This window comes from Arcicella sp. (genome assembly GCF_964672035.1).
In genome coordinates, this window is the sequence record NZ_CBABQS010000030.1 from 1 (window position 1) to 49,155 (window position 49,155).

The 49,155-nt window shown below is 37.5% G+C and carries 37 protein-coding genes; 23 read left to right on the plus strand and 14 right to left on the minus strand.

The window, feature by feature from the left end; genetic code table 11:
* The 8 genes from AC1W31_RS10230 to AC1W31_RS10265 form a co-directional block, all read left to right on the plus strand.
* A partial coding sequence (locus tag AC1W31_RS10230) for a DUF4301 family protein (RefSeq protein WP_481734375.1) occupies window positions 1-135 on the plus strand: 135 nt, incomplete at its 5' end.
* Between the two features lie 162 nt (window positions 136-297).
* A complete protein-coding gene (locus AC1W31_RS10235) occupies window positions 298-1,473 on the plus strand; it encodes a glycoside hydrolase family 88 protein (protein WP_481734340.1) in 1,176 nt (391 codons plus the stop codon).
* Window positions 1,474-1,730: 257 nt separating this feature from the next.
* Window positions 1,731-5,105 carry a ThuA domain-containing protein gene (locus tag AC1W31_RS10240; protein WP_481734341.1) on the plus strand — a complete coding sequence of 1,125 codons (3,375 nt, stop codon included), beginning with the start codon at window positions 1,731-1,733 and terminating at the stop codon, window positions 5,103-5,105.
* Between the two features lie 464 nt (window positions 5,106-5,569).
* A complete protein-coding gene (locus tag AC1W31_RS10245; protein WP_481734342.1) occupies window positions 5,570-6,388 on the plus strand; it encodes an SDR family NAD(P)-dependent oxidoreductase in 819 nt (272 codons plus the stop codon).
* A gap of 123 nt (window positions 6,389-6,511) precedes the next feature.
* Window positions 6,512-7,525, plus strand: a complete 1,014-nt coding sequence (locus AC1W31_RS10250; protein WP_481734343.1) for a zinc-binding alcohol dehydrogenase family protein — start codon at window positions 6,512-6,514, stop codon at window positions 7,523-7,525.
* 12 nt (window positions 7,526-7,537) lie between these two features.
* The gene (locus tag AC1W31_RS10255) at window positions 7,538-8,440 is read left to right on the plus strand and encodes a helix-turn-helix domain-containing protein (RefSeq protein WP_481734344.1); all 903 of its coding nucleotides are present in this window, start codon (window positions 7,538-7,540) and stop codon (window positions 8,438-8,440) included.
* 183 nt (window positions 8,441-8,623) lie between these two features.
* Entirely contained in the window at window positions 8,624-9,535 is a 912-nt protein-coding gene (locus AC1W31_RS10260) for an NmrA family NAD(P)-binding protein (RefSeq protein WP_481734345.1), read from the plus strand.
* Between the two features lie 112 nt (window positions 9,536-9,647).
* A complete protein-coding gene (locus AC1W31_RS10265; protein ID WP_481734346.1) occupies window positions 9,648-10,415 on the plus strand; it encodes a sulfite exporter TauE/SafE family protein in 768 nt (255 codons plus the stop codon).
* A 98-nt stretch (window positions 10,416-10,513) separates the two neighbouring features.
* On the opposite strand, the gene AC1W31_RS10270 is transcribed toward AC1W31_RS10265, so the two are convergent.
* Entirely contained in the window at window positions 10,514-11,635 is a 1,122-nt protein-coding gene (locus AC1W31_RS10270) for a trans-sulfuration enzyme family protein (RefSeq protein ID WP_481734347.1), read from the minus strand.
* Window positions 11,636-11,971: 336 nt separating this feature from the next.
* On the opposite strand from AC1W31_RS10270, the gene AC1W31_RS10275 reads away from it, so the two are divergent.
* The 4 genes from AC1W31_RS10275 to AC1W31_RS10290 all read left to right on the plus strand — a co-directional run bounded on the left by AC1W31_RS10275 (window position 11,972) and on the right by AC1W31_RS10290 (window position 16,034).
* A complete protein-coding gene (locus AC1W31_RS10275; RefSeq protein WP_481734348.1) occupies window positions 11,972-13,420 on the plus strand; it encodes a Gfo/Idh/MocA family protein in 1,449 nt (482 codons plus the stop codon).
* A gap of 119 nt (window positions 13,421-13,539) precedes the next feature.
* Window positions 13,540-14,976 (plus strand): Gfo/Idh/MocA family protein, encoded by a 1,437-nt coding sequence (locus AC1W31_RS10280; RefSeq protein WP_481734349.1) that lies wholly within the window; start codon window positions 13,540-13,542, stop codon window positions 14,974-14,976.
* A gap of 221 nt (window positions 14,977-15,197) precedes the next feature.
* Window positions 15,198-15,668, plus strand: a complete 471-nt coding sequence (locus AC1W31_RS10285) for a nucleoside deaminase (RefSeq protein WP_481734350.1) — start codon at window positions 15,198-15,200, stop codon at window positions 15,666-15,668.
* 72 nt (window positions 15,669-15,740) lie between these two features.
* On the plus strand, window positions 15,741-16,034 hold the full coding sequence (locus AC1W31_RS10290) for a putative quinol monooxygenase (RefSeq protein WP_481734351.1): 294 nt from the start codon (window positions 15,741-15,743) through the stop codon (window positions 16,032-16,034).
* A 3-nt stretch (window positions 16,035-16,037) separates the two neighbouring features.
* Here the strand turns inward: AC1W31_RS10290 and AC1W31_RS10295 are convergent, their stop codons facing one another.
* The 5 genes from AC1W31_RS10295 to AC1W31_RS10315 form a co-directional block, all read right to left on the minus strand.
* Window positions 16,038-16,553 carry an acyl-CoA thioesterase gene (locus tag AC1W31_RS10295; RefSeq protein ID WP_481734352.1) on the minus strand — a complete coding sequence of 172 codons (516 nt, stop codon included), beginning with the start codon at window positions 16,551-16,553 and terminating at the stop codon, window positions 16,038-16,040.
* Between the two features lie 137 nt (window positions 16,554-16,690).
* A complete protein-coding gene (nuoK, locus tag AC1W31_RS10300; RefSeq protein WP_481734353.1) occupies window positions 16,691-17,002 on the minus strand; it encodes an NADH-quinone oxidoreductase subunit NuoK in 312 nt (103 codons plus the stop codon).
* A 176-nt stretch (window positions 17,003-17,178) separates the two neighbouring features.
* Complete coding sequence (locus AC1W31_RS10305; protein ID WP_481734354.1) at window positions 17,179-17,700, minus strand: NADH-quinone oxidoreductase subunit J family protein; 522 nt, start codon at window positions 17,698-17,700, stop codon at window positions 17,179-17,181.
* 2 nt (window positions 17,701-17,702) lie between these two features.
* Entirely contained in the window at window positions 17,703-18,968 is a 1,266-nt protein-coding gene (locus AC1W31_RS10310; protein WP_481734355.1) for a 4Fe-4S binding protein, read from the minus strand.
* Between the two features lie 140 nt (window positions 18,969-19,108).
* On the minus strand, window positions 19,109-26,917 hold the full coding sequence (locus tag AC1W31_RS10315; RefSeq protein WP_481734356.1) for an Ig-like domain-containing protein: 7,809 nt from the start codon (window positions 26,915-26,917) through the stop codon (window positions 19,109-19,111).
* 855 nt (window positions 26,918-27,772) lie between these two features.
* Between AC1W31_RS10315 and rplM the strand changes: the two genes are divergently transcribed.
* The 6 genes from rplM (at window position 27,773) to AC1W31_RS10345 (ending at window position 35,145) form a co-directional block, all read left to right on the plus strand.
* Window positions 27,773-28,216, plus strand: a complete 444-nt coding sequence (rplM, locus tag AC1W31_RS10320) for a 50S ribosomal protein L13 (RefSeq protein WP_481734357.1) — start codon at window positions 27,773-27,775, stop codon at window positions 28,214-28,216.
* A gap of 73 nt (window positions 28,217-28,289) precedes the next feature.
* Complete coding sequence (gene rpsI, locus AC1W31_RS10325) at window positions 28,290-28,679, plus strand: 30S ribosomal protein S9 (RefSeq protein WP_481734358.1); 390 nt, start codon at window positions 28,290-28,292, stop codon at window positions 28,677-28,679.
* A gap of 220 nt (window positions 28,680-28,899) precedes the next feature.
* Window positions 28,900-29,703, plus strand: a complete 804-nt coding sequence (gene rpsB, locus AC1W31_RS10330) for a 30S ribosomal protein S2 (RefSeq protein ID WP_481734359.1) — start codon at window positions 28,900-28,902, stop codon at window positions 29,701-29,703.
* 180 nt (window positions 29,704-29,883) lie between these two features.
* Window positions 29,884-30,717 (plus strand): translation elongation factor Ts, encoded by an 834-nt coding sequence (tsf, locus tag AC1W31_RS10335; RefSeq protein WP_481734360.1) that lies wholly within the window; start codon window positions 29,884-29,886, stop codon window positions 30,715-30,717.
* A gap of 129 nt (window positions 30,718-30,846) precedes the next feature.
* Complete coding sequence (gene sbcD, locus AC1W31_RS10340; RefSeq protein ID WP_481734361.1) at window positions 30,847-32,049, plus strand: exonuclease subunit SbcD; 1,203 nt, start codon at window positions 30,847-30,849, stop codon at window positions 32,047-32,049.
* 39 nt (window positions 32,050-32,088) lie between these two features.
* Window positions 32,089-35,145: an AAA family ATPase gene (locus AC1W31_RS10345; RefSeq protein ID WP_481734362.1), complete on the plus strand. Its 3,057-nt coding sequence runs from the start codon at window positions 32,089-32,091 to the stop codon at window positions 35,143-35,145.
* 81 nt (window positions 35,146-35,226) lie between these two features.
* Here AC1W31_RS10345 and AC1W31_RS10350 read toward each other — a convergent pair whose 3' ends face one another.
* On the minus strand, window positions 35,227-36,213 hold the full coding sequence (locus AC1W31_RS10350) for a zinc ribbon domain-containing protein (RefSeq protein ID WP_481734363.1): 987 nt from the start codon (window positions 36,211-36,213) through the stop codon (window positions 35,227-35,229).
* A gap of 144 nt (window positions 36,214-36,357) precedes the next feature.
* On the opposite strand from AC1W31_RS10350, the gene AC1W31_RS10355 reads away from it, so the two are divergent.
* Complete coding sequence (locus AC1W31_RS10355; RefSeq protein WP_481734364.1) at window positions 36,358-37,026, plus strand: YggS family pyridoxal phosphate-dependent enzyme; 669 nt, start codon at window positions 36,358-36,360, stop codon at window positions 37,024-37,026.
* Here the strand turns inward: AC1W31_RS10355 and AC1W31_RS10360 are convergent.
* From AC1W31_RS10360 to AC1W31_RS10370, 3 genes are all read right to left on the minus strand, one after another.
* Window positions 37,023-37,313 carry a hypothetical protein gene (locus AC1W31_RS10360; protein WP_481734365.1) on the minus strand — a complete coding sequence of 97 codons (291 nt, stop codon included), beginning with the start codon at window positions 37,311-37,313 and terminating at the stop codon, window positions 37,023-37,025. The genes AC1W31_RS10355 and AC1W31_RS10360 overlap by 4 nt on opposite strands.
* 151 nt (window positions 37,314-37,464) lie before the next feature.
* The gene (locus tag AC1W31_RS10365; protein ID WP_481734366.1) at window positions 37,465-38,385 is read right to left on the minus strand and encodes an anti-sigma factor; all 921 of its coding nucleotides are present in this window, start codon (window positions 38,383-38,385) and stop codon (window positions 37,465-37,467) included.
* A complete protein-coding gene (locus tag AC1W31_RS10370) occupies window positions 38,382-38,975 on the minus strand; it encodes an RNA polymerase sigma factor (RefSeq protein ID WP_481734367.1) in 594 nt (197 codons plus the stop codon). The genes AC1W31_RS10365 and AC1W31_RS10370 overlap by 4 nt, the downstream gene beginning before the upstream one ends.
* Before the next feature lie 627 nt (window positions 38,976-39,602).
* Between AC1W31_RS10370 and AC1W31_RS10375 the strand changes: the two genes are divergently transcribed.
* The 3 genes from AC1W31_RS10375 to AC1W31_RS10385 all read left to right on the plus strand — a co-directional run bounded on the left by AC1W31_RS10375 (window position 39,603) and on the right by AC1W31_RS10385 (window position 40,230).
* A complete protein-coding gene (locus tag AC1W31_RS10375) occupies window positions 39,603-39,869 on the plus strand; it encodes an Eco47II family restriction endonuclease (protein ID WP_481734368.1) in 267 nt (88 codons plus the stop codon).
* A complete protein-coding gene (locus AC1W31_RS10380) occupies window positions 39,847-39,990 on the plus strand; it encodes a hypothetical protein (RefSeq protein WP_481734369.1) in 144 nt (47 codons plus the stop codon). The genes AC1W31_RS10375 and AC1W31_RS10380 overlap by 23 nt, the downstream gene beginning before the upstream one ends.
* Window positions 39,991-40,086: 96 nt before the next feature.
* Entirely contained in the window at window positions 40,087-40,230 is a 144-nt protein-coding gene (locus AC1W31_RS10385; protein WP_481734376.1) for an Eco47II family restriction endonuclease, read from the plus strand.
* 8 nt (window positions 40,231-40,238) lie between these two features.
* On the opposite strand, the gene AC1W31_RS10390 is transcribed toward AC1W31_RS10385, so the two are convergent.
* From AC1W31_RS10390 to AC1W31_RS10405, 4 genes are all read right to left on the minus strand, one after another.
* The gene (locus AC1W31_RS10390) at window positions 40,239-43,379 is read right to left on the minus strand and encodes a DUF3427 domain-containing protein (protein ID WP_481734370.1); all 3,141 of its coding nucleotides are present in this window, start codon (window positions 43,377-43,379) and stop codon (window positions 40,239-40,241) included.
* Between the two features lie 365 nt (window positions 43,380-43,744).
* Window positions 43,745-44,866 (minus strand): SO2930 family diheme c-type cytochrome, encoded by a 1,122-nt coding sequence (locus tag AC1W31_RS10395; protein WP_481734371.1) that lies wholly within the window; start codon window positions 44,864-44,866, stop codon window positions 43,745-43,747.
* The gene (locus AC1W31_RS10400) at window positions 44,856-46,064 is read right to left on the minus strand and encodes a parallel beta-helix domain-containing protein (protein ID WP_481734372.1); all 1,209 of its coding nucleotides are present in this window, start codon (window positions 46,062-46,064) and stop codon (window positions 44,856-44,858) included. The genes AC1W31_RS10395 and AC1W31_RS10400 overlap by 11 nt, the downstream gene beginning before the upstream one ends.
* Window positions 46,065-46,207: 143 nt before the next feature.
* Entirely contained in the window at window positions 46,208-46,672 is a 465-nt protein-coding gene (locus AC1W31_RS10405; RefSeq protein WP_481734373.1) for a DUF1573 domain-containing protein, read from the minus strand.
* A 543-nt stretch (window positions 46,673-47,215) separates the two neighbouring features.
* On the opposite strand from AC1W31_RS10405, the gene AC1W31_RS10410 reads away from it, so the two are divergent.
* Window positions 47,216-49,155: thiamine pyrophosphate-dependent enzyme (locus tag AC1W31_RS10410; RefSeq protein WP_481734374.1), on the plus strand; the 1,940-nt coding region annotated here is incomplete at its 3' end.

Genomic DNA, 49,155 nt, shown 5'->3' on the forward strand with positions numbered 1-49,155 from the left:
TTAAAAGCCCAAGAACTTCCAGGACTTTGGAATGGCTCGATGGCAAATTGGAATACCATTTTTGTGGAAGTTCCATTGATTACTTTCAATCCTGTGAAAACGGTAAATGATTTATTGAGAGAGGAACATCAGTAGGCCGTTTTGAGTAAATGAAATTACGTTTTCTCAAATTATCGACTTCAACGACGGCATCGCTCAGAGCGGTGCCGTCGTTATTTTATACCTTGAAAGTAAAAAAAAGAACGAAATGTCTTTCGTATTTAAACAATCAAATATTATCTCATAACAACATTTAACATGAAAAAACTCGCCATTATATTGCTCTTTTCTTTGACTTTCAATGCTTTAAGCCAGTCAAAGATTGATGTTAAAAAAGAATTTGCCTTTGCTGCTCAACAGTATCAAGGAATGTTAAAATCGCATCAAGATATTACCAAAACGCCCCAATCAACAAATCCCGACGGTTCGCCAAGAGATATGCCAACGGAATGGTGGTGCAGTGGATTTTTTGGCGGTTCGTTGTGGTATTTATTTGAAGAAACCAAAGACCCACAATGGAAAGCCGCAGCGGAAAAATGGACGATGGCAATTCAAAAAGAGCAATACAATACGGGGACGCACGACTTGGGTTTTATGTTATATTGTCCGTTCGGAAATGAATTACGCCTAACCAAAAATCCAGCATATAAAAATATTATGCTGACAGGAGCGAAGTCTTTAGCGACACGTTTCGACCCAAAAGTGGGTGTTATTAAATCTTGGAATAAATTTCAATCCTTTGATTATCCCGTAATTATCGACAACATGATGAACTTAGAATTTTTATTCTGGGCGGCTCGTGAATCTGGCAATAAAGAGTTTTATAATATCTGTCTTTCGCACGCTGACAGTACATTAAAACATCATTTCAGACCTAATGGAAGTTCTTATCATGTAATTTGTTACGACAAAGACGGAACTATTTTGAGAAAAAAAACCGCTCAAGGTTACGCCGATTATTCTGCTTGGGCGAGAGGTCAAGCGTGGGCATTATACGGTTACACGGTGATGTATCGTGAAACAAAACAGAAGAAATATTTAAAGCAAGCCCACCAAATTGCGAGTTATATTCTCAACAATCCAAATTTACCGAAAGACAAAATTCCGTATTGGGACTATAACGCACCGAATATTCCAAATGAAGAACGTGATGCTTCGGCAGGGGCAATTGCGGCTTCGGCTTTGTTAGAATTATCAACTATGCCGGGAGCAAATGGAAAAGGATATTACAAAGCGGCAGAAACAATGTTGCAGAGCCTTTCTTCGCCCGCCTACAAAGCAAAATTGGGCGAAAATAATAACTTTATTTTGATGCACTCGGTTGGTTCAAAACCAGCAAAATCAGAAGTTAATGTGCCTTTGGTGTATGCGGATTATTATTATTTAGAAGCACTTTTGAGATATCAAGTCTTGAATAAAAAGGGTAAAATATAATTTTAAAATTATATTTTAAAATTGCCAACTTTGCACAAAGTTGGCAATTTTATTTTTGAGCTTACCCGCTTATGAATACTGTTATAAATTTCATTTCCCCACCCCTTCCATACAAAGTCTGATAATAATTTGGCTACAATAAATTAACTTTATTCTATAATTTACTGTTAATTTTATACATTAATTTTCATCGAAATATTTACACTTTTCTAATATTTCTGTGTATTTACAAATTCACCCAACAAAATACTTCCTTTATGAAACGTATATTATCGGCATTGTTAACCCTCTTGACTGTGGGAATTACAATGCTTCATGCTCAAACCGCCAATCCTTTGCAGGGAAAGAAGGTGTTGATTTTCTCCAAAACCGCTGGCTATCGTCATAGTTCCATTCCATTTTGTACCAAAGCCATTCAAGACATGGGTAAAGCCCATGGTTTTGAGGTGGATACGACAGAAAATGCCGCCAATTTCAACGAAGAAAATCTAAAAAAATACAAAGTCGTTGTTTTCAATAGTACCACAGGAAATGTATTAACCGAACCACAACAAATCGCTTTTGAAAGATATATTCAAGCGGGCGGTGGTTTTTTGGGCGTTCACGCTGCTTCGGATACGGAATATGATTGGCCGTGGTACGGAAAATTAGTGGGTGGTTATTTTAATGGACACCCCGGCAAAAACGTATCGAATGTGCAAAACGGTAAATTTATCATCAAAGACCGCACGCATATTTCTACCAATTTTATGCCTGAAACCTTAGAGCATACGGATGAATTTTACAGTTTTAAAAATTTTAATCCTGATGTAAAAGTATTATTTACGGTAGATGAAAATTCGTTTAAAGAAGGCAAAATGGGCGATTTTCACCCAATGGCTTGGTACCATGAATTTGATGGTGGACGGGCATTTTATTCCAATTGGGGACATACCAATGAGACTTTTTCGGAAGAAATTGCTTTGAAACACTTCTGGGGTGGACTTCAATGGGCTGCCGCTGGCTCAGCTTTGGATTATTCAAAAGTGAAAAGTGCTTTGCCTCCCGAAGAAAACCGTTATATCCGTACTATTTTAACGGATAAATTGGACGAACCAACTGAATTAGCCGTTTTAGACAATGGGAAGGTACTTTTCACCGAACGCAAAGGTTTGATGAAAATGTATGATCCAAAGAAAAAATCAGTTAAAGTAGTCGCTGATTTGAATGTTTTTACGGGAAATGAATACGGTTTGATGGGCTTGAATATTGACCCAAAATACAACCAAAATCATTGGATTTATGCGTATTATTCGCCCGCTCGTGGTTTGCCTGATACCTTGCAACACCTTTCAAGATTTGTGTATGATGAGGTAAAAGATACGCTCGTGATGAGTTCTGAAAAAGTGGTTTTGCGGGTACCCGTGAAGCGTACTGGTTGTTGCCATACGGGCGGTTCAATTGATTGGGATGCCCAAGGAAATCTTTATCTTTCAACGGGAGATGATACCAATCCGTTTGACTCGCAAGGATTTTCTCCGAGTGATGGAAGCCCCGGACGCTCAGGTTGGGATGCTCGTTACACGTCTTCAAATACGAACGATTTGAGAGGTAAAATCTTGAGAATTAAGCCACAAGATGATGGAACTTATACGATTCCAGAAGGAAATTTATTCCCGAAAGGAACAGCATCTGCTCGTCCAGAAATTTATGTGATGGGCAACAGAAACCCGTACCGTATTTCGGTAGATAAAAGAACGGGCTTTTTATATTGGGGTGAAGTGGGCCCCGATGCAGGTGAAAATTCTGACAAATACGGTCCTCGTGGACACGATGAAATGAATCAAGCTCGTAAAGCGGGTTATTTTGGATGGCCACTTTTTGTAGGAGATAACAAGGCCTACAACCAAAGAGATTTCAAAAAAGATAGCACTTGGGCGAAATTTGACCCATTGCACCCCATCAATGATTCGCCGCACAATACAGGTTTGCGTGAATTACCACCCGCTCAAAAAGCATTTATTTACTATCCTTACAAAGAATCGCCAGAGTTTGGGGAAATTGTAGGCAAAGGCGGACGTAATGCGATGGGTGGTCCTGTGTATTATTCGGGAGATTTTGAAGGTAATTCAAAAGTGAAATTTCCTACGTATCTCGACGGTAAATTCTTCGCTTACGACTGGATGCGTGATTGGATAAATATAGTGTCGATGAAACCAAACGGAGATTTTATTTCAATGGAGCGTTTTATGCCAAATACCGCTTTTAGTCACCCAATGGATATGACATTTGCCAAAGATGGTTCGTTGTATATGTTGGAATACGGTCAGAATTGGTTTGCTCAAAATGACGAAGCTCGTTTGTCTCGCATTACTTTCAACGCAGGAAATCGCACGCCAGTTGTGGTTGCAAATGCCGATAAAAAAGCGGGTTCTGTGCCTTTGAAAGTGAATTTCTCTTCGGCAGGAACGATGGATTATGACGGTGATAATTTGAAATATGAATGGACATTTGCCAAAGGGGTAACCAAAAGTAATTTGCAAAATCCAACGTTTACTTTCGTGAAAGCAGGCGTTTATAACCCAACGTTGAAAGTAACTGATATTTCAGGAAATGTAACTGAACAAACGATAGAAATCAAAGTAGGAAATGACGTTCCGAAGGTAGATTTAGCGATAAAAGGCAACAAAACTTTCTACTGGAATGACAATAAAATTGCTTATGAAGTGAAGGTTTCGGACAAAGAAGATGGTTCGTTGGAAAACAAGAAAATCAAAGATGAAGACGTTTTGGTAAACATTGATTATTTGGAAGGTTACGACAAAACAATCATCGCACAGGGACACCAAGCTAATTTGAGTGCCTCGTCTGGAAAACGCTTAATTGAGCTTTCTGACTGTAAATCTTGCCACTCGATTGATAAAAAATCAATTGGACCAAATTACAAAGACGTTGCTCAAAAATACAAAGGCAAGTTTATGATTGAAGGTAAATTGTCGGATAAAATCATCAAAGGTGGTGGTGGCGTTTGGGGCGAACAACCAATGGCGGCTCACCCGCAATTAACCAAAGCCGAAGCAACCGAAATGGTAAAATACATTTTGTCGTTGGCGGATGATAAAAAAGCGAGCAACCCAATCAAAGGCGAATATGTGACGAAAGACAACGGCAAAGCAGGCACGTATATTTTCTCGGCGAGTTATACCGACAAAGGAGCGATGAAAATGGCTTCGCAAACGGCTTCAAAATCGTTGACCTTGAGAAGTGCAACCATGAAAGCCAACAGCTACGATACCCAAAAAGAAACCACGAAATACAAAATTGAAGGTTTGGGCGAAGTGGTCATTGCCTCGGCAGATAAGGGTTATGTTTCTTATAATGACATCGACTTGACAAATATTGGAGCATTTTCAGTAATGGCAACTGCCGCTGACGAACGCACCGCAGGCGGAAACGTAGAAATCCGTTTAGACTCGCCAACGGGACAATTATTAGGTTCGGCACAAGTGGGAAAAGGAGCGCCAAAACCGATTAAAATTCCCATTACGGCTTCGACAGGTTTTCATAATTTATTCTTAGTTTTCACGAACTCAGAAGCGAAAGGAAAACCACTTTTTGCGGTGATGGATATTACGGCTGAGAAAGGAAAGTAATTTTTAGAGAATTGATAAACGCCTCTTCTGAATGAGAATTTGGGAGGGGCGTTTTTTTTAATAACTTATTCTAATTTTTGTATTGTTTTAAAATTAAATTTTTCTCAAAATACCTCCGTTGTTATCTGTGTCTTCACAGACAAATCAATGTCCTAAAGTTTGGTTGTCTGCAAAGGCACAGACAACAAGAATAGACATTTTTAAAACACCTCCAATCGCCGCTTCTCTGTCCGTGGTCGGTGTCCCACCGAACATCGTGCGAAAGCAATTGGACGAATAAATTTCAATTTATAACCAATTGATAATCAAAGCAAGAATACCTTTCAACCGCCTCTTCTGAATTTCATTCAAAAGAGGCGGTTTTGTTTATCCGTCATTTTGTATCATACCTTCTGATATTTGTATAAGTCGGAGGAGGAAGCTGTCTTGTAATTTTGTGTCATTCAATTTAACAAATAAAAACAATGACAAAGACGATATTAATTACAGGTGCTTCTCGTGGATTCGGGAAAATTTGGGCAAAGGCATTTTTACAACGGGGTGATAAAGTGGTTGCTACCGCTCGTAATCTACAAGATTTAGAAGATTTAGTGCAAGAATTTGGGAATCAGATTTTTCCGCTTCAATTAGACGTAACCAATCGTGAGCAATCTTTTGAGGTAGTGGCTAAGGCTCATGCGCAGTTTGGTAAAATAGACGTGCTTATCAATAATGCGGGTTATGGTTTATTCGGAGCGGTTGAGGAAGCCTCTGAACAAGAAGCCAGACAACAAATGGAAGTAAATTTCTTTGGGTTGCTTTGGGTTACGCAGGCGGTTTTACCTTTCATGCGTGAACAAAAAAGCGGGCATATTATTCAAGTAAGTAGTGTTTTAGGATTGTTTACCTTGCCAACTTTAGGACTTTACAATGCTTCGAAATTTGCCGTAGAAGGTTTAACCGAAACTTTAGCGGCTGAAGTAAAAGGACTTGGAATCAACGTTTCATTGATTGAACCAAATGGCTACGAAACCGATTGGGCGGGTTCATCGGCCTCTCAATCTGAAAGTATTGGAGCGTATGATGGCGTAAAAGCGGCCTTTAGAAGTGGTTATAATCCAGATGATTATGGTGTTCCAGCAGCTACTACCGAAGCGGTTTTGGCATTAATTGATGCTCCAGAACCTCCACTTCGCCTTTTCTTAGGTAAAATTGGTCTTCCAAACGTAAAAGCAGTTTATGAACAACGTCTCGCTACTTGGGATGCTTGGAAAGAAGTTAGTCTTAAAGCTCACGGTAAATAACTGAACATATCTTTCTGAAAAATCGTTGAGATTTAGGTAGGGTTATTAGAATTAATCCTGAAATTAACTCTTGGGAAGGTTGCAACCCTCCCAAGAGTTTCTGAATAAAAAACATCATAGAAAATGAAAGCAATTGGATTTAAAACATCACTTCCTATCACAGAGGAAAACAGTTTTATTGAATTTGAAACGGGCAAACCCACGCCTGTTAATCAGGAATTATTAGTAAAAATCAAGGCTGTTTCGGTAAATCCCGTTGATTTTAAAATTCGGCAAAATTCGGTGAAAGATACGGTTTTAGAACAACCCAAAATCATTGGTTGGGATGCCGTTGGTGTGGTGGAAGCGGTGGGTGAAAAGGTTTCATTATTCAACATTGGTGATGAAGTATTTTACGCAGGTGACATTACCAAACAAGGCTCTAATGCTGAATATCAAGTAATTGACGAAAGAATTGTTGGGAAAAAACCTAAAACTTTGACGAACGAAGCCTCGGCGGCAATGCCTTTAACGGCTTTAACAGCTTGGGAAATATTGTTTGATAGAATGCGAATCAGTTCCGAAAAAGATAAAGGCAAAACGCTTTTAATCATTGGCGGAGCGGGTGGCGTTGGTTCAATTGCCATTCAATTAGCGAAAAAATTGCTTGGTTTAAAGGTAATTGCTACGGCTTCTCGTCCAGAAACCATTGCTTGGTGTAAGCAAATGGGAGCGGATATTGTGGTGAATCACAAGGATTTAGTGAATGAAGTTCGCAATCAAGGAATTCAATTTGTTGATTTTATCGTTGATTTCGTAGATGCCAATTATTACTGGGACAGCATGGCGGAATTGATTAAACCGCAAGGACATATTGCTTCAATTACGGGAAGTGCAGTGCCAGTTTTGTTGAATAAATTGAAGACAAAAAGCGTTACGTTTTCTTGGGAATTGATGTACACTCGTTCAACATTTCAAACCGAAGATATGATTGAGCAACACCATATTTTGAATAAAATTGCCGATTTATTGGACGAAGAAGTATTGGTTAATACTTTACAAGAAACCTTAGAAGGATTAACGGCAGATAATTTCAAACTCGCTCACACGAAGTTAGAATCAGGTAAAACGATTGGTAAAATAGCCATCAAATTTTAACATTGAAAAGACATGAATCATTTTAAAAGTATTTCCGATTTACATAAAAATAATGGTTATCCACCACCCGAACACCCAATGTTGAGCGTTTTGACTTGTCAAGAACTGACCACTTGTTCGTGGGGAGGAAGTAAGTTTACGACTGATTTTTACATGATTTCGCTCAAGAAAATCAAATCAGGAACTTTTATGTACGGTAAAACTCGGTACGACCACGAAAATGGTTCGATGTCTTTCGTAAAACCTCGCCAAGTTGTAGAAATCAACAATGTAGAATTATCAGAAAAAGCCTTTGTGATTTTCGTGCATGAGGATTATTTATCGGGAAATCCACTGCATAACGAAATCAAAAAGTACGGTTATTTTGATTATGAAATCAACGAAGCTTTGCATTTATCGCCCGCTGAAGAGCAAATTATGTGGGAATTATACGATAAGATAGCGTTGGAATACCGAGGAAATCAAGATGAATTTAGCAAAGATATTATTCTCACGCATTTTGATTCAATTCTGAAATACGCCCAACGATTTTATAAGCGACAATTTATTAATCGAACCGTTTTGGCGGGTTCAATGGTTTCTAAGTTTAACGATGCCTTGAATAATTATTTTGAAGAAGGAAAATTGCAAAAAGAAGGCTTACCAACGGTTACGGTGATGGCTTCTCAATTAAATACTTCGGCTCGATATTTAAGCGATTTATTGAAACAAGAAACGGGCAAAACCGCTTTAGACCATATTCATATTTACTTAATTGATGAGGCAAAAAACTTATTATTGAGTTCCGATAACACCATTGCTGAAACTGCTTACCAATTAGGTTTTGAAAATCCGCCTTATTTTACGAGATTATTCAAAAAAGAAGTAGGTATCACGCCGAATGAATATAGATTTAAGTCGATGAATTTGAATTAGTTTGGTAGATATTTTATACAAAGCCCACACATTTTCGCTTTGGTCTGTAGGTTTAACTTCTTTTCCCACTCTACTTTTACATTCTCAGCATTTGTTGGTCAAATTTATAAAGCCCTTGAACAAACAGTTTGAGGGCTTTATAGTTTAAATAGTGCAATGAATACGTTTTAAAAATGCTTTGGAATGAACAAAATAATATTGGTAGCAGGAGCTACGGGCAATTTGGGCTACAAAATAGTGACCGCTTTACTCGGAGAGGGAGTGGAAATTCGAGTAATAGTTCGCCAAGAAACTACTCAAGAAAAAATAGCTCAACTTGAACAAAAAGGCGTAAAAATATTCATGGTTGATATGAACAATAAAGGCGAAATCGTCAATGCTTGTAGAGATGTATATTGTGTAGTTTCTGCCCTTTCTGGACTACGAGACGTTATTATTGATACGCAGAAAATCCTTTTAGATGCTGCCATTGAGGCTAAAGTTCCACGGTTCATTCCCAGTGATTACTCGCTTGATTTCACCAATTTAGTGGACGGAAAAAACAGGAATTTAGATTTAAGAAGAGAGTTTCACGCCTATTTGAATAACGCTCCCATAGAAGTAACCACTATTTTCAATGGTGCGTTTATGGATTTACTTACTGCCGAAATGCCTCTTATTTTATTCAAACTGAAAAGGATTTTGTATTGGGGAAATCCAAACATAAAAATGGATTTAACCACCACATACAACGTGGCTGAATTTACCGCTCATGTGGCTTTGGATGAAAATACGCCTCGATACTTACGAATTGCGGGTGATAGTGTTAATGCCCCTGATGTACAAAAAATCATGTCTGAAATAACGGGTTTGGAATTTGGATTTTTGAGACCTGGAGGAATCGGGCTAATTAATGCCATTATAAAAGTGGGTAGATTTTTTGGTAAAAATAGTACAGAACTTTATCCTGTATGGCAAGGAATGCAATATATGCGAGATATGATGGAAGGACGGGCAGAAAGGAATTCTCATGCCAACGACCGCTATAAAAATATTCATTGGACATCCGTTAGAGAATTTCTTATTCAAGAAAATGTGAAAGGTAAGTATGTTTAATATCAGAATAATTGAAAAAGAATCCTCTGAATATGTTTATTCGGAGGATTCTTTTTTAGTTTTGTAGGTTAACAATAATTAATAAACAAAAATCACAGCCCACCAATTATTCATGGATTATAATTTACTTCTTATGTGCTGTGCGGCTCTTTTGGCGGGTTTTGTCGATTCTATTGTGGGCGGCGGAGGCTTGGTGCAAGTGCCTGCTTTGTTCATTTTATTTCCTCATTTTGAAATTCCACGCATCATTGGCACCAACCGTTTTTCGTCTTTTATGGGAACAGCCGTAGCGGGTTATCAATATTCAAAGAAGGTGGAGATTCCTTGGCGAACCGTTATTTATGCGGGCATCGGAGCGGGTGTAATGGCATTTTTAGGCGCAAAAATTTCGGATATTGTGGATGAAAAAATCTTAAAACCTGTCATACTCGTTTTAATGACTGCTATTGCGATTTATACTTTCAAAAAGAAAGATTTAGGTCAAGATGAAAAACTAAAATTTGAACTCGCCAAAGTGCCGCTTTATGGCTTAATGATTGGCTCATCGGCAGGTTTTTATAATGGTTTCGTCGGACCAGGAACGGGTAGTTTATTGGTTTTTGGCTTCGTGAGCTTGATTGGTTACGGTTTTTTGAAGGCTTCTGCCATCTCTAAAATCGTAAATGTAATTGCTGATGTATGTTCTTTAGGTTATTTTATCGTTGAAGGTTATGTGCAGTACGAAATTGCAATACCGATGATGATTTGTAATATGATTGGTTCATTTTTTGGCAGTAAAATGGCTATTTTGAAAGGAAATGAATTTGTGAGAAACTTCTTTTTAGTCGTAATTTTTGCCTTGATTTTGAGATTTGGATGGGATATTATATCAAAATATTAGACCACAGATTTGACGGATTCAGCAGATTTACACAGATTTTATATAAAATAATCTGTGTAAATCCGTTAAATCTGTACAATCCGTGGTCTAATATCAACCTACCCCAAAGCCACTTTCCAATCCTCAATCAAATCCTCGATATCTTCTATCCCCATCGAAATTCTAAGTAAGTTTTCGGGCGTTGGACTATCCGCACTTTCTACTGATTTGCGGTGTTCAATCAAACTTTCCACGCCGCCCAAACTCGTTGCCGTTGTGAACAGTTTTAGTCTGCCCGTCAGGGCCATCGCATTTTTGGCATCGCCTTTTATTTGTACCGACAACATTCCACCAAAACCACCCGTCATTTGTTTTTTAGCGATTTCGTGTTGCGGATGAGAAGGCAATCCTGGATAATGAACCGCTTCAATTTGTGGGTGATTGCTTAAATATTCCGCCAGTTTCATGGCATTTGCCGTTTGGGCTTTTACTCGTAACGGCAAGGTTTTTATCCCTCTCGAAATCAACCAACAATCAAAAGGCGAAGGAACCGCTCCTGTCAATTTCTGAATGGTAGCTATTTTTGTGGACAATCCTCCTACTTCTTTAAAAATCAACGCTCCACTCAAAATATCACTGTGTCCGCCAAAATATTTGGTTGTCGAGTGCATTATTACGTCAACACCCAAGTCAAAACAGCGTTGCATAATGGGTGTTGCCCACGTATTATCCACCGCAACCAATGCCCCAAATGAATGAGCCAAATCGGCAACGGCTTGAATATCAGTAATTTTCAATTGTGGATTTGAAGGCGTTTCTACCCATAATAATTTCGTATTTGGCTGAATTGCCTTCTTAATTTCTTCCAAATCCGTCATGTCAACCTTTGTCAAGGTCAATCCCCATTGCCCAAAAACTTCTTCCACCAATACACTCGAAGCATAATAATGGTCGTCGGGCATAATGATATGGTCGCCCGATTTTAGGGACTGAAATAATGCCGTAGTGGCCGCCATTCCCGAAGAAAAAGCTAAAGCAACCGCACCGTTTTCAATCACCGCCAAACTTTTTTCTAAGGCTTGTCGATTGGGATTACTCGCCCGTGAATAAACGTGTTCGTGATTGTACGAGCCGTCTGCTTCACGTTCAAAAGTGGTGGAAAGATAAATGGGAGCAACGACCGCACCTGCATTGGCATCGTGCGAGAGCGTTGTTTGTATGGCAAGTGTTTCGATTTTCATGGCGTAAAATTAGGGAAAAGAAATTATCAAATTGACACCAAATCAATCAAAATAAAAATCCATCTTTTCGTGGGTAGATTTGGAGAAAATATAAATTTTCAAATATAAAATTACAAAGTAAAAATACGATTAAATCATTACAGAATCATACATAGATTTCTTTGTAATCATGTATATTTACAAAAATAAGTTTCTATCGACAATTAGTGAGGAGCAATCGGCATTATGTTACAGATAATTACTGATTTTTAGGTAATTACTTGCATTTCAAGCCAATAGCCCTTACAAAATATCAATGGTTGCCCTGATAATTACATATAAATAACCATCAACAAAATGATTGAAAAAGACAATTCAAGAAGAGATTTTATTAAGAAAGCTTCGCTGATTGCAGGTAGTTTTTATATTGTTCCCCGTCATGTATTGGGTGGAAAGGGTTTTATTGCTCCTTCCGATAAACTCAATATTGCTTCCGTGGGTGTGGGTGGAAAAGGTTGGACGGATTTGAACGGAGCGTGGAACAACGGAAGCGAAAATATCATGGCCATTTGTGATGTTGATGATAGAAGCCTTGAACAAGCCATAAAAAAGTTTCCGAATGCCAAAGTTTACAAGGATTTTCGTACGATGTTGGAACAGGAAAAAGGCATTGATGCCATCACTGTAAGTACACCCGACCATACACATTATGTGGTAGCAATGGCGGCAATGCAAGCAGGAAAGCACGTTTATGTACAAAAACCCTTGGCTCATAATTTATACGAAGTTCGTAAAATGACGGAGGCAGCGGTCAGTAATAAAGTAGTAACCCAGATGGGAAATCAAGGTGGTTCGGGAGATGGCGTTCGTCGTTTTACAGAATGGTATCAAGCAGGCTTAATTGGGGAAGTAAACCGTGTGCATGCTTGGACAAACCGGCCAGTTTGGCCACAAGGAATTCCAACACCAACCAATAAAATGGACGTTCCTAAAGAATTGGATTGGGATTTATGGTTAGGGCCCGCCAAATATCGTGACTATAATTCAGCATATCACCCTTTCGACTGGCGTGGTTGGGTAGATTTCGGAACGGGAGCTTTGGGTGACATGGGTTGTCACATGTTCGACCCTCCTTATAAAGCTTTAGGTTTAGGTTATCCATCGGAAGTTGAATGTAGCATGACCAACGCTTGGGCGGGTAAATTTAAAGAAGGTTATTATCCAGAAAGTTTCCCCGTAGCTTCGATGGTGAATTTAAAATTCCCTCGTGCGGGCAAAGCCGACCTTAAATTGACTTGGTACGACGGCGGCATGATGCCAGAACGTCCAGATGAAATTCCATCGGATATAAAAATGGGAGATAGCAGTGGTGGCGTATTGATGGTCGGAACGAAAGGCGTAATCACTTGTGGCGTTTATGGCAGTAATCCTATGCTTTTTCCCGAAGATAAACTCAAAGAAGCGGGTGAAAAATTACCAATAACTATTCCCAGAGTAGTTGGAGCGGATAAAGAAGGGCATTATCAACAATGGTTGCAAGCTTGTAAGGATGGCTACGGCAAACACAAACCTTTGAGTTCTTCGTTCGATTATGCAGGGCCAATGACTGAAACTGTGATCATGGGTAATTTAGCGATTCGCAGTTACATGGTTCGCACTGAGAAGAAAACGCCAGTTTGGATTGAAAAATATGATTATCCAGGACGCAAGAAATTACTTTGGGATGGTAAAAATATGAAAATTACCAATTTCGACGAAGCCAATGCCTTTGTAAAACCTGAGTATCGTGAAGGGTGGACTTTGTAAATAACTTTAGCTTTGAGCGATCAGCTTTGAGCGATGAGATTGAAAAAAAAATACTTTCTTAAAACCATATTTTGAAAACTCGTAGCTCAATACTCAAAGCTAAGAAAAACCAAAAAACAATGAATCAAGACAACTCAAGAAGAGACTTTATCAAAAAAACTTCCTTAGCATTGGGAAGTTTTTACATCGTACCACGCCACGTGTTGGGTGGTAAAGGTTTCATTGCTCCTTCCGACAAACTGAATATCCTGAGCATCGGAGCGGGTGGAAAAGGTGAATCTGATACTTTATTAGCCTATAATAAAGGAACAGAAAACATCGTAGCCATTGCCGATGTCGATTTTGGTCGGGCAGCAAATACCTTGAAACAATTACCCGAGAACGTCAGAAAATACAAAGATTGGCGTGAAGCTTTAGAGAAAGAAAAAAATAATATTGATGCCGTAACTATCTCAACGCCCGACCATCATCATGCGGCAGCAACGTTGGCGGCGATGGAATTGGGCAAGCACGTTTATACCCAAAAACCCCTCACGCACAACATTAAGGAAGCTCGAATGCTCACGGAAGCGGCAGAAAAATATAAAGTTGTCACGCAAATGGGAAATCAAGGTTCGTCTAATGATGGACGAAGAGTTTTGCAAGAATGGTTTGATGCAGGATTAATTGGAACGGTAAAACGGGTACATATTTGGACAGATCGTCCCGTTTGGCCACAAGGAATTGCTACGCCAATGAGCAAACACGAAATCCCCGCTGATTTTCCGTGGGATTTATGGTTGGGCCCCGCTCCCGTTCGTGATTTTGTTCCCAATGCCTACCATCCTTTCAAATGGCGTGGTTGGTGGGATTTTGGAACGGGTGCCATGGGCGACATGGGTTGTCACCTATTAGACGGTGTTTTTAAGGTTTTGGCTTTGACCTATCCAACGGAAGTTCAATGTAGTGTTAGCTCTATTTATACCAAAGATTGGGTGCCTGACTATTATCCAGATAGTTGTCCTCCGTCTTCAAAAGTTACTTTCCAGTATCCTAAAACAACCAAAAACAGTTCTCCTATCGAGATTATTTGGTATGATGGAGGTTTGAAACCAGATATTCCAGCCGAATGGGGCGACGAACCGCTTTGGACAAATGGCGTAATTTATGAAGGTACAAAAGGCAAAATGGCGAATGAACTTTACAACCAAAATCCAACGTTATTGCCAAAGTCAAGGATGACCGATTCGGATGTTTTGAAAGTTAAACCAAAACTTTATCGCATTGAAAATCAATCAGCTGGACATAATTACCACTGGGTTAAGGCTTGTAAAGCTGGCTACGGAAAATTAGAAACCAGTTCACCATTTGACTTTGCTGGGCCATTAACTGAGATGATTTTGATGGGAAATCTCGCCATCCGAAGCTACCAATATCGTGAAGGAGAAGGACGTGCGGGTAAATTCCCAGGACGTAAAAAAATACTTTGGGATGGTAAAAATATGAACGTTACCAATTTTGATTATGCCAATCAATTTGTTTCACGAAAATACCGTGATGGTTGGAAATTGGGTTGATAAAATTAAAATTTACCTATTTAAGGAAGCCTTTGCTTGGAGCGAAGGCTTCTTTTTTGGGTAATAAGTTCACTGTGGGTAATTGTATTTATTTTCATAGATAATTTCTAAAGAAATCGTATAAGAACTTGAATATTTGTGATAAGAAATAACATTTTCATATTTTGAAAATTTAAAATTTAGCGTTAGTATTGAACTAAATTTAAATCTATTAATATCCCATGGAAAGAAAAAAATTTATGGAAAGAGCCGTTGAACTATCTTTAAAAGGAAGTTCAGCAGGAAAAGGAGGACCATTTGGAGCGGTTATTGTTAAAAATGGTAAGATAGTGGGTGAGGCGTACAATCAAGTAACTTCTACCAACGACCCAACGGCACACGCAGAAGTAATGGCCATTAGAGATGCCTGTAAAAACTTAGATACTTTCGATTTAACGGATTGCGAAGTTTATACATCCTGCGAACCTTGCCCCATGTGTTTGGGAGCAATTTATTGGTCGAGAGCCAAGAAAATTTATTACGGAAACACTCGTGAAGATGCCAAAAAAATGGGCTTCGATGATTCCTTCATTTACGATGAAATTCCATTGCCTCTTTCAGAACGCAAGATTGAAATGGTTCAGATGGGTCATCAAGAAGCCTTGCACGTTTTTGAAATGTGGGAAAATAATGAGGGGGAAATAAAATACTAATAGCTATGAGCGGTGAGCAGTGAGCAATAAAACATTCACAATTCCAAAACTCATTGCTCAAAGCTCAATAAAATGCTTATCAGAATTGTTAGAATGACCTTTCAGAAGGATAAAATAGAAGATTTTTTAGGAATATTTAATCGTTCAAAACACCTAATTCGTGGCTTTGATGGTTGTCAGCATCTGGAATTATTGCGGGATAAAAATGCTCAGAATATCATGCTGACGTATAGTTATTGGCTTTCGGAAGAACACCTCAATACTTATCGAGATTCGGAATTATTCAAAACCACTTGGGCGGCAACAAAGATATTATTTTCGGATAAACCTATGGCTTTTTCTTCGGAACGGTTGCAGGTGGTTTGAGGCCTACACCTCAAACAAACTCCTCAATTCCACCGCCTCCGCCGGTTTCATTCTTCCTGCCAAAACCAATCTTAATTGACGGCGGCGTAAGGCTCCGTCATACAATTCTTTTTCCTCCTCAGTTTCCGTAATCGTTTGCGGGACATCAATTGGGCGACCACTTTGATCAACGGCTACGAAGGTCAAAAAAGCTTTATTGGTACTCACCCGTTCCTGGGCGGGAATATTTTCAGCCCAAACGTCAATTACTACTTCCATTGAAGAACTAAAGGCTCGTGTAACTTTGGCTTGGAGCGTTACAACACTTCCCAAAGGAATGGGTTCTTTGAAAGAAACATTATCAACCGAGGCGGTTACCACAATACGATTGGAGTGTTTTTGGGCGCATATCGCTCCCACAACATCCATCAATCGCATGAGATTTCCACCCATCAGATTGCCTAAAGTGTTAGTATCGTTCGGAAAAATCATTTCGGTCATAGTGGTTAATGACTCGGAAGGGGTTTTGGTTTTTGACATTTATTTTTGGGAATTGGGGACTGGGTTATTAGGAATTGGGGATTAGGTAATTAGAGATTGGATAATCCACAGATTAGAAATTCGTTTTATAAGCTCATCAACCGAATCCTAATCACCCAATCCCCAAAACCTAATCCCTACATTTCTTTTACTTCACTAATTTCATCAAGATTTACAGTTTTGAAATATTCGTAAGCTTTTAGGATAATTGCCAAAGCTACTACAGATTCACAAACCGCCACAACAATTACAAACAAGGCAAACATTTGTCCTTGCAAATTGGGGTCATTTTTACTAAATGCTACCAAATTGAGATTGACAGCATTGAGCATTAATTCGATGCCCATCAACACAACAATTACGTTTCGTTTAGTCACAACAACTGCCAAGCCGATGCTGAAAAGCAAAGCACTCGTTAGAAGATAATATGATAGAAAACTGTTATCCATTTTATTAAAAATGTTTGAAAACTGTCATTGCGAGCGAAGCGTGGCAATCTTTTGGAGTGATGCAAAAAGGTTTGAAAACCTTAAATCATAAATAATCTATTTGCCTTTATAAAAAAATGATTTCAATTATGTTTTCGTCAATCCGACAGATTGCTTCACTGCGTTCGCAATGACAGCTATTCGCTATTTTTTTTACTCAGATAAGCTGCCCCGATTAGGGTTGCCATTAATAATATTCCCGATGCTTCAAAAGGCAAAACGAAATTAGTCATTAATTGAATTCCGATGGTTTTGGTGGTAGCGACGGGTTCGTTGGTTTCAAATAATGCCGTTTGAATATCCACATACTTTGCTCTGGCGAAGGTATAAAAAAGCATAGAAAATACGCCTCCTGCCACTAAAAAGCCCAAAATCCGATTGGTGCTTTCGGTAAAAATATCGTTTTTAATATTCTGCTTATTTCCGCCTTGATTGGTAAGCATTACGCCAAAAATTAATAGTACCAAAATACCTCCTACATAGACAAGTATCTGCGTAATGGCCAAAAAATCCGCTCCTGCCAGCACGTACAAAGCGGAAATCCCCAAGAATGTCAGCAACAAACTAAAAGCCGCATAAAGAACATTCTTCGACCACAAAACGACGCTTGCCGAGAGGATTGTTAGGATAATAAAGGCTATGAAAATGTATTGAATCACGTTTAGTTATTGGTGTCTTCCGTTTTAGGTTTTGGCTTAAATGTTGGTTTGAAAATGGGTTTGGGTTTCGAAACTTCTTCAAGAGGTTTCTCTTCTACCTTTTCAATTGTTGTATTCTCAACTGGTTTTTTAAAACTTGGTTTGAAAACGGGCTTAGGTTTTGGCGCTTCTTCAACTTTTTCATTCGCTACATTTTCTACAACTTCTATATTTTCAACTGGTTTTTTAAAACTTGGTTTGAAAACGGGTTTGGGTTTTGGCGCTTCTTCAACTTTTTCCTCCGCTACATTTTCTACAATTTCTGTATTTTCAACTGGTTTTTTGAAACTTGGTTTGAAAACAGGTTTTGGTTTTGGCACTTCTCCAACTTTTTCCTCCGCAACAATTTCTTGATTCTCAACTGGTTTTTTGAAACTTGGTTTGAAAACGGGTTTTGGTTTAGCAACTTCTTCAATGGGCTTATCTTCTACTTTTTCAACTTCCTGATTTTCAACTGTTTTTTTGAAGGCAGGCTTGAAAACTGGTTTTGATTTAGCAACTTCTTCAACTGGCTTATCTTCTACCTTTTCAACTTCCTGATTTTCAACTGTTTTTTTGAAAGCTGGTTTAAAAGCAGGTTTTGGCTTAGCAATTTCACTAACTACTGCTGGCTTGTCACTGTTTACTTCCGATTCCTTACTGGCAGCTGCCAACCTTTTTATTTCCTCTTTTTCAGCCACAAATTGCTCGTACAATTCCCGTTTTTCTTGCGATTGGGCGGGCGTAAGATTCCCGAATTCAAAATTATGCGTAGTAATGTCAAATGTTGAAAAATCGTATTCAGAAGTCATCGTTAGGCATTCTGTTGGGCATACCGTTGTGCAAAGTCCACAGAACATACATTTTGCCATATCAATATCAAACTTGGCGGCAAAAAGTCGAATTGCAGAACCATCAGAAGCATACCCTGCAATGCCTGTGGCTTTAATGGGTTCTATTTCGATACAATCAACGGGGCAGACTTTGGCACATTTATCACAGACGATACAATCGTCCATTTCATTATGCAATTGATAACGTCCATTATCTGGCAAAGGCAAATGCTGATGCGGATATTGAAGCGTTACAATGCCCGTTTGTTGCTTGAAATAATCGGGATTATCCACAAAAATGGGCTTGCGACTTTGGCGTGCATCTTTAAAATGCCTCCAAGTTAGTGAAAGCCCTTTCAGAGAAGTTTTGATACCTTCCTTTATATTTCCAAAATATGTATTGTTTGCTCCTTTCAATGGGTGATAATTATTAGTTCACAAAGTTACGTTCACAATTTTAACAAAAGAATATTTGGTTAAAGTTTCTGGAATAGAATAAAAAACAAAACCCCCACCAGTAAAACTGATGAGGGCTTGTATTTTTATTACCAATACGACTACTTAACGATTTGTAGTTTCTTGATAATCATGCGTCCGTTGTCTAAACCTACATTTACGAAGTACGTTCCATTTGGCATATCTTGTACTGGAACTTTCACACTTACACGTTCTGTACCCGTGGCAGTTTGCGTGAATTGTGTGTTACCTATCATACTGAATACGCTAACTTCTACGCTACTGTTTGCCTTCATTAATTCTGAAGATAACTCAATTGAGAAATCTGAACTTGATGGATTTGGATAAACAGAAACTTCATCACCCACTTTCACTTCTTCAGTCGCTGCCACTCTTGATGACATTGCTCCAGTGATAGGAGTTGATGAAGAGGTTGGTTTTGAAGGAGAAACTGCACCTATTAAATATACATTAACAGTCACCTTAAACATACAATATGAAGTATTTCCTTTGGCATCTTTGGCAGTATAAATTACCGTTGTTACGCCTGGAGCAAATACTTGTCCTGGTGAATAATTAAAAGTTACCGATGGAATACCACAATTATCGCCTACTGATGGATGATCCCAATTTGCGATGGCTGGCGTACCGTAAAGTACCAATAAATTAATATCCGTTGGACAATCATAGAATACTGGTGCTTGGGTATCGACATCGCAAGTGATTATTTTCACTACAGTTACGTTAAATGAACAAGTTGTTTTATTTCCTTTGGCGTCCGTTGCGATGTATGTAACCGTAGTAGTACCAACTGGGAATTGTGAACCTGAGGCATTTGTCGAAGTAACTACTGGCGTTCCACAATTATCCGTTGCCGTTGGAGCAATCCAGCTTACAATGGCTGATGTTCCTCTGGTTTTGATTAACACATCGTAAGGACAAGATGTTAATACAGGTGGAATTTTATCAATATCACATGGTGTTGTTACACCCGCATCAATATCGTTATTTGTTTGTCCTTCTGCTAAGGTGATTGTTCCCGTTTTACCCGTTGTTACGTTGGCATCGCTATCTTTATCTGGCGTTGTTGTTGCTCCTTGTGGAGAAAAATTAAAGCCTGATGGAAGAGTTGATTTCACGAATTCAACAGTGTAATTACCCGCTGTTAAGTTATCAAATAGATACTTACCGTTTGCATCTGTTGTGGTGGTTGCAATTACGTTATTTGCACTATCGTACAATTTCACGGTAACGCCTGCAACGCCAATTTCACCTGCATCTTGAATACCATCTCCATTAAAATCACGGAAGACAGTATCGCCCAATTTCGCTGTTCTAAATAATCCAAAATCAACGTTTGTGTTATCTGTAGTTGTCAATACAATTGGTTTACTTCTGATAATTTGTCCGCTTGTTGTGGTCCCGTTATCTTCATTATTTACATTCGCCGCTGGACTTGTCGCAGGTTCGTAAGCACCGGTTGCTGAGCCATTTGTACCTGTCGATGATTTATAACCTACTGGTGCAGAAATTTCAACCACATAATTACCCGATGGCAAATTAGAGAACAAATAGTTTCCATTTGCATCAGTCGTTGTTGAACTTCCTACTTGGTTATTAGCACTGTCAAATAATTTAACGGTAACTCCTGCAATACCCAACTCACCTGCATCTTGTTTACCATTGTTATTTTTATCGTTGAATACTAAATCACCAATTTTCAAGCAATTAACCACTTTCACATTTACCGTTGCAACGGCTGAACAACCTCCGCCATTCGAAGCAGAAACTGTGTAAATACCATTGGCAAGCAAGGTTGCATTTGGAATACTTACGTCTTTTGTATTAGCCGTAAATCCATTTGGTCCTGCCCAAGCATAAGTAATTGTTCCCGTTGCGGTTGTTGTTACCGTGATATTTACCGTTGTTCCAGAACATACAGCATTTGGATTTGTTGTTGCTGAAATTGTGAATGGACTTGTAACGGTTTTCTTCACAATATTCGATTCTCCTCCAATATAATCTGTACAACCCGCTCTTCTGGCACAACGAATATAACAAGTCGTAACCGTGATAGCGCCTGGTTGATAATCCGCTGTATTCGTGTTTGGAATCGGTGAATATAGCGTCTGACCTACAATATTTAATGGACAAACACCATTCGTTAAAGAAGTTGTTTGTAACCATAAATATTCAATCGCTAAACTGGCGTCGCCTCCACTCGCTGTCGTTACACTCGTGATTTTTGCAGGAGTTCCACCTGAACAAAGCGTTTCATCCGCTTGAATTTTTCCGCCATCGGTAATCTTACCAATCACCGTCGCTTTTACTTCTACTCTCAGAGATTCACAACCAGCACTTGATTTACAACTTACATAATATAAAGTCGTTGTCGTCAAACTTGGCGTGGTAAATGAGACACCCGTAGCAATCGCATTTCCACCCGTTGAAGCTGCGTACCATGTTGCCGTTCCTGTCGTACAAGTAGCTCCTAAAGTAACCGTTCCAGTTCCGCAAATTGTCGCTGGCGTTACCGTTGGCGCTACTCCACCCGAATTTATCGTAGCCGTTACTGGCGTTCTTGCTGATTCACAGCCACCTGCGGTTGTCTTGCAACTTACATAATACGTAGTTGAAATTGTCAAACTTGGCGTAGTGAAACTGGCTCCTGTAGCAATCGCATTTCCACCCGTTGAAGCAGCGTACCATTGTGCCGTTCCTGTTGTGCAAGTAGTTCCCAAAGTAACCGTTCCCGTTCCGCAAATTGCCGATGGCGTTACCGTTGGGGCATTTGGAGCGAATTCAACCGTTTTCTTTACCGTATTTGATTCGCCTCCAATATAATCCGTACAACCCGCTCTTCTGGCACAACGAATGTAACAAGTTGTAACCGTAATCGCTCCTGGTTGATAATCAGCGGTGTTTGTGTTTGGAACCGGTGAATATAGCGTCTGTCCTACAATATTTAAAGGACAAACACCATTCGTTAAAGAAGTTGTTTGTAACCATAAATATTCAATCGCTAAACTGGCATCGCCTCCACTCGCTGGGCTCACACTCGTGATTTTTGCAGGTGTTCCGCCTAAACAAAGCGTTTCATCCGCTTGAATTTTTCCACCATCCGTAATCTTACCAATCACCGTCGCTTTCACTTCTACTCTCACAGACTCACAACCAGCACTTGATTTACAACTTACATAATACGTAGTTGAAGTTGTCAAACTTGGTGTGGTAAATGAGACACCCGTAGCAATCGAATTACCACCCGCAGAAGCAACGTACCATTGGGCCGTTCCTGTCGTACAAGTCGCTCCTAAAGTAACCGTGCCAGTTCCGCAAATAGTGGCTGGCGTTACCGTTGGGGCAACTCCGCCTGAATTAACTGTAGCTGTTACTGGAATTCTACTCGATTCACAACCTTCAGCTGATTTGCAACTTACGTAATAGGTAGTCCATGCTGAAATACTTGGTGTTGTGTAACTTGCTCCCGTGGCAATGTACATACTACCCGTTAAAACTGAATACCATTGTGGCGTTCCAGTTGTACAAGTTGCTCCCAAAGTAACCGTTCCAGTTCCACAAATTGCCACTGGCGTTACCGTTGGAGGATTTGTAATTGGAGTAGCCGTTACGCCTGTCGTTGCAGTTACTGAACATTTACTACCATTAATAGCTGTGAAAGTTACCGTAACAGTATAAGTAGTTGAAGTAGTAACGTTCGTATTAGTTACCGTTGCTTGCGTACTTGTAAATCCATTTGAACCTACCCATGAATACGAAGGTGAGCAATTAGCAGATTTAGAATTCAACTCAATTGTAGCGGTCAAATCTACCTTGTCTCCTGAGCAAATTGCTTTTGGATTTGCCGAAGCTGTTACCGAAGCAATTGTTGTAGAAGCACCCAAGTTGATATTAATATCTCCGTCTTTTGAAGCTGTACTCCAATTATTCGTGCCACCGTTTGTGATGCTAATTTTGAACCATGAACTTGCTCCAAATTTGGCAATATCATTCAAACTACCACCCGTTCCCACTTGGAAAGCACCCATATTTTGTGTGTATGTACCTGTCATACCCGCATAAATACCTGCACCCGTGAATGTTCCATTTGATGTTGGATAATAATACCAATCTACCGTATTTGGGTTATAATTAGTACAGTGCGTATTTGGAACTGGACTTCCAACTGGAGGTGTTCCTGTACGACCCGAATAATTAACCACTACATTTATACAATCTCCTGCACCACCGCCTGTTACACAAGCAGTATAATTCAAAACAGCCGTACCATCACAGAATTCCGTAAATTCGCCTGATTTTACTGAGAATAATTGCGAAGGCGAAGCTACATTTCCTTTCAAATCTGCGAAATATAATCCGTAAGATTTAGTAATATCACCACAAGTTGAGGTATTTTCTACTGGCGTTTTGCGTGATAAACAGATTGGATCTTTCCCTTGACAATTTGCCAAAAGCGTTTTCTTAACAATATTTGATTCTCCGCCGATATAATCAGTACAACCCGCACGTCTTGAGCAACGAATATAACAAGTCGTTTGCGTGATTACACCTGGTTGATAATCCGTTGACGTTAGGTTTGGAATCTGCGTATAAAGTGTTTGACCTACAATATTTTGTGGACAAACACCATTCGTTAATGAAGTTGTTTGTAACCAAATATATTCAATGGCTAAACTCGCATCTCCACCGCTCGCTGGCGTTACACTCGTGATTAACGAAGGCGTTTTACCAGGACAAATACTTTCATCCGCTTGAATTTTTCCACCATCCGTAATCTTACCGATAACCGTCGCTTTTACTTCCACTCTTGAAGATTCACAACCTGCGGATGATTTACAACTTACATAATAATTGATCGAAGAATTTAAACTTGGCGTTGTGAAACTCGCTCCCATTGCCAATGCTGTTCCACCCGTTGCAGCAACATACCAAGTGACAATTCCAGTGGTACAAGTTGCTCCTAATGTTACCGTTCCCGTGCCACAAATAGTTGCTGGTGTAACCGTTGGAGGATTTGCACTTGAATTTATGCCTGCGATTACGGCAGTACGTGGAGAAGATTCACAACCTTCTGGCGATTTACAAGCAACATAATAAGTAGTTGATGCCGAGATACTTGGTGTAGTAAAACTTTCTCCTGTAGCTATGTATATACCACCCGTTGTAGCAGCATACCATTGTGCAACACCAGTTGTACAAGTTGCTCCTAAAGTAACATTTCCTGTTCCACAAATTGCCGATGGCGTTGTCGTTGGAGCAGTTGGAATTTTATCAATTATTACAACAATTACATTTGTTTCTCCATCATAATCTGTACAACCCGCACGACGAGAACAACGTTGATAAGCCGTAGTTACTGATATGCTATTCACATCTAATGTTGGGCTGTTTGTTCCCGCAATTGGAAACCATTCAGCCGCATTTTCTGCCGTAAATGTTGTTGCTGTGGTACTTTTTAACCAAATATATTCCAACGTTCCTGTTCCACCAGTTGGTAGTTGAACATTGGTAAATGGTGCTGGGTCAAATGCTCCGCAATTTCTTTGATTTGAACCAATTTGACCTCCATTCGTAACATTATCACAACAAACAGCATTTAAAGCTACCGCAGTGGTGGCAGTTAATGAACATTTACTACCATTAACTGCGGTGAAAGTTACCGTAACCGTATAAGTGGTTGCTCCTTGAACATTGGTATTTGTTACCGTTGCTTGCGTACTTGTGAACCCGTTTGAACCAGCCCATGAATAAGATGGTGAACAATTAGCCGATTTTGAAGCCGCATCAATCATAGCTGTCAATTTAACATCCGAACCTTTACAAATTGAATTTGGATTAGCCGTAGCCGTTACCGAAGCAATATTCGTAGATGTTCCCAAATTGATATTAATATCTCCTTTGGTTGTTACCGAAGTCCATTTATTAGTACCGCCGTTGGTAATGTTGATTTTAAACCAAGAACTTCCTCCTGATTTTAACAAATCGTTCAAACTGCCCCCCGTTCCCACTTGAAAGGCAGCCATATTTTGCGTGTATGTACCCGTCAAACCTGCGTAAATACCAGCACCTGTGAAAGTACCGTTTGAAATTGGGTAATAATACCAATCACCCGTATTTGGGTTATAAGTAGTACAGTGCGTATTTGAAACTGGACTTCCAACTGGAGGTGTTCCTGTACGTCCTGAATAATTAACTGCCGCCGTGATGCAGTCATTTGCTCCTCCACCTACAACACACGCAACCATATTCAACACCGCAGTTCCGTCACAAAACTCCGTCAATTCACCTGATTTTAAGGTGTAATATTGACTTGGACAAGCCACATTTCCTTTTAAATCTTCAAAATACAAACTGTAAGATTTTGTAGCATCTCCGCAAAGACTCGTATTTTGAATTACACTTTTGCGAGATAAACAAATCGGGTCTTTCCCCGCACATGAAGGATTAACTGTTACCGTAATAACATTGGCTTCTCCTACATAATCCGTACAACCCGCTCTACGTGAACAACGAATGAAATAAGTTGTCTGAGTCAAAGGACCAGAATCGTAAGTCAAACTTGTTGCTCCATTGATTGTTGTCCATTGGCTTTGTGTAGCCGTTGTTAACACCGATGATGTTGTACTTTTCAACCATACAATCTCCAAAGCATTTGTACTTCCACCCGTTGGGTCAGTAACACTCCTAAAAGCAACAGGGTCAAAAGAACCACAACCCGTTTGGTTAGTTCCAATTGTTCCACCTGATGTTACATTATTACAAACAACAGGCGTACAACCTGGCATTTCTAAATAAAAATCTGTTCCTTCCGTACCAACTGCTAATACTTTTCCAGTAGTAGGTTGTTTAACCACGCACATATCAACCCAAGCACTTGAACCAAATGAACTTTTAAAACGAGTTGTTCCACCCGTACCCACTTGCCAAGGCATTGAGGGGTCTAAGGTCACATTGATTTGAGAGCCAATTACACTCGAACCTGTACCAATCAATGTTCCAGAAGCAGTAGGATAAAAATACCAATCTGCTCCTTTCTGACCCACACAAAAATCGGTATTATTTACAGGCGAAAAATGACCTAAGCCACTTGTTGTTTTTCCACTTAATAGTAAATCAACTGCGAAAGCAACCGTAGCATCACTTTTCTTAGTAATTGTTCCTTTAACTGTTGCCGTATTATCACTGTATTCTTGCCAAGTCAAAGCACTAACATTATATTCATTATTACTTCCACCACCAGCACCATTCACCAAAATGTTCAGCCAAGGTCCATAACCTACATTTGTACCATCACATTTCCTGAAATTTTCGATTTTACAATTTTTAGTAACCGTTCCAGTAGGCGTACCACCCACAGACTGCGTAAGTGAGAAATCATCAACCTTCAATACTGTCCATTCTGTATAACCAAAAACCTGTAAATAACGAGCATTACTCGGCACGCTAAAAGTTTTAGAATATTTTTGAAAAGACGTACTATTTACCTGCATTTCAACACTTGCCGAAGTTATTTTCTTCCAATTAACATCATAGACATTAACACCTACTGAGCTCCATTTTGAAGCATCATGAACCATCGCCCAAACCGAAAACGTATAATTCCCGAAAGGCGAAGCATTAAGGTTTTGAAAGAAATACTCACTGTCTTGATAAGTATTATCGATGTGTGCCGCATAAACCCCACTGTGAATAGGATTTGTACCAACAATCGTTCTAATTGGGCTTTTACTTGACTGCCAACCAGTCAATTTTGATTCAAAACCAGGATTTACAATTAGCTCTTGAGCGAAAGAAGATTGACTAAAAAATATAGTCATCAACACCGTAAAGGCGACCGAAGCGAATAGACGCACTCTTCCTCTTACAAAAAAGAGGAAGAGTTTCGTCAAACTGTTTCGCAAGTTGTTGGGGGGTAACAACAAGCGACTCGAACTGTCAAAAAATGACAGCCAACAAGTAGAGTTAGACATAATATTTAATATAATTTAGATTAGGAAACACAACTTCATCCAACGAGTGTCAGGTAAAACACAGCATTGAAATCAAGGCTATTTGAAAGGACATAATAATCCATTGAAAGAGCTTTGCCATTTTTTTAAAATAATTACAGACAAGGAAGCGAGTGCTTATTGATTCAGGCGGTTAGAATCATATGAACTTTTTTTTTGAAAAAAAACTTTTGATATGTAAGGCATGGAAGATAACACCCAGCAATACGAAGGCAGTAAAGAAAGATTTGGAAACATCACAAAAATCAAACATTAAAATAATCGGGGGATTGAGTTAATGCTGAGAGATTAATGCAGGTTACTATCGACGAATAAGCAACCAGTTTCTTTAAATTAATTTATCTACTTAGGAAATTTAGGTATTTGAACGTAAAGTAAAGTAAACCTTTTCTTTTTTCAAAAGAAAATAGCCATTTTTTATTAAACGTTAATACTTGGGTTGTAGGCAAATTGGTAAATAAAGGCCTTTTTCAGAAAACTACCAAAACTTTTTAAAATGTCTTTGCATATACTCAAAACATTCACTAATTTTGCGTTCCCAAATTTAAACTGGATGCCCGTTCGGAAAGAAATAAAGGACAAATCATTGAAAATCAGAGTCGTTCCAACGTCTGATGTATAAAAGAAATATTTACGAATCTTAATAAAAGTCCAGCGTAAGTACAATTTTATAACACCTTGTGGCAAAGGTGCTTTCTATGAGAAAATATTATCGGACTTTTAACCAATAATAAAGTGGATACTTTAAGTTATAAAACCATCTCATCAAACGTTGCTTCTGTTGAAAAAGCATGGGTTGTTGTTGATGCAGAAAACCAAATTGTAGGTCGTTTGAGTTCTCATATCGCAATGATTTTGCGTGGTAAACACAAGGCTTCATATACACCGCACGTGGATTGTGGTGATAATGTTATTGTTATCAATGCTGAGAAAATTCGTTTTACTGGCAAGAAATTGAACAATAAGGTTTATATCCGTCATACGGGCTATCCAGGTGGTCAGCGTTTTGCTACACCAAGAGAAGTGTTGGCTAAAAACCCAAGAGGAATTATGGAATCTGCCGTGAAAGGTATGTTGCCAAAAAACCGTTTGGGAAGCAAGTTGTTTACTAACCTTTATGTATATGCAGGTTCGGAACATCCTCACTCAGCACAACAACCAACTGAAATTAAATTCTAATAATGAATTATGATTTGTGAATTATGAATTTATCTCATAGCTCGTAACTCATAACTCACAGCTATAAAAAAAAATGGCAGAAGTAACCAATACATTAGGAAGAAGAAAAACAGCCGTTGCCCGTCTTTATATGACTCCAGGCAAAGGCGAATATTTGATAAATGGCCGTACGTTGGAAAACTATTTTCCATCTGAAATCCTAAGAATCATTGTTAACCAACCATTTGCTTTAACGAAGACCGAAGGGACTTATGATGTTAAAGTAAACATTGGAGGTGGCGGAAGTAAAGGTCAAGCGGAGGCACTTCGTTTAGCAATTGCTCGTGCTTTACAAGAAATCGACATTGAGCGTCGTCCAGCTTTGAAAAAAGAAGGATTCCTTACCCGTGATCCACGTATGGTAGAGCGTAAGAAACCAGGTCAGAAGAAGGCTCGTAAGAAATTCCAATTCTCGAAAAGATAGTATTTTAGGAATCAGGGGTTGGGTGTTAGGGATTAGGTTTCTTGCCATCTATCATATCCATTTCTAAATTCTTCATATTTCATTGGCAAAGCTTACAGTGACCGGTGCTTTGCCAATATTTTTTCATTTTCATTTTAATCTTTTTAAGGTTAAAGGCTTATTGATTATTAGGTATTTGAAATACTAATCCCTAATCCCTAATCCCTAACACCTACAACAAATGGCACAATTAGAATACAAAGAATTATTAGATGCTGGTGTTCACTTTGGACACTTAACACGTAAGTGGGATCCAAGAATGGCTCCGTTTATTTTCATGGAAAAAAACGGTATTCACATTCTTGATTTGAACAAAACATTAGGTTGTTTAGACGAAGCTTGTAATGCTATCAAAGCTATCGTACGCTCCGGACGCAAAATCATGTTTGTTGCTACGAAGAAACAAGCGCAAGAAATTGTTTCAGAAGAAGCTCGTCGTTTAAAAATGCCTTACGTTACTGATCGTTGGTTGGGCGGTATGCTTACTAACTTTCAAACAGTTAGAAAGTCTATCAAGAAAATGGGTACGATTGACAAATTGTTGAAAGACGAAGTAACAGTAAAAGCCTTGGCAAAACGTGAACGTTTGATGATGTCTCGTGATAAAGAGAAAATGGAAAGAGTATTGGGTGGTATCACCGAATTGACTCGTCTTCCTGCTGCTCTTTTCGTAGTAGATGTTAAGCGTGAGCATATTGCAGTAGCAGAAGCACAACGTTTGGCTATTCCAGTATTTGCGATGTGTGATACTAACTCAAACCCTGATTTAGTAGATTTCCCAATCCCAGCTAATGATGATGCTTACAAATCAATCGCTTTAATTACTTTAGCAATTGGTAAAGCAATCGAAGAAGGCTTGATGGAACGCAAGCAAGATAAAGACGATGCTCGTATGGCTGAAGAAGAAGAAGCTAAACGTTTAGTGGATTTAGAAGCAGAAAAAGAAGCAGCTAAGGTTGTGGCTAAATACGAAAAAGAAGACTAATTTTAATGAATAAGCAAGAATTAATAATGAACAATTATTTGTTCTTAGATTTAAAAGTAAGTGTTTGATTCAAATAGCCCATAGGTTTCTGTGGGCTATTTGAATTAAAACAGTATTCCAAAATGATTTTTCTAAATCATTTCTAAATTATAACTTTCAAAAAATAAAATTAACAAGATAATGGCTATTTCAGCAGCAGACGTTAATAAATTAAGACAAATGACTGGTTCGGGCATGATGGATTGTAAGAAAGCCCTTACTGAAGCAGGTGGTGATTTTGAAGCCGCCATTGATATTCTCCGTAAAGCTGGTCAGAAAGTGGCCGCTAAACGTGCAGATAACGAAACAAACGAAGGTGTAGTATTGATTGCAATTAGTGCTGACGGTACAAATGGTAAATTAGTAGCTTTAGCTTGCGAAACTGATCCAGTTTCAAAGGTTGCCGACTTTTCTAATTTAGCCAATGCTTTATTGGCTTCTGCGGTAGCGAATGATGTAGCAGATAAAGATGCTTTATTGACTTCTACTTTGGCTGATGGACGTGTTGCACAAGAAGCAATCATTGAATTGACTGGTAAAATTGGTGAGAAAATCAATGTTGCTGGTTATGAAAATGTGACGGCTGAGAAAGTAGTTTCATATATTCACTCAAATAATAAAATTGGTGTTTTAGTGGCGTTCACAAATACACAAGGCATCGATGTTCAAGAAGTTGGTAGAGATATTGCAATGCAAATCACGGCTATGAAACCCGTTGCTTTGGATAAAGGTGATGTTGATTCTGTAACGATTGAGCGTGAAATTGAAATTGGTAGAGACCAAGCTCGTCAAGAAGGAAAACCAGAAGCAATGTTGGATAAAATTGCAGCGGGTAGATTAGAGAAATTCTATAAAGAATCTACTTTATTGAATCAACAATTTGTAAAAGACGGTTCAATCAATATCAAACAATTATTAGAGCAAACGCAAAAAGGATTGACCATCAGTTCTTTCAAAAGAATTGCTTTGGTGTAATTTGAGTTGAGTAAAATATTAAAAGCGGTCTGTGAATCTTTGATTTGCAGACCGCTTTTTGTTTATGGTATGACATCAATAAACCACAATATTTCAGTAATTTGCACCCTCGAATTATTCCACAAAACCATGAAAATCATACATACTGCCGACTGGCATTTGGGTAAACGCCTCCATAAGCAAGACCTCATCGAAGAACATCAACTCTTCTTTGAATGGCTCATTAAAACCATAAAAGAACGTGAAATTGATGTTTTATTAATTGCTGGTGATGTCTTTGACCTTTCTAATCCACCAACCGAAGCAAGGGCTTTATATTATTGGTTTCTACGTCAAATGATTGAACAGAAATGTAAAATTATCATTACGGGTGGGAACCATGATTCGGCTTCTATGCTCAACGCCCCTAAAGATATTTTATCATTGTTGGACGTGGTTGTGGTTGGAGGAGCAACCGCTAATATTGAGGATGAAATTTTTGATTTAAGAGAGGTAATAATTTGTGCAGTTCCTTATTTAAAAGATATGGATATTAGGCAAGCAGTGGAAGCAGAGGGGGTTAATGGACGTGTGGAGGCAGTTAGAAATGGTATCAAAAATCATTATGAGAGTTTAGCTGCCTATTGTCGTGAAAATCATGCGACAACACCCGTTATTGCTATGGGGCATTTATATGCACAGGGTTCAATTACTTCCGAGTCTGAAAGAGAAATTCAAATCGGCAATTTAGCAGCTTTTGGAGAATCTGATTTCTCAGAAACGTTTGATTATGTGGCACTTGGGCATATTCATCGTCCGCAACGAGTTGGCGGTAAGGAACATATTCGTTATTCAGGTTCACCAATTGCACTGAGCTTTAGTGAAAAAAGTGATTTAAAAATTGTAATTGAATTAGAAATTGAATTGGGTAAAATTAAAAGAATAGAAGAAATTTCAGTGCCAAAATTCAGGGTTCTTAAAAAAATAGGAGGAGATTTCATAAAAGTCAAAAGCCTTCTAACAGATTTCTCACACGACTCAATTTTGAAGGCATTTTTGGAAGTAGAAGTTATAGAAGAATCGCATAACCCTTTGTTAATCAGAGAATTAAACGAAATTGTTTCGGTATTTAATGACGACCGTGCTTGTATTCTAAAACAAAAAATTAAATTTACTAACGAAGTCAGTAGCACCGATGAACTGTTTCACGAAGGACAAAATATTGATGATATTACTGAAACAGAAATTTTGTTGAAGCGCCTGGAAAAAGAGAATGGCTTATCGGAAGCGCATCGGATTTTACTGATGGAGGCTTTTACTGAATTGTTACAATTAGTAAAAGAAGAAAACTAAAACACTCATATTTATTAGCATTTATCGCCCGCATAGCAAATGAAAATTAATAGAATATACCTTAAAAATATTAACTCTTTTAAAGGAGAACATACCATTGATTTCACTTTAGATCCATTGTCGGGTGCAGGTCTTTTTGCTATAGTTGGACCAACGGGTGCAGGTAAATCTACACTTTTAGACGCTATCACGTTGGCGTTGTATAATCGTGTGCCAAGATTCGACAAAAAAATCTCTAAAGACCTTGTCGGAGCGGGCGGTTCTATCTTAACACGGGGTGAAAAAGAATGTTGCGTGGAAGTTGAATATATCTCAAAATCAGCAACTTATATTTCAAAATGGTGGATAAATATCAATAGAAATAATAACCTCAACGACTACGGAATGGAGATTGTTGAAAAAATTTCTGGGACAATTATTACTGATAAAAAGACCGAGGTACCCGAGCGAAATCAACGGTTTATCGGTTTAAGTTACGACCAATTTGTGAAGTCGATTTTGCTTTCACAAGGGGAATTTTCCAAGTTTTTAAAGTCGGGAAAAGATGAACGAGGAAAATTATTGGAAGATATTACTGGTATGCAAATTTATCGTCAATTAGGTCAAAAAGCGTATCAAATTTTTAAAGAAAAAGGCGGTTTGTTGAGTGAGAAAAGACAACAAAAAAATAGAATTTCGGATAAATTAGTAAACGATGAAATAGAACAAAAATGGATTACTGAAATCACTCAAAAGAGCAACGAAATTAAAGAAACGGAAGAAAGGTTAGAATTATATAAAAGTAAAATCACATTAAAAAATGAGTTAAAGGTTCTTCGTGAAGTTATTACGCAAAAAGAAGAAGAAAAAGCAAATATACAAGCAGAATGGCAACTATTTGAACTTGAAAAAGCTCCTTTATTGGCGAATCATGAAGCAGCTGAACCTTTTAGGGAACGAATTTTGAATCTTGAAAACAAGAAGCAAATTCAAGCAAATTTGAAAATTCGTTTAGGAAATGGACAAAGAGAGTTGATTGAAAACAAGAAAAAATTAGTAGAAATTTTACAATCAATCAATACATTAATAAAGGCAGAAACGACTTTTGAAAATGCGGTTCAAGATATTCAAGAATTCAGAGATAATGTAAATGAATTATCCAATCAACAACGGAATCAAGAAAGTATTCTTACCCAACAACAAACTCAAATTCAAGAAATTATTGCTTCTTTGAAAAACATAGATTTGTCTGCCATCAAATTAAATGCTCTTTCAGAAATATCGTTACTTGCCATTACGGGAATAGCTGAAGAACGCAAAAAAAAGCAAACGGAATGGTTGAAATTTATTGAGATTGAAGATATTGAATTACTGAATTTTCAAAAAGACAAGTTTGAACTCAATAGAAAACATTATATTGAGTTGAGTGGGAGAATTAAGGATTTTACGGAAGCACAAAAAGGTGTTAATGAATCAGAAATTGAGGAAAAATCACAAACTAAGTTTATCGAAGAAAGTATTTTAATTCTTGAAAAATTACAAGAAGACTTAATTAAAATTGAGTTGGAAATTGAAAATTTAGAGCTGGAAAAAGGTAAATTAAGTAAGACATTTAATTTTGATAAAGAACGAAATAATCTTCTTAAAAAAGACGAACCATGTCCTCTTTGTGGTTCAATTGAACACCCCTTTTTAAGTCATTATGCCAATAATTACGTTGAAATCGACCAACAAATAATTGCCCAAAAAGCAAGACAAAAAGAGCAAACTAAGCAAATAAATACGCTAAGTTCAAAGATTGAAACGGCTCGTCAAGTTGCTAAAAAAGAAGAAGTGAGAAAGATAATTTTTAGCGAAAAACGTCAGCAAAATCTTGATGAAATCAATAAAATAAAACAACTTTTATTACTTGAAAAGGTAGGGAATTTAGCTTGGGTAGAAGAACAAATTGTATTGAAAGATTCACAAATCACAACTATTGGACTGTTGGAGAAATCAATGGGAGACAGGGACTTTTTGCTGAATTTATACAGGAAAGTAAAAGAAATAATTGGAATTCAAGGCAAAAATAATGAGCTAAAAGCAAAAACAATTACCTTATATTCAGGAACTAATATAAATTCAGACTGTGATAAATTTCAAAGTAATCTATCATCAATTAGTACAAAAATCACATCGGACAAATTGTTAATCAAAGATTTAGAGAAAGAAGTTGATGAAAAAAATACGTCTATTCTATCAATAGAAAATGAATTAATGGGTCAAATACAATCGGGTGGATTTAAAGATCTTGATGATTTAAAATCTTATTTACTCACACCCGATGAGGCGAAGGCAATTAGGGCGAATCAAGAGCGAATCAGAACTCAAATCAATGCGTTAATCAAAATAGTTGATGACCGCAAAAACGATTTGACATTAAAAGAGAAATGTGATAATGATGCCATCACTTTGGAAGAACTCGATGCTGGCATTACAAAGCTTCAATCTGACAAAGAAAATGTTGCCAAAGAATTAGATGAAACGAAGCTATTATTAAGAATTCAAATAGAAAATAAAAATGAAGTTACCAATATTAGTAAGGAATTAGAAATCTTAGAAAAATCTAATTTAAAATGGGAGCTTTTAGACCGCTATATTGGCGATTCGGAAGGAAAAAAATTTAGCACTTTCGCTCAAGGATTAACCCTTTCAAGACTTATTGCACTATCAAACAAACGTTTATCCGAACTTTCAGATCGTTATTTGTTGGATAAACCAACGGAAAAAGAAGACGATGAATTAATGGTTCTTGACCAATACATGGGCAATGAACGAAGGTCAGTTAAAACACTTTCGGGCGGAGAAACTTTTATGATTAGTTTGTCGCTGGCGCTGGCTTTATCAGATTTAGCTTCACGAAATGTGAAATTAGAAAGCCTTTTTATTGATGAAGGTTTTGGAACGCTTGACCCTGAAACGCTTGAAACGGCTCTATGTACCTTAGAAAAATTACAACAAGAAGGTCAGAAAAATATTGGAATTATTTCACACGTAGAATCAATAAAAGAAAGAATTTCAACCCAAATTAGACTACAAAAAGACAGTCGAGGGTTTAGTAAGATTGAGATATTTTAAAAGTTAAAAAGGAGTTGATATCCAGAACATTAAGTTCCAAAATCAACTCCTCTTTTTGCATTTATTAACTGATAACTAATCCTATTTCACTTCAAAAACTCCTTCACCTATCCGATAGCCCTCTGCGTATAATTCAATGATATGTTTGCCTTCTTTATAAGACTGCCCACGACTGTAAACAAATTCAACTGACTGGTGTGAATTATCGAACAATATTTTTTGTCTGGCAGTATAAGTGGTTTCTCTGCCTTTGTACGAGAATGTACCCGAACCCGTTGCCATGTCTGCAACAGTGGCACCCGATGGGTCAAGAATTCTCAAATAAATTGTTTTGGCTTCACGAGTTGTTATTTGATTTTCTTGCAAATAGAACGTAATCCGTACTTTATCAACCCTTTTTGAGCGATAAATTCCTCCGTCACTTTCTTTCCCTTTGGTCGAAATGGCATAAGTATTAATACTTTCTGCACGCAATGCCGCTGCTTGCGAAACTTTATCGTTCAATTCACGATTGCGAGCTTCCACTTCTTTGGCACGGTCGGAGAGTTCTTTTTGTTTTAGCGAATAATTTGTTGCAGAGTCACTCAAGGCTTTTTGGGCGAAAGAAATATCTTCCAAAAGGTTTTTTGTTTCCTTGCTCAAAGAATCATTTTGGGCTGATAAAATTCCATTTTCTCTGCGCAAAGTAACTAATTGTACGTCTTTTTGCCCCAATAAAGCCAAATAATCTTTAATTTTTGTCTCGTATTTTTTTACAGAAAAGCCTTCCATCTTCTGTAATGCCACTTTATCGGCTCGCAGTTGGGTCTTAGCACGGATTAATTCATCAACGTTTCCTCCTAATTTCCTTATCTCAACAATTTTACTATTTAGCTGGTTTTCAATTGAGTCTAATTTAATATTTGCTGATAATAATTCTTTGGCTTGGGTGGTTGAAATCTCTTCAACCTTGCGATTATTCTGACGTTCACGGAAATATAAAAAACCTAAAGCAATGGTCAACAGTCCGAGGACTGCCACTGCAATTTTGAGTTTATTTTCGCTCTGCCTGTTGGGGTTGTACTCCATTTTGATTTATGATAATTTATTGGTCGTGTTAATTATTAAACGATTATACTTAGGTATTATTTGTAAAATTTATTCAATAACTATGTTTAATTTTACAAATCTAAGTTATTAGAATTGATAACGCAAAAAATTGTAAAATTGACAATGAATATATCACAAAATATAGAAAAAATCAACACCGCTTTAGCGAAAACCTCTGCACGGTTAATCGCTGTGACAAAAACTAAACCCTTAGCCGACTTACAAGCGGCTTATGATGGAAATTGCAAGGTATTTGGAGAAAATAAAGTCCAAGAAATGGTGGAAAAATGGGAAGTTTTACCCAAAGACATTGAATGGCATTTGATTGGACATTTACAATCTAATAAAGTCAAATACATGGCTTCGTTTGTTTCGATGATTCATTCGGTCGATTCTTTGAAATTGTTGCAAGAAATTGATAAACAAGCGCTTAAAAACAATCGAGTGATTGATTGTTTACTGCAAATATACATCGCTAAAGAAGAAACTAAATTTGGATTATCCGAAGATGAAGCCCGTGAAATCTTGGATTCTGAAGAATTTAAGACGATGAAAAACGTGAGAATTGTGGGTGTAATGGGTATGGCTACTTTTACGGATAATCAAGAACAAATTCGCTCAGAGTTTAGAGGATTGAAAGCTTTTTTTGAAACTTTAAAAACCCAATCTCCACCTACTGCAACCCTACAATTGAAGGAAGTATCCATGGGAATGTCGGGTGATTATTTGATTGCAGCCGAGGAAGGTTCAACGCTTGTGCGGGTTGGTTCGGCTATTTTTGGGAGTCGTTAATTCAAAACCATTTTCGGGAAACGATACATTTGGGAATCATAAATCATCAATTGGTCGATTTCCAATTCAAAATATTTGTATAAAGGCGAGCGTTCAAGTTGCTTATGAATATCTAATTTGTCCTTGGCATTCATCGTTATCCATCCACGCCCTACCTCCGCTGAAATAGCGTAACAATCAATTACTCCTTTCAAAATAAGGTCACTAATAACCCCACGGTGTTTTGGAACGAGATTCATAAACTCTTCATCTACACTAAAAAATACACATACCTGATACTTGTTCATATTCTTTCTTTTTTTGTGGTAAATTTCCTTTGTAAATATACCAACAAATGTCTAACAAAAAAATAACCTTGTCCATTCCACAGCCAAGGTTATTTTAATTTTAATGGTCAAATATTTAAGAAACATCGCTTCGTAATTTGACAAACCCGTTTTACACCGCCCCCATTACATAAATCACCCCTTTAGGTCCTGCTTCAGTGGTACTTCCACCCGTATTTTCTAAGGAGATTGCAAAAGCAACGGCATTTGTCAGGGACTTCATTTTCACAATATTCGTATTTCCATTTATCATTCCAGCATCCACGGGTTTGCCATCTATAATTGCCCATAATTGGTATTGTTTACCCGTTGGGGCTTGTGGCAATTGCAAAGCTGACAAATAGACTTCGTTTTTGTTTTTATCAAAATAAATCAATGCTTTTGCCGTTGGGGATACTGGTTGTCCAACCAATTTAATTACCTTGAAATCAGTGTTTTGTAAAATTGCCACTTCTTCTTGATAACTCGCTTTAAGGGCTTGACCTTGTTGAGCAAGAACTTGATTTTGTGTTTCAAGCGCCACTAATTTATCTTCTGAATTCTTCCAATTTTTAAAAAACCAGATATTTCCAGCAATACTCAAAGCCAACAAAACCCACGAGGCTGCCATTCTGAATATTGAACGCTGTGGAGCTGAGGCACCACTTAAACTTACAATTTCACGAGGATTTTCGTTAATTTTCTTGCTATCCTCCGATAAATTTTCACTGCCAACGGCTGATTGATTGCTGTCACCCGCCAATTGTTGGTTTGCTACTGTTGATTGTCCTCCGTGTACCGCTGATTGAAAACGATCGGCTGAAATTGGTTCGCTAAAAAGTTCTGCCATAATTTTATCTTTCAAAAATGCTGGTGGTTCTTTTTCGTATTGCAAAACGTAATTTTCAATTGTATTGCTTACCGATTCTATTTCTGCTTGTACTTCAAGGTATTCCAACGCCAGTCGTTCCACTTCTGCCGACTCCCCGGCAGTGGTTATTCCCAGCACGTAACTTTCTATGATTCCTGATTCTATATATTCCTTCGTGTTCATATAACTGTGGCTAAAATTCCTAATAGAAATACCATTCCAAATTCTACAAAATATTGTCTTAACTGTACGATGGCGGCTTTCACACGGGTTTTCACCGTGCCTAATGGAATCCCAAATTCGTCCGCAACTTCCGCCTGTGTATAACCCTGAAAATAGAGTAAATCTATCATCTGTTGGTATTCTGGGCGTAAGTTTTCGACTACCTTTTTGATTCCGATAGCGTCAATATCAAACTGACTACTTTCTTGATTATCAATAAAATTAATACTGGTATCAAGGTCTTGATTTCGCTGAGAATTCTGAAATTCCTGCGAGCGTATTCTATCAATGGCCGTATTTCGTGCCACATTCAGAATCCAAGTAAATAATGTTCCTTTGGTTCGATTATAGGCTTCTATATTCTTCCAAATCTTTACAAAGGCATCTTGCATGACATCGGCGGCGGTTTCTTCTGAGCGAACTATTTTCAGAACAACGCCATAAAGTGCCGATGAGTAATTGTCATACAAGATGGAGAATCCTCGCTCGTCTTTGCTCTGGAGCAACGACACGAGAGCCTCTTCAGCTATAATTGTTTTACGTTTAGACATGAGTGTTTTCTCTCGTGAATGTATTAGTGTTTGTGAAATAAGATTTTTCGATAATCTACTGTGTTGTTAAACAAAAACAGCATCATAAGTTTGAATCAAATTTACACAAAATACATTCTTATTCAATGGCTTAATAAAGATAACTTGGATTTGAAAGAAAGATTATTGGCAGAATATTCAATAATTCGATAAAGGTTTAAAAACAAAGGACTCTCACAAGCTGGAAAGCCCTTTGTATATTACCCATTATTAAACCACACCTGTCTATGAGGCGTGGAGAAAACAATTTGGCGAACAGGGTAAAAGGCAATTATTTTGATGATAAATAGTTTCGTTAAAGCGCTGAACGACCTTAAAGCTATTTAGTTTTCATAAATGCACTTTTTCCCTTTTTCCATCCTTTCCCTCCATACCTTATACGTTGCTAAATTTAACAAATGCATAACCCAGTTCATTAGATAATAGCTCAACTGCAGATGTCCGCTATATTTTCATGATATCATTGTTTAATCTTCTTTCAAATACATCTACGAGAAATGGATTGGATTTGGATTGTTTGTGTTGAAAAAATTTTAAAATTTGGGTAAATAGGTTATTTTAGCCCATGAATCTTAAATCCAATAATTAATGAAAAATAAATACGTTAGTTACATCTCAGATCAACATCTACTCCACTGCATAGCCAATCTTCATAAAGCCTATTTAAAAGCGAAGAATAATGTGAGTAAAAAGTCATTTTACAGTAATAAAGTCGATACCATTAAACTCAGGTTCGACTCAAAGTTTAATGACATTGACGAAGAAAGTCTTATTCAATCCGAAATTTTACGACAAATTGATAAATCTATCAATAATTCGATAGGGACTTTTCATGAACAATTTTTGGGGATATGAAGTGGGCATTTTGAGTGGATATGATGTGAAGGCTACTGATGATACTATGTTTGCAATGTTTCTATCGAATCCTATGCGTCAGAATTTTGAAGACGCAATTTTTGAGAAACTTGCAAAATAAGCAAAACTTTATAAAAATTCAATTTGTTATTTAGTTGATTTCAATTTAGATGATTGCTGTTACGAAAAATGGGTAATAGCCACTTAAGAAAGTAATATAAGTCACAAAAGAGTTTATAGAATTTCAATCGATAAATTTTATGGCATATTGACTCAAAATGAAATAGCATATTCTCAGTTAAAACAAATGTTACCAAAAGCTGTATCTGAGTTTATAAAATGTTCAGAGGCAATTATATGAAAAACTTTTTATCCAATTGCCATTTTTGCTGAATCTTTCCAGATATAATGTGGCATCGGGTCATGGAGTTGCCACTTAATACTCATTGGTTTTGAACCAGAATATTCTAAAAATTTTGCATTTCCAATAAAAACAAAGGCCATTGTATTTTTAAATTCGTCTGTGTTTTTCTCCCGAACAAAGAGTAATATGTTCTTCTGAGAATCTTGTTGGTTGATATATGTTAAGCCTTTTCCCTTATCTGGTCTGGCAGAATTTTGAGTTTGCCAGTGAAAAATATTTTCACTAATGGCAAAATCTTTGTATAAATTACTCGGAGAAAAGTCAGTTTCAGACTTGATTAAATCTATAAAAAGCAGTTCAGTTTTTAAATTCTTATTTTCAGCAACACCCTCTCGATTATTAGATTTTTTATCAAATGTGGATATATTAAAAGCTGCTAAGATTTGGTCTCTGGTATATCGACTATGAATTTGTAAAGGTTGAGAATAAGGAAGTGAAATTTCACTTTCCAAAAAATCAATTTTGTCAATTAATATTTCAAGAATTCCAATTATTTCTTCTGTAAGGATTTTATTTTTACCTATTGCTTTGATGCTATCTTCTAATGTGTTGAAGCCACCTGCTACCTGCCAAATATCATAATGGAGCATTAAACACATCCCTTTTTCTATTTTACTAAATTGGTCAATATTTATATTAAAATTTTTCTTTGCTAATGCTAAGATGAAATTGAAGTAAGAAATAGAATTACACGATAGCCATTTTTTACTAATTGCTCTTGTAATTTCTTGTTCATTAATAGGTGGGTAATCTTCTATCTGTTCTGCCAAAACGCATAATCGTTTCCAATTACCCTTTTTATAAATTAATTGCAATGGTATATGATAAAATTCTGAAAAATTTTTTAATGAAAGAGGCAGTGAAGTTTGATGCTTGTAATTTTGAATTTTATTAAGCAATTGATTTTTATTCAAGGATGTTGCTTTTCTAATATTTTCAAGAATAAAGTCTTTTGATTTCTTTTCTAAAACTACAATGCAACCAAGAGGTAAATGGGGGAAATTATCTTCAATCTCTTTTTGAATTGATGTATTAGTCTTGCCAATCAACGCTCTGAATTTTCCTTCAAAATCGTATTCAGGCCTTGAATTTCCAACAAAATCTAAAACGGTCAAACACTCTTTTCCGTCAGCTAATCTTAAACCTCTTCCAAGCTGTTGAAGGAAAACTGTTAAACTTTCCGTAGGTCTTAGAAACAAAATAGTATCAATTTCTGGCAAATCAACCCCTTCGTTAAAAATATCAACAACAAAAAGATAGTTAATTTCTTTGCTTAAAAACTTACTTCTTATCGAATCTCTTAATTCGTTTCTTGAACTTGTTAAATAATCAGCTTTCAGGCCGGCAAGCAAAAATTTTTCAGCCATAAATTGAGCATGCTCTTGTGTTACACAAAAACACAAAGCTCTTGCTTCGTCAATATCTTTTAAGTATTTATTCAAGTTAGAAATTATTTCTCCTACTCGTCTATCATTTCGGGTATAAATACGAGTTAACTCACTTGGCAAATACCTTCCATTTTTCCATTCTACATTTGATAAATCAATGCTGTCGGTAATTCCAAAATATTGAAAGGGACAAAGTAATTTTCGGTTAAGTGCTTCCGGCAATCTTATTTCAGCAGCTATTGTATTTGAGAAATCTTTAAGAATATTTTCGCCATCCATTCTTTCTGGAGTAGCTGTTAAACCTAAAAGAATTTTAGGTTTAAACCGATTCAATATTGGGCGATAACTGGAAGCTGCAATATGATGAACTTCATCTACAATTATGAAATCATAGAATGTTTCGCTAAGGTTGAGATTATCAATTTTGTTGTTTAGCGTTTGAACAGAAGCGAAAACACAATCATATTTCTCAGGTTCAATGCCATCGACCCACAATTCCCCAAAGTTGTTATTTTTCAGAATTCCTTGAAAAGTTGCTTGGGCTTGTTGAAGAATTTCCTTTCGATGAGCCACAAATAAAAGCTTTGGATTTGATATTTGCTTTGCAAAGTTTTTAAAATCAAATGCCGAGATAACGGTTTTTCCTGTTCCAGTTGCAGCAACAATTAGATTTCTATAACGATGATGAACTATTCTTTCTACCGCTAACTTTTCTAAAATTTCTTCTTGAAATGGAAATGGTTTTATATCAAAATATGCAGCAGAACTATTCCTTTCTGTTGTCTTCTCTTTTTTAAGCGCTATTCTTAATTTTTCAGAATGATGGTTATTATCAAATAATTCAAACTCCTTATCTTGCCAATAAGTATCAAAAGTTTTTTGAAATTTATCAATGATATGGCCAACTTCTTTAGTAGTGATTTTTAGGTTCCATTCAAGCCCATTTGTTAATGCTGAACGGGAAATATTTGATGATCCAATGTAACCTGTATGAAATCCTGTATTTCTAATGAACAAATATGCCTTTGCGTGCAACCTTTCATTATCTGTATTATAGGAAACTTTGATTACAGTATTCTTTAACGAAGAAAGATATTGTACGGCTTTCAAATCTGTTGCTCCCATATAGGAGGTAGTAATTACTTCAAGTTTCCCTCCTTTTTCAGTAAACTCAACCAATTCTTTTTCAAAAATTCTAATTCCAGTCCATTTAATGAATGAAACCAAGAAGCAAATTCTATCAGATGAAAGAATTTCTTTTTTTATTTCGCTCTCAAGTGAAATACCAGCGTTATTTCCAGTGAATAATTCACTTTGGGATAATCGAGTATATGGAGTAATTTCTTTTAAGTATTTATCAAAATCTGAAAACCTTGCATCAAGCTTTGACAAAATTGCTGAAAGAATTTTTGCTTCTGTAACAATCAAATTATCCTCAAATTCTTCATCATTTAACTCATCTCGTAATAGAAAAATAATCTTGTTGGATACTTCTATTTGCTTTTCAATACTATTATCACCAGGAAGTAGATTTAAAGCTAATCGAATTTTTTCGCTTAAATACTGAGAAAAAATCCTTGCAGCTTCGTTTTTATCAATTGCGGTCTCTTTTATATAAAAAGTATCTCTTTGTAAGTTACTCAACTTAGATGAAATCAATTTATTTATAAGTTGCTCGTATAGTCCTATTTCTTTCATAATAATCTTATCTTAATCCTTTCAAAAGCAATGTTGTTATTTGCTTTTATTTTGAATTTTAAAATTGGCTAATAAATTTTATAAATGAATGCGCAACTTCAATAACTAACTTAATTAAAATTGTAATAGCAGTTTAACTGTATTGTTGTACAACTGAGCTTGCAAATTTCTAATCATCAGAAAAGGTTTAGATTCTGGTGTATCCACAAAGAGCAAAGTAACGAGTTTTTCAGGGAGGCATCTCTCAGTTTACTTTTATGTAGCGTTAATATCTATATGTAAGGAAAGGTTAATTTCAACCAATTTCATCATAAATGCCAGTTTTACTATTACTCAAATAGAAACTTTTACAGAACAAAATATTCTCACTTCAAAGACCGAATCCATTCCCGCACTAATGCCACACCCTCTTTATGCGTCGTTTTTCGCCCTACTTCGGGCATCATGATTCCTGGATCGATGGATTCCATTCGGTAGATGAGGATTGATTTATCGGGATTCCCTCGCACGATGTCATAATCACGATTGCCTGAGCCACGCCCCGCCGCCACGGGTGTTTTATCGAATCCCAAAGCCGTGAGATTATTTTCGTGAATACTCAAATTCAAGCCCGAAGTCATGGCGGCCCCTTTTGGATTATGACAGTGCGCACAATTAATATCTAACCAAGCCCTCGAACGTTCTTCTAAGGTTCCTGTTTCGGGTTTATTCCAAACTGCCAATTTGGGACAATCTTTCAAATCTGGCATATCTTTTAATAAACCCGCTTTTTGTAAGTGAATTAATTGATTTTCAGTTTTATCTTCATAAACAAAATCGCCATTCAATTGCCTAGCCGAAGGACCAATCGGAGTCATTACTTCCGAACGATTATGACAACCTTTGCACTGATTCAGATTTGGCATTGAATACTGTTGTGTTCTTTTTTTACCGTCTAAATATACATAACTGACTTCTTTGGTATCGCCCGCAACCTCCAGAACTGCTTCCGTTTGTTCATCATTCCAAACGTATTCCAAGGCTTTCCAGCCGCTTTCTTCATGAATCAACAAACGAGTTTCCATCAATCGTCTGCCTTTGGAAACATCTCTAAAATCGTTGGGATAATAAAAAGTTTTGATGATGGTTGTTCCGACTGGAAAATCTAACACTTCCTTGGGATTATAGGCAACAGTTTTTCCTGCTGGGATTTTTACGAATCTCAACTTCTCGGCATAATCAGAAAATAAAGGGGTATTTAAGGAATACGGAACAATTCCATCCACGGGTTTTTGTGTTGCCATATTTCCCTTGAAAAAGCCGTATTCCGAAAGATTCATTTTTGGAGCAGTAGCTTGATTTTCAGAGAGATGTAGAGAATTGACGGAAAGAAATACCAGCAGAATAAATACTAAAATAACACCTTTAATGGGATGATTAAGGAATGCTTCGCTCTGTGCGAAGCATTCCTTACACTTCAAATATAAATATTGTGTTTTACTTTTCATTTCTAACCAATTTAATCGGCTCAAGCGTACAATCATAGTTTGAAATATCACGTGACATACCCTTAAAACCATGTTCAGCGTCAATGTTTACAAAAGTCTGATTTTTGTTATTTTTGATACAAATTTTCTTATCTGGAAATGTATTCCCCTGTGAATCAATCGTTTGTGGATCAATGATTCCATCGTAGATAATATGCGGAACGTCTTTTCCAAACTTCAATTTAAGTCGAAACATCAAGCCCATTCTTCCTTTACTGGTCGGGCGAATATGTTGCCGTTGATACTCATTATCGTGAATACTGATGGCGCTTGGATAAGGGTAGTATGCTGCGTCAGTCACGGGTCTTTCGGTCATATAATAACTAATAATTCCTGTGCCAATTGTTTTATTATTGATAATTCTATTCTGGAAAATTTCAACGTTACTGGCCGCCAACAATAAAATGCCTGTCCCGTCAGATACACTCGCCACAATATTTCCTTTTGGGGCAAAATTCAAGAAATTATTATCGTGGATGTAGTTGTTATAAACCTTACAAAACCCGCCTTTTTTCTGGACTAAATCGGGTAAATCAAAAACCAAAATGCCACCCGTATTTTCGTAAGCCTCACAATCATGTACACTCGCATACAAGGAATTCTCTATTTCAATACCCGCCACATTGTGATAAGCTTTTGAGTTTTTTACTTCAATATTTTTGGATTGTCCTACGTAAATTCCCGCATCAGATGCACCGATGGCAATACAATTATCAATCATAACTTCCTGACATTGCACTGGATACAACCCATAACCACCATTTTTCTCCGAAGGTGTGCCCGTCCATTCTACTTTCACATTTCTGAAAGTAATGCCTTTCACATTCATTGTTTTTATTAAATCTCCCTTTGAATCTTGGAGCGTCATATTTTCAATGGTGATATTCTCTCCGTTTGAAATTCTTAGACCTTCTGCCCCTTCGGTTTGTCCTTTGAAACTGAGAATTGTCTTGTCCATTCCTTTTCCGCTAATGACAACATTTTTCTTATCCTCCATCGAAAGACTGCTTGAAAAAGTAAAAGTTCCTTCATCCAAATCAACGCTTGAACCATTCTCGGCCATGATTAATTGGGTTTGGATTTTCTTTTGAATATTCTGTTGAGAAAAACCCATCTGTAGGCTTATCATCAATACAGCGAAAGTGAGTATAATTTTCATGAGTTTGTTGTTTGGATATGAAAGTAAAAATTGTTTTCATATGGATATAAATTTACTCAAATTCTCTACAAAACAAAAATTCCCACAAGCGTCAAAAACACTCGTGGGAATTTCTAAATATAAGATAAGAAATAGCTTTTCGCTTATTTACTTGATTTTTTCTTAACTGTTGCTTTTACAGGTGCTGGTGCTGGTGCTGGTGCTACTGCTGGAGCAGCTGCTGGTTCTGCCGCCGCTGATTTTGGATTCACTTCACCTTTGATTGATAATACAATTTGTGGTGTTTCTGAATTACTAATAACGGTTACTGTTTTAGAGAAATTACCTGGACGACCTTGTGAGTTGAAAGAAGCCATAACTTTCCCTGTTTTACCTGGCATAACTGGCTCTTTTGTCCAATCTGGCGTAGTACAACCACAAGATGCTTGTGCATTTGAGATTACTACGGGTGCAGTACCGGTGTTTGTAAACTCAAAAGTATAGGCAGCTTGAACGCCTTCTTCTACTTTACCGAAATCATGGGATTCAGTTTTGAATTTGATAACTCCTTGTGCGTTTGCAAATGTTGCTACGAACAAAAATGCGAATAAGAAAAATAATTTTTTCATGGCTAATTCTGATTTGTTGTTTATTGTTTATGATACCTTTTTCAGTGAAAAATGAGTAGAAAAGAATGAATAGTTATTAATTCTTCCCCAAACAAAAGGCACTTTGAATTAAAAATGACTTAGAATTGTTTGATTTTGAAAAGATTTATTGGCAAGTTATTTAAAATATTTCGTAAAAAATATTCTGTAAACGCATTACTCAACACCCATATCTCAAAGCTATTCTCAATTTCACGAAACAAAAGTATATGCTTTGAAAAGGTTTGCAAAATCTTTGCCAATCTTTAACAAATCATTAACAATGCGCATAAACTCTTGGTTCGATTTGCATTGTTTGTGGTACTAAGTATTTTTTTGTATTTTTGGAGGAAATTTCGATGTGCATAACTCAATATTTAGATGTTCAGTTTTCGATGTTCGGTTTCAAAGAATGCTACTTGCTCCAAATCGAACATCAAGAAACGAACATCCATCATCGGCAAAGCGGAACTCCGCCCGAACCAACATCGAAAACCTAATATCTAACATCGAAAAAACCCTGCCTTGGAAAAAGAATTACTATCTGAAACGGTTACCTTCACCAAAGAATCTGTCTTGGTTGATTATCAACTCGCTCGTATGAGCCGAGAATGTAGTCTATTGGTCAGGAAAGAGGTTTTTGCAGGAAGAGCCAAGTTTGGAATTTATGGAGATGGCAAGGAAATGTGCCAAATTGCTCTCGCTCGTGCCATGCAAGCGGGTGATTTTGTTTCGGGCTATTACCGTGATCAAACCATCGTAGCAGCGGTTGGCGATATGACTTGGACCCAGTATTTCTCCCAATTATACGGACACCCAGATATTGAATTCGACCCACACACGGGCGGACGAACCATGAATAATCACCATGCAACTCGTTGGTTGGATTCGGAAGGAAAATGGCTTGACCAAACAAAATTATATAACTCCATCGGAGGAGTTTCTTCAACGGCTGGGCAAATGCCTCGGGCGATTGGGGCGGCTTATGCTTCAAAATTATACAGACAACTCTCTGATTTACAGGAAATTTCAGAAAAATTCACCCGTGGTGGCAATGAAGTTTGTTTCTCAACGATTGGCGATGCCTCCACTTCGGAAGGAATGTTTTTGGAATGTGTGAATGCCGCAGGGGTTTTGCAAATCCCTTTGGTGATGTCGGTTTGGGATGATGGTTATGGAATTTCTGTTCCTTCCAAATTTCAGACCACAAAATCTTCTATTTCAAAGGCCTTGGCAGGATTTCAACGCAATGAAGATGGTGAAGGTTTGGAAATTTTTACGGTTAAAGCGTGGGATTATGTTGGTTTAATGGAAACTTACCAAAAAGCAGCTGCTTTGGCTCGTGATTTTCATATTCCATCGTTGGTTCACGTAGAAGAAGTTACCCAACAACAAGGACACTCAGCATCAGGCTCGCATGAGCGTTATAAATCTGTCGAGAGACTTCAATTTGAACTCGACTTTGATTGTAATGCTAAATTCCGTGAGTGGATTCTTGCGGAAGAATTTGCTACCGAAGAAGAATTACAACTCATTGATGATAAATGTGTTAAAGCTGGCCGTGCTGCCCAAAAAGAAGCATGGAACGCCTACATGGATTCAATAAAACCGGAGCGTGAAGATGCACTTTCGTTGATGTATCAGGCAGCTTCAGAAAGCAAAAGTGGCGTAGAAATTAAAGCCATTGCCGAAGGTTTACGCAAGGCAGTCAATCCAATTCACCACGAAAATGTAGTGGCTGCTCGTAAGGTTTTAAGGAAATTACGTTTTGAAGAAACCTCAACAAAACAGGGCTTAAAAGAATGGTTGGCAAAAGCTGCCGAGAATAATCTTGACCGTTTTAACTCTCATCAGTACAGTATTTCGGATGAATCTCCCTTGAAAATTTCAGTTGTGCTTCCTCAATATGATGGCACTTCGCCAAGTGTGGACGGACGAGAGATTTTGAATAAAAACTTCAACCATTTGTTCTTGACTGACCCAAGAATTTTTATTTTGGGAGAAGATGTTGGAAAAATTGGCGATGTAAACCAAACCCTCGCAGGACTGCAAGAAAAACACGGAGCTTTACGAGTTACTGATACAGGAATTCGTGAAATGACCATCGTGGGACAAGGAATCGGGGCGGCCATGCGTGGGCTTCGTCCTATCATCGAAATTCAATATTTAGACTATATTCTTTATCCGTTTGCAACGCTTTCGGACGATTTAGCTTGCTTATATTATCGCACCGTGGGTGGCCAAAAAGCACCTTTGATTATCCGTACTCGTGGGCATCGTTTGGAGGGAATGTGGCATTCAGGTTCTCCAATGGCAGTCTTGTTGGGAGGACTCAGAGGCATACATCTGTGTGTACCTCGCAACATGACACAAGCGGCAGGGATGTACAATACCCTCCTAAATTCAGACGACCCAGCCATTGTGGTGGAATGTTTGAATGGCTATCGTTTGAAAGAAAAATTACC

Excerpts from the sequence above, each read along its gene's own strand:
- AC1W31_RS10235 (WP_481734340.1), top strand. The coding sequence starts at position 298 with ATGAAAAAACTCGCCATTATATTGCTCTTTTCTTTGACTTTCAATGCT.
- AC1W31_RS10240 (WP_481734341.1), top strand. The coding sequence starts at position 1,731 with ATGAAACGTATATTATCGGCATTGTTAACCCTCTTGACTGTGGGAATT.
- AC1W31_RS10245 (WP_481734342.1), top strand. The coding sequence starts at position 5,570 with ATGACAAAGACGATATTAATTACAGGTGCTTCTCGTGGATTCGGGAAA.
- AC1W31_RS10250 (WP_481734343.1), top strand. The coding sequence starts at position 6,512 with ATGAAAGCAATTGGATTTAAAACATCACTTCCTATCACAGAGGAAAAC.
- AC1W31_RS10255 (WP_481734344.1), top strand. The coding sequence starts at position 7,538 with ATGAATCATTTTAAAAGTATTTCCGATTTACATAAAAATAATGGTTAT.
- AC1W31_RS10260 (WP_481734345.1), top strand. The coding sequence starts at position 8,624 with ATGAACAAAATAATATTGGTAGCAGGAGCTACGGGCAATTTGGGCTAC.
- AC1W31_RS10265 (WP_481734346.1), top strand. The coding sequence starts at position 9,648 with ATGGATTATAATTTACTTCTTATGTGCTGTGCGGCTCTTTTGGCGGGT.
- AC1W31_RS10270 (WP_481734347.1), bottom strand. The coding sequence starts at position 11,635 with ATGAAAATCGAAACACTTGCCATACAAACAACGCTCTCGCACGATGCC.
- AC1W31_RS10275 (WP_481734348.1), top strand. The coding sequence starts at position 11,972 with ATGATTGAAAAAGACAATTCAAGAAGAGATTTTATTAAGAAAGCTTCG.
- AC1W31_RS10280 (WP_481734349.1), top strand. The coding sequence starts at position 13,540 with ATGAATCAAGACAACTCAAGAAGAGACTTTATCAAAAAAACTTCCTTA.
- AC1W31_RS10285 (WP_481734350.1), top strand. The coding sequence starts at position 15,198 with ATGGAAAGAAAAAAATTTATGGAAAGAGCCGTTGAACTATCTTTAAAA.
- AC1W31_RS10290 (WP_481734351.1), top strand. The coding sequence starts at position 15,741 with ATGCTTATCAGAATTGTTAGAATGACCTTTCAGAAGGATAAAATAGAA.
- AC1W31_RS10295 (WP_481734352.1), bottom strand. The coding sequence starts at position 16,553 with ATGTCAAAAACCAAAACCCCTTCCGAGTCATTAACCACTATGACCGAA.
- nuoK (WP_481734353.1), bottom strand. The coding sequence starts at position 17,002 with ATGGATAACAGTTTTCTATCATATTATCTTCTAACGAGTGCTTTGCTT.
- rpsI (WP_481734358.1), top strand. The coding sequence starts at position 28,290 with ATGGCAGAAGTAACCAATACATTAGGAAGAAGAAAAACAGCCGTTGCC.
- rpsB (WP_481734359.1), top strand. The coding sequence starts at position 28,900 with ATGGCACAATTAGAATACAAAGAATTATTAGATGCTGGTGTTCACTTT.
- tsf (WP_481734360.1), top strand. The coding sequence starts at position 29,884 with ATGGCTATTTCAGCAGCAGACGTTAATAAATTAAGACAAATGACTGGT.
- sbcD (WP_481734361.1), top strand. The coding sequence starts at position 30,847 with ATGAAAATCATACATACTGCCGACTGGCATTTGGGTAAACGCCTCCAT.
- AC1W31_RS10345 (WP_481734362.1), top strand. The coding sequence starts at position 32,089 with ATGAAAATTAATAGAATATACCTTAAAAATATTAACTCTTTTAAAGGA.
- AC1W31_RS10350 (WP_481734363.1), bottom strand. The coding sequence starts at position 36,213 with ATGGAGTACAACCCCAACAGGCAGAGCGAAAATAAACTCAAAATTGCA.
- AC1W31_RS10355 (WP_481734364.1), top strand. The coding sequence starts at position 36,358 with ATGAATATATCACAAAATATAGAAAAAATCAACACCGCTTTAGCGAAA.
- AC1W31_RS10360 (WP_481734365.1), bottom strand. The coding sequence starts at position 37,313 with ATGAACAAGTATCAGGTATGTGTATTTTTTAGTGTAGATGAAGAGTTT.
- AC1W31_RS10365 (WP_481734366.1), bottom strand. The coding sequence starts at position 38,385 with ATGAACACGAAGGAATATATAGAATCAGGAATCATAGAAAGTTACGTG.
- AC1W31_RS10370 (WP_481734367.1), bottom strand. The coding sequence starts at position 38,975 with ATGTCTAAACGTAAAACAATTATAGCTGAAGAGGCTCTCGTGTCGTTG.
- AC1W31_RS10375 (WP_481734368.1), top strand. The coding sequence starts at position 39,603 with ATGAAAAATAAATACGTTAGTTACATCTCAGATCAACATCTACTCCAC.
- AC1W31_RS10380 (WP_481734369.1), top strand. The coding sequence starts at position 39,847 with ATGAACAATTTTTGGGGATATGAAGTGGGCATTTTGAGTGGATATGAT.
- AC1W31_RS10390 (WP_481734370.1), bottom strand. The coding sequence starts at position 43,379 with ATGAAAGAAATAGGACTATACGAGCAACTTATAAATAAATTGATTTCA.
- AC1W31_RS10395 (WP_481734371.1), bottom strand. The coding sequence starts at position 44,866 with ATGAAAAGTAAAACACAATATTTATATTTGAAGTGTAAGGAATGCTTC.
- AC1W31_RS10400 (WP_481734372.1), bottom strand. The coding sequence starts at position 46,064 with ATGAAAATTATACTCACTTTCGCTGTATTGATGATAAGCCTACAGATG.
- AC1W31_RS10405 (WP_481734373.1), bottom strand. The coding sequence starts at position 46,672 with ATGAAAAAATTATTTTTCTTATTCGCATTTTTGTTCGTAGCAACATTT.